This window comes from Micromonospora sp. NPDC051924 (assembly GCF_055586005.1).
Window position 1 is genome coordinate 140,342 of record NZ_JBVJJA010000001.1, and the last position, 55,217, is coordinate 195,558.

The following is a 55,217-nucleotide window of genomic DNA, read 5'->3' on the forward strand; positions in this document are numbered from 1 at the left end:
CGCCGCAGACCCGGGACGCGATCAAGCGGGCGGACGGCTCGGTGCAGGACCTGGACCTGCCGGCGGAGCTGAAGGCGTTGTACCGCACCGCCTGGGAGCTGCCGCAGAAGGCGCTGATCGACCTGGCCGCCGCGCGGGCGCCCTACGTCGACCAGTCGCAGTCGCTCAACCTGTTCCAGGCCGCCCCGACCATCGGCCGGCTCTCCTCGATGTACGCGTACGCCTGGCGGGCCGGCCTGAAGACCACCTACTACCTGCGCTCCCGCCCCGCCACCCGGATCGCCCAGACCACCGTGGCGGCCGAGAAGGTCCCCCTGGTCACCCTGCCCGTCAGCGACGGCGACGCGGTCGCCTGCTCCCTGGAGAACCCGGAAGTCTGCGAGGCCTGCCAGTGACGATGCTGCTCGACCCCGGCATGGACCTGACCCTGCGACCGATGCGCTACCCCGACTTCTACGAGCGGTTCCGGGCCGCCATCCGCAACACCTGGACCGTGGAGGAGGTGGACCTGGCCTCCGACGTACCCGATCTGGCGAAGCTCTCGGCCGGCGAGCGGCACCTGGTCCACCGGCTGGTGGCGTTCTTCGCCACCGGCGACTCGATCGTGGCGAACAACCTGGTGCTCAACCTCTATCAGCACGTCAACGCGCCGGAGGCGCGGCTGTACCTCTCCCGCCAACTCTACGAGGAGGCGGTGCACGTGCAGTTCTATCTGACCCTGCTGGACACCTACCTGCCGGACCACGCCGAGCGGGCGAAGGCGTTCGCGGCGATCGAGCACATCCCGTCGATCCGCGACAAGGCGGAGTTCTGCTTCCGGTGGATCAACTCGATCGGTGAGCTGCACCGACTGGAGACCCGGGCGGAGCGCCGCGCGTTCCTGCTCAACCTGATCTGCTTCGCCGCCTGCGTCGAGGGGCTCTTCTTCTACGGCGCCTTCGCGTACGTCTACTGGCTGCGCTCGCGCGGCCTGCTCTCCGGCCTGGCCACCGGCACCAACTGGGTGTTCCGCGACGAGTCGATGCACATGGAGTTCGCCTTCACGGTGGTGGACACCGTCCGGGCCGAGGAACCCGGGCTCTTCGACGCCGCCATGGCGGAGCAGGTGCGGCAGATGCTGGACGAGGCGGTCACGGCGGAGTTGGCCTTCGCCCGCGACCTCTGCGGTGACGGCCTGCCGGGCATGAACACGGCCGACATGCGGCGCTACCTGGAGTACGTGGCGGACGCCCGGCTCGCCCGGCTCGGGCTTCCGCCGGCGTACGGGTCGACCAACCCGTTCCCGTTCATGGAGTTGCAGGACGTGCAGGAACTGACCAACTTCTTCGAGCGGCGGGTGTCGGCGTACCAGGTGGCGGTCGGCGGCGAGGTCAGCCTGGACGACGAGTTCTGAGCGACGGGGGTGGTCCGGGTCCGCACTCCGCGGCCCCGGACCACCGGGTACGTGACGTCGAGCCGACGTCACCGGGCCCGCGCCCAGGTCAGGAACCGCTCGGTCAGGTCCTCGGCGAAGGCGGACCCGTTGAGCTGCAACAACTGCGCACCCGCCTCGGCCATCAGGGTGCTCAGGTAGATCAGCAGGGCGGTCCGGTCCGCGCGGTACTCCACCAGCAGCGCGAGTCGCGCCGGTTGGCAGGGCCACGGCGCGCCGCAGCCCCGGCAGAGCCAGAGCGGTCGCATCGGCAGGTGGGGACGGGCCGCCCGGCTCACCTCGGTCCGCCGTTTCCCCGCCACCCGCCGGCCCGCCACCGCTGGGCCGGGGTGAGGTTGCCCGCCCGGCCGGGCCCGTCGGTGGGAAAGACGGCCGTGGGTTGGCTCGCCCACGCGGGGCGCTCGTTCTGCGGAGTCCGCTGCCGGGGTACGCGCGGCGCCACCTCGGCCCGGTGCCGCAAGAGCCGGATACGCATGTCTGTCCCTTCCTCGTCAGGTTGGCAGGAGCCGCCCCGACGTCGTTGGCGGGGCGGCTCCCGATGCGGGCGCTGACCGCCGGGCTCCTCACCTCCACCGGCCGCGCCGTCCTGGACAACACGCTGCCGAAGGTGGCCAGACAAATACACCGCGTAGCGATATGGTCGGTAGATATTTGAGACGTCCGATGGAGGGGCCGTGAACGACGCGCTGCGGGTGGCGCTCAGCGACACCGGGCACACCACCGAATCGCTCGCGGAGCGAGTGGGCGTGGATCCGAAGACGGCGGGTCGTTGGCTCAGCGAGGGCCGGATCCCGCATGCCCGGCATCGGCTGGCGGCGGCCGAGGTGCTCGGCCGGGACGTCTCGGACATCTGGCCGGACACGTCAAGACGTCGTGACCCGGTCTGGTTCCGCCCCTGGCAGGAGATCGAACGCGAGGCGGTCGCTCTGCGGTGGTTTGAATCCCTCGTCCTGCCGGGTCTACTCCAGACCGAGGCCTACGCCCGGGCGGTGCTCACCGGAGCCGGCCTGATTCCACGAGTCGACATCGACCGGCACCTGACCACGCGGCTCAACCGCCAGGGCGTCCTGCGCCGAGACGACCCGCCGCAGTTCACGGCAGTGATCGACGAAGCCGTGCTGCGTAGACCCGTCGGCGGCCGGGCGACGATGCACGAGCAGTTGCAGGCCGTGCTCGCCGCCTGCGCGGAACCGCACATCCGGGTGCACGTCGTCCCGTCCTCGGTCGGCGCCTACGCCGGGCTGAACGGGCCGTTCGTGATCGCGCAGTGCCCGGACCACCGGCTCGCCGGCTACCTCGACAACCAGGTCCAGGGACAAGTGGTTAGCGATGTCGATGACCTCGCGGCGATAATGGCCGCCTGGGAGAACGTGCGTGGCGAGGCGCTCTCCCACTGGCAGTCGGTCGATCTCATCACGGAAGTGGCGGAGACATGGAGCTGACGGGCGCCCGGTGGCGCAAGAGCAGCCGCAGCAGCGGCAACGGCGGTGCCTGCGTCGAGGTCGCCGACAACCTGCCCGGCGTGGTCGCCGTCCGCGACTCCAAGGACCCGACCGGCCCGGCCCTCACCTTCACCCCCACCGCCTGGCGCGCCTTCCTCAGCCACCCGCCGGCCCGCGCCTGAGGCACTTGACCGCCCGTCGAATCATGGCGGGATGGGCGTGTTCGACGACGGCGCGGTGCTGGGCCTACTCCGCCTGGTGGCGGTGGCCCTGAGTTCCTTCGCGATCGTGGTCGGCGTCCGGACCGCCGTGACCCGGCGGTTCCCGCCGGTCTGGCTCCGCTTCGCGCGTCCGGGCCGGAGGGCGCGCAGCCAGCCCGTCCGGACCGGCGGCAGCGTCGCGCTGATCGGCGTGAGTCTCCTGCTTCAGCAGGTGCCGTTCCTGGTCCACCTGCCCTACGCGCTCGCCGTCACGCTGTTCATGCTGGCCCTGGCCCTCCTGATCACCGCCACCAGCTGGCTCCCCGTACGTCGGGGCTGACCCACCGGGTTGCCGTGCCTGATCCATCCAGGTCATCAAGTTCGTAGTCTCTCCGGAGGAGTCACCAGATCAGGACCGGGAGCGACGCCGTGCACGACGACTACGACGACGCAGCGCCCGCCGCTGGGCGGAAGCCGACGGGCTGACCCCGTCGGCGCGGGAAGCCTGGCGCGGCGGGCGCCGTCGAGGGCATGCTGACCCGATGGGGGTACGTGTCGAGCACGCCGGGCCGGTGACCACGGTGATCCTGGACCGGCCGGAGGCCCGCAACGCCGTCGACGGCCCGACCGCGCGGGCCTTGGCGGACGCCTTCCGCGCCTTCGAGGCGGATCCGGACGCGGCGGTCGCCGTGCTCTGGGGCGCCGGCGGCACGTTCTGCGCGGGCGCCGACCTCAAGGCGATCGGTACGCCGCGCGGCAACCGGGTCGAGCCGGAGGGCGACGGCCCGATGGGCCCCACCCGGATGCGGCTGTCCAAGCCGGTCATCGCCGCGATCTCCGGGTACGCCGTGGCCGGCGGCCTGGAGCTGGCGCTCTGGTGCGACCTGCGGGTCGCCGAGTCGGACGCGACGCTGGGCGTGTTCTGCCGGCGCTGGGGCGTACCGCTGATCGACGGCGGGACGGTGCGGCTACCCCGGCTGATCGGCGAGAGCCGGGCGATGGACCTGATCCTCACCGGCCGCCCGGTCCCCGCCGACGAGGCGTACGCCATGGGTCTGGTCAACCGGCTGGTCGCGCCGGGTGAGGCCCGGGCGGCGGCCGAGCGGCTGGCCGCCGAGATCGCCCGGTTCCCGCAGACCTGCCTGCGCAACGACCGGGCCGCGCTGTTGGCCAACGCCGGGCTGCCCGAGCCGGAGGCGATGGCCACCGAACTCGCCTTCGGCATGGAGTCCCTGGTGGTGGACGGCGGGTACGGCGCAGCCCGGTTCGCCGCCGGCGCCGGCCGGCACGGCGCACCCGCCGACTGACGCTACTTCAACGCCTTCAGCGCGTCCTCGATGGCGCGGTGGAAGGTCGGGTACGCGTAGATCATGTGGCGGAGCTGGCTGATCGGCACGGCCGCGTGCACCGCCACCACCAGCGCGGAGAGCACCTCGCCCCCGGCCGGGCCGACCGAGGTGGCGCCCACCAGCACCCCCTGGTCGGCGTCGGCGACCAGCTTGATGAAGCCCGCGTTGCCGGCCTTGTGGATCCAGCCCCGGGCCGACGTGGTCAGGTCGGTGTGGCCGATCTGCACGTTGATGCCGCGGTCGCGGGCCTGCTGCTCGGTGAGGCCGACCGCGCCCACCTCGGGGTCGGTGAAGGTGACCCGGGGCAGGGCCCGGTAGTCGGCGACCGGCACGCTGCCCGGCGCGGCGGTCGACCCACCGGCGCTCATCGCCCCGCCGACCGCGCTGACCACCCCGGCCGCACCGCCCATCACGCTGGCGGTGCCGCTGGCGTCCGGGCCGCCCTTGGTCCGTCGCATGTGGTCCAGCACGTCGGCGACGACGATCCCCGCCTGGTACATGGCGATGTGCGTGAACGCGCCCTCGCCGGTGAGGTCGCCGACCGCCCAGATCCCGTCGGTGACGTGCATCCGCCCGTCCACCGGCAGGTAGCGCTGGCCGGCGTTCACGTCGACGGTGTCCAGGCCCAGCTCGTCCAGGTGCGCCTTGCGCCCGGTCACCACGAGCAGTCGGTCGGCGGTGAACCCGCGGTCGCCCGCGTGCACGGTGAAGCCGGAGCCGTCGTGGCTGACCCGTTCGGCCCTCACCCCGGTCTCGATGGTCACCCCGTCGGCGCGCAGCGCCGTCGCGGCGACCTCGGAGGCCTCCGGCTCCTCGACGGCGAGCACCCGGTCGGCCGCCTCGACCACGGTCACCCGGACGCCGAACCGGGCGAAGACCTGCGCCAGCTCCAGTCCGATCGCCCCGCCGCCGAGCACCAGCAGCGACTCCGGCAGTTCCTCGGCCTCGATGGCCTGGTGGTTGGTCCAGTACGGGGTGTCGGCCAGACCGTCGATCGGCGGGACCGAGGGGCGGGTGCCGGTGCCGAGCACGATCCCGAACCGGGCCTGGAAGACCTGTTCGCCGACGCGTACCCGGTTCGGGCCGTCGAGCCGGCCGCTGCCCCGGACGAACCGGCCGCCCTTGCCGGTGAAACGGTCCACCGCCACCTTGTCGTCCCAGGTGTCGGTGGCCTCCTCGCGGATCCGCTTCGCCACCGGCGCCCAGTCGGGCCGCACCTCGGCCGAGCCGGCCAGCTCGTTGAGCCGGTGCGCCTCGGCCAGCGCGTTGGCCGCCCGGATCATCATCTTGCTGGGAACGCAGCCCCAGTACGGGCATTCGCCGCCGACCAGGTTCCGCTCGATCCCCACGACGGTGAGGCCGGCCTCGGCGAGCCGCCCGGCCACCTCCTCGCCGCCGACCCCGAGCCCGAGCACGACCACGTCCACCAGTTCCGGATCCGCCATCCCGCCAGCATTCCGCACCGGGGCGGCCATCGCGACCAGTCCGCGCCGGAATTCCCGGGCCGGTAACCGGGTGGACCACTACGGTGGCCGGATGCACGCGCGCTTCGCCCCGGTCCGGGACTGCTTCCACGACCTGTTCAGCGCCGGCCGGGAGACCGGCGCGGCGCTGGCCGTCTGGTACGACGGCCAGCCGGTGGTCGACCTGCTCGGCGGCAGCCGCGCCGCCGTCGCGCCCGGCGCGGTCGTGCCGGCGGTGGGCGCCGACGATCCGTGGCGGCCCGACACCCTGGTCAACGTCTACTCGGTGGGCAAGCCGGTGGTCGCGCTCTGCCTGCTCACCCTCGTCGACCGGGGCCGGGTGGACCTCGACACGCCGGCGTCGGCGTACTGGCCGGAGTTCCGGGCGCCGGCCACGGTGCGGCAGGTGCTCAACCACACCGCCGGGCTGCCGGCGTTCCCGGTGCCCCGGGCCGCCGAGGCGGTCGCCGACTGGGCGCTGCTCTGCGCCGACCTGGCCGCCGCCGAGCCCGAGTGGACGCCGGGCTCCGTCGCGGGCGAGCACGCCTGGACGTACGGGCACCTGGTGGGCGAGCTGGTTCGCCGGGTGGACGGGCGGCCGGTGGGGCGGTTCCTGGCCGAGGAGATCGCCGGGCCGTGGCGCCTCGACCTGGCCTTCGGGCTGGCCCCGGCGGACCAGCGGCGCTGCGCCGACCTGTCGTACGCCGATCCGGCCTGGCCTGATCGGATGCTCGGCGAGCCGGGGTCGTTGCGCGCCCGGGCGCTGGACAACCCGCCCGGCGGCCGGGACGTGGCGGTGGTGAACAGCCGGCGGTGGCGCGCCGCCGAGATCCCGGCGGTGAACCTGCACGCCACCGCGTCCGCGCTGGCCCGGCTCTACGCCGGCCTGCTCGCCGGCGGCACCCTGGACGGGGTACGCCTCTTCAGCCCGGAGCTGGTCGCCGAGGCGACCCGGGTCCAGTACGACGGCCCGGACCTGGTGCTGAACCAGCGGAAGTACTGGACGTTGGGGATGGGCTGGGAGCCCGACGGGAGCTGGGGCATGGGCGGCATCGGCGGCAGCAGCGCCTGGGCCGACCCGGAGCGCGGCTACACCTTCGCCTACGCGACGGCACGGCTGGCCGACCACGACCGGGTCGAGGACCTGGTGGAGGCCCTGCACTCCTGCCTGTGAGGAGGGGTCAGCGGAGCCAGACCGGGTCGGTGCCGGGGACCTCCAACGGCGGCGGGTAGTCGAGGGTGCGGCGCAGCTCGGCGGGTAGCCGCCACGGCTGGTGCACCGCCCGCCCCTCGACCGGGGTCAGCTCGGGCACCCAGCGGCGGACGTACGCGCCGTGGGGGTCATAGCGTTCCGCCTGGCGTACCGGGTTGAAGCCGCGGTGCGGGCGGGGATCGTTGCCGGTGCCGGCGACCCACTGCCAGTTGCCGGAGTTGTTCGGCACGTCCCCGTCGAGCAGCCAGCGGTGGAACACCTTCAGCCCGGGACGCCAGTCCAGTCCGAGGTGCTTGGTCAGGTAGCCGGCGGTGATCAGCCGGGCCCGGTTGTGCATCCACCCCTCGGCCCGGAGCTGCCGCATCCCGGCGTCGACGATCGGCATCCCGGTCCGCCCTTCGGTCCACGCGTCGAGGGACTGCGTGTCGTACCGCCAGTCCTCTCGCGCCCCGCGCCGGTAGGCCTTGCTGGCGATGTCCGGGAAGGCGGCGGTGACCTGGTAGTGGAAGTCCCGCCAGCAGAGCTGACGGACGAACGGCCCGGCCGGGTCGTCGGCCCGGTTCGCCACGGCGAGCGGGGAGAGGCAGCCGAAGCGCAGGTACGGGCTGAGCCGGGAGGTCTGGTCACCGGCCAGGTCGTCGTGGATGTCGTCGTACCGGCCGAGGGTGGGCAACCACCGGGTGAGCCGGCGCCGGGCGACGCTCTCCCCGCCGGACGCCGCGTCCGGGGAATCCCCCTTCGGCGGCGCGGGCAGCCGGCCGGGGTCGACCCCCTCGGGCAGCCGCACCCGGCGCGGGGCGGCCAACTCCTCCCGCCGCTGCGCCCCCAGCCAGGCCCGGTGGTACGGGCTGAACACCTTGTAGTGGTCGCCGCCACCGGGCGTCAGCCCGCCCGGCTCGACGACGGTGACGCCGGGGAAGAGCCGCAGGAACATCCGGTGCCGCGCGCACTCCTCACGCAGCCGCCGCTCCCGCTGCCGGGCGTACCGGCTGACGTCGGCGGAGAGGCCGATCCCCTCGGCGTCGACCGCGCGGGCCAGCGTGATGGTCTCGGCCACCGGGTCGCCGCGCCGGACGACCAGGTCCCCGCCCCGCTTCCGGAGCGCCTCGCGCAGCTCGGCCAGGCTCTGGTGGAGGAACCAGATGCGGTTCGCCGACAGCCGGGCCAGCGCCGGGTCGAGCACGTAGAGCGGCACCACCCGGTCGAACGCCGAGCACGCCGACGCCAGCGCCGGGTGGTCGTGCACCCGCAGGTCGCGGGTGAAGAGCACGACCGCCGTACGCTCGCTCATGCCCCCACCAGGGCCGGCCGCAGCGCCGGGCCGGGGACCACCACCGGCGTGCCGGCCGGGGTGAGCAGCGCCCGGGCGGCGACCGCCGTCCGCTTCCGCCCGGGTACGCGGGCGCGGCGCACGAAGACGTCGTAGCCCTGGGCAGCCACCTCGTCGAGGATCCCGCCGTAGAGCGCGTAAGCGGTGCGCATGCACGCCTGCGAGGCGGGCGTGAGCAGCGGGATGCCCGGCGCGGCGGCCCGGTAGTGGGCCTGGGCGCGGGCCACCTCGTACTCGATCAGCTCGCGGATCTTCGGGGTGGTGCGGCCGGCGGCCCGGGCGGCGAGCAGGTCCTCCCGGGTGACGTCGAAGCGGACCAGGTCCTCGTCGGGCAGGTAGGTCCGGCCCCGGTCCAGGTCCTCGGCCACGTCCCGGATGAAGTTGGTGAGCTGGAACGCGAAGCCGAGCTGGCGGGCCGGTTCGCGGGCGGCGGCCGGGTCGGAGCTGCCCAGGATCGGCAGCATCATGGTGCCGATGACGGCCGCCGAGCCCTCCATGTAGTCGAGCAGGTCGTGGTAGGTCGGGTAGGAGGGCACCGTCAGGTCCATCGCCATGCTGCGCAGAAACGACGCAAAGTCGCCGCGGTCCAGGTCGAAGACCGCGATGGTGTGCAGCACCGCGGGGAGCAGCGGATCGTCGACCGGCTCGCCACGCAGGCCGGCGACGAACCGGGCCGACCACTCCTCCAGTCGGGCGGCGCGCGCGGCGGGCGGCAGGTCCTCGGTGCGGTCGACGATCTCGTCGGCGTGGCGCGTGAAGCCGTACAGGGCGTGCACATGCCGCCGTTTCCAGGCCGGGAGCAGTCGGGTGGCGAGATAGTAGGTACGGCCGTGCCGCCGGTGCAGCTCGCGGCAACGGTCATAGGCAGCGGTGAGATCCGTGTCCACCGGCCCTCCTCGGATTCGACGCACCAATCGACGCAACTCGTAACCCTAGGGTACGCTCGCCCACATGGCCAACGACGCAGTTGCGGGTAATGCGCTCCGCGTCGCGCCGGCACAGCCGGGAGCGACGGACGATCCGGTCCGCGGCGTACTGGCCGCGTTCACGAAAGACCTGGTCCAGGCGGTCGACGAGACGCTGGCGGAGTTCCTGGCCGCCGAGGTCGACTCGCTCACCGAGATCGACGCGGCGATGGGCGGTTTCGCCGCGACGGCACGCGACTGCGTGCTGGCCGGCGGCAAGCGGGTCCGCCCGACGTTCGCGTACTGGGGATGGCGCGGGGTGGCCGGCGGCGACGAGCCGCTGTCCACGGTGCTGCCGGCGCTCGCCGCGCTGGAGCTGCTGCACACCTTCGCGCTGGTGCACGACGACGTGATGGACGGCTCCGACACCCGACGCGGGCTGCCCACCGCGCACCGTGCCGCCGCCGCCCGGCACCGGGCCGCCGGGCACACCGGCGACCCGGACCGGTACGGCGATGCCGTCGCGGTGCTCGTCGGCGACCTCTGCATGGTCTGGGCCGACCGGCTGATGGCGCACGCCAGCGTGCCGCCGGCCCGGCTGCTCGACGTTCGGCGCTGCTACGACCGGATGCGGGTGGAGACGGTGGCCGGACAGTTCCTCGACGTCCTCGGGGAGCACGACGCGGCGAACTGGTCGGTGGACCGGGCGTTGCGGGTGGCCCGCTACAAGACCGCCAGCTACACGGTCCAGCGTCCGCTGCTCTTCGGCGCCGGCCTGGCCGGAGCCGCCGCGGAGTCGCCACTGATCGCCGCGTACACCCGGTACGGGCTGGCCGTCGGCGAGGCGTTCCAGCTCCGCGACGACCTGCTCGGCGTGTACGGCGACCCGGCCACCACCGGCAAGCCGACCGGGGACGACCTGCGCACCGGCAAGCCGACCGCGCTGCTCATGCTGGCCCGGCAGCTCGCCACCCCGACCCAGCGCCGGGTGCTGGACCGGGTCGGCGCGGTCACCGCGTCCCCCGAGGTGGCCCGGCTGGCCGAACTGGTCCGGGACACCGGGGCGGTGTCCCGGGTGGAACGGATGATCTCCGACCGGGTCGCCGAGGCGCTCGCCGCGCTCGACACCGCGCCGATCGACGAAACCGCGCGCACCGCGCTGACGGGTCTCGCCACCGCCGCCACCACGCGGCGGGCATGATGGGCAACTTCATGAGGGAGGTGGTCACGTGCGCACCGTGACCGGACGCACGGACCGGGTGGTGGTCGTCGGCGCCGGCCTCGGCGGGCTGGCCTGCGCGCTGCACCTGGCCGGGAGTGGCCGGCAGGTGACCGTCCTGGAACGCGAGCCGGTGCCGGGCGGCCGCGCCGGCCGGCTCAGCGTCGACGGGTACGAGTTCGACACCGGCCCGACCGTGCTCACCATGCCCGACCTGATCGCCGAGGCGCTGGGCGCGGTGGGCGAGGAGCTGACCGACTGGCTCGACCTGACCCCGCTCGACCCGGCCTACCGGGCGTACTACCCGGACGGGTCGACCCTCGACGTCATCACCGACACCACCCGGATGGCCGCCGAGATCGCCCGGGTCTGCGGCCCCCGCGAGGCCGACGGCTACCTGCGCTTCGTCGACTACGCCCGGAAGCTGTGGCGGTGGGAACGCGCCGACTTCATCGAGCGCAACCTGGACGCGCCGACCGACCTGCTCACCGGCAACCTGCTGAGGCTGCTGGGCAACGGGGCGTTCCGGCGGCTCCAGACGAAGATCAACCAGTTCTTCCAGGACCCGCGTACCCAGCGGATCTTCTCCTTCCAGGCCATGTACGCCGGGCTCGCGCCGCACGACGCGCTGGCCATCTACGCGGTCATCGCGTACCTCGACTCGGTGGCCGGAGTGTGCTTCCCGCGCGGCGGCATCCACGCGGTCTCCCGGGCGATGGCCGGCGCGGCGGAGAAGCACGGCGTGCAGATCCGGTACGGCACCACGGTGAGCCGGGTGGAGACCGCGCACGGCCGGGCCACCGGCGTGCTCACCACCGACGGCGAATTCGTTCCCGCGGACGTCGTGGTGCTCAACCCCGACCTGCCGGTCGCCTACCGCGACCTGCTGCCCCCCGGCCGGGAGCGGAAGCTCACCTACTCGCCCTCCTGCGTGGTGCTGCACATCGGGTCCCGGCAGGGCTATGGCAAGATCGCCCACCACAACATCCACTTCGGACGTGCCTGGAAGGGCACGTTCGACGAGGTGATCCGGCGAGGCGAGCTGATGACGGACCCGTCGCTGCTGGTGACGAACCCGAGCCGGACCGATCCGTCGGTGGCCCCGACCGGGAGGCACACCTACTACGTGCTCGCCCCGGTGCCGAACCTCGACCGCGGCCCGTTCGACTGGCGTGGCGACCTGACCCACCGGTACGCCGACCAGCTCATCGACACCCTGCAGGAGCGGGGCTACGTCGGCTTCGGCGACGGGATCGAGGTCCTGCGCGCGGTCACCCCGGCGGAGTGGGCGGAGCAGGGCATGGCCGCCGGCACCCCGTTCGCCGCCGCGCACAACCTCTTCCAGACCGGGCCGTTCCGGCCGGCCAACCTGCACCGGACGCTCGGCAACGTGGTCTTCGTCGGCTCCGGCACCCAACCCGGCGTCGGCGTGCCGATGGTGCTGATCAGCGGCAAGCTGACTGCCTCGCGGATCACCGGGAGAGCCTCATGACGGCCCGGGAGGGGCACCTGGTCGAGCTGGTCGACGACACCGGACACGCGCTCGGCGAGACGACCGTGGCCGCCGCCCACCAGCCGCCGGGCCGGCTGCACCGCGCCTTCTCGGTGCTGCTGGTCGACCCCGAGGGACGGATCCTGCTCCAGCAGCGGGCCGCCGCGAAGACGCGCTTCCCGCTGCGCTGGGCCAACTCCTGCTGCGGGCACCCGATGCCGGGCCAGCCCCTGGCCGAGGCCGCCAACCGCCGCCTGGCCGAGGAGCTCGGCATCGGCCCGGTCGACCTCACCGAGGTCGGCGTGTACGTCTACTACGCCGAGGATCCGGCCACCGGCCGGGTCGAGTTCGAGTACGACCACGTGCTCCGCGCCGACGTGCCGGCCGACCTGCCCACCCGGCCCGACCCGGACGAGGTGGCGGACCTGCGCTGGGCCGACCCGCGCCACCTCGAGGGCGACCTCGACACCGATCCCCGCGCGTACGCGCCGTGGCTGGGCGGGGTGGTGAACCGGCTGCTGCGGCCGGCACCGCCCGCCGCCGACGCGTCCCGCGCCGTTCCGTCCGGCACGCCGGCCGACGAGGCACCGGAGCGGTCGGGTGGCCGATGAGGCGCTGAGCGCGGGAGCCGTCGCGCGCCGCCTGGGCGTCGCGGTCACCACGCTGCGTACCTGGCACCAGCGCTACGGCCTCGGCCCCAGCGAGCACGTACCGGGGCACCACCGGCGCTACACGCCGGCCGACCTCGCGCGCCTGGAGATCATGCGGCGGCTCACCGCAGAGGGGGTGACCCCGGCCGAGGCGGCCCGCTGGGCCCGCCAGGCGCCCGCCGTCGTCCCGTCCGATCTCAGCGCGCAGCTCCGGCTCGGCGGGTCCGCCGCCGCGCATCGACCCGGCGCGGTCGGGCCGGCCGGCACCCGGGACGGCGGCGGGACGACCATCCCCGTCGGCCGGGCCGGCCCGGTCGCCCGCGGGCTGGCCCGGGCCGCCATGCGGCTGGACTCGGTGGCCATCAGCGAGACGATCGCGCACACCCTCGCCACCGACGGCGTGGTCGCCACCTGGGACGGGCTGCTCAGGCCGGTGCTCGCCGGCATCGGGGAGCGGCACGCCGCCACCGCCGGGCTGATCGAGGTGGAACACCTGATGTCCCGGTGTGTCTCGGAGGCGCTCGCCGCGGCGGCCCGGGCCCACCCGACCACCGGACCTGCCCGCATCCTGCTCTCCTGCGCCGACGAGGAGCAGCACAGCCTACCGCTGGAGGCGCTGGCCGCCGCCCTCGCCGAGGCCGGGGTGACCTATCGGATGCTGGGCGCGCGGGTGCCGGTGACGGCCCTGGTCGAGGCGGTCACCCGGACCGGGCCGGCGGCCGTGGTGCTCTGGTCGCACACCCGGACCACCGCCGATCCGCACCAGCTCTCCGCGCTGCTCGCCGCCCCGCGGCGGCCGCTGCTGGTGCTCGCCGCCGGGCCGGGTTGGCGGGCCGACACGCTGCCGGCCGGGGTGGTCCGCCCGGTGGATCTGACCGAGGCGGTCTCGCTGGCGCTGGCCGTGCGCGACTCCCTGGACCAGTCCGCGACCGACTGACCGCCCCTCCCGGATCGACGCTTCGTCCACTACCGTCGGGAAAGTCCGCGTACCCCCGACCCCCTCCGGGAGCGACGATGCGTCCACGCGCCGTGCTGGCGCTCGCCGTCGGCCTGATCATGCTCCTGGCCGGCTGTGGCGAACCTGGCAAGACCCCGTCCCAGGCGGTTGCCCCGCCCGCCGCCTCGGCCACCCCGCCGCGACCGACCCCCAAGCCGCGGCCCAGCCGGACCACCCCGCCGAAGCCGCAGCTGCGCCCGCTGCCCAAGAACCTCCCCGCCGGGCTGCACCGGCACAGCGGCGACCGGGGGGTGGCGCTCACGTTCGACGACGGGCCGAACCCGCGCTGGACGCCGCAGATCCTCGACCAGCTCCGGGCGGCGCATGTCACCGCGACGTTCTGCCTGGTCGGCAAGGAGGCCCGGCGCTACCCGCAGCTGGTGGCCCGGATCGTCCGGGAGGGCCACCAGCTGTGCAACCACAGCTGGCGGCACGACATGAACCTCGGCCGCCGCCCGGTGGCGGACATCAAGGCCGACATGGTGCGGACGAATCAGGCCATCCGGGCCGCCGTGCCGAAGGCCAGGATCGCCTGGTTCCGCCAGCCCGGCGGCCGGTGGACGGCCGAGGAGGTGGCGGTGGCGGCCCAGCTCGGCATGCGACCGCTGCATTGGAGCGTCGACCCGCAGGACTGGGACCGCCCGCCGGCGAAGACGATCATCATGCGGGTGGAGTCGGCGAGCCGCCCCGGCTCGGTCGTGCTGATGCACGACGCGGGTGGTGATCGGAGCCAGACGATCGCGGCCTGCCGGACCCTGATTCCCGACCTCCGCCGCCGGTACGGGATCTCCAGGCTCCGGTGACACCCCCTCTGAGCTGCGGTTTCGTCCGCCGGTGTGCCGGTAGCCATACCGGTTTGGTCGTCCGAGGAGGCATGACATATGCTTCTCATGCCTCCGGCGGGGCCGGATGGGAGCAAGTCCGCTTGAAGTTGCGAGTGTGCAATGATGGCGGGGCCGCCCTCATCGTCTAGCGGCCCAGGACGCCGCCCTTTCAAGGCGGTAGCACGGGTTCGAATCCCGTTGGGGGCACGGTCCGGCTCAGGCCGGATGCAACACCAGCTAGGTCCTGTGGAGCAGTTGGAGTGCTCGCCGCCCTGTCAAGGCGGAGGTCGCGGGTTCAAGTCCCGTCAGGACCGCAAGCGCTGACGCCGCGCCCTCACGCGCGGCGTTCTGCGTATCGGCCCGTGCGGTAGCATGAGCCGAGCGGCACGGCCAGGTAGCTCAGTTGGTACGAGCGTCCGACTGAAAATCGGAAGGTCGGCGGTTCGACCCCGCCCCTGGCCACATAGCCTTTCGCCGGGCTACCTCAGCGCCGACCAGCGGAAACGCCGGTCGGCGCTGTTGCGTTGCGCCCGAAGCGCCGCCTGTCCGGTCTGACCCTCGTGCCCCCGTAATCCCGCTGATGGCCGTTCCTAATCGCACTCGCACCCCTGGCAACTTCATCGGTTCAACGCCGTATGGTCCAGTCCGCCCCGATGGCTCCCACGTGTGGCTCCCGAAGAGGGTCCGGGCTTACGTAGCGGTCGCGGACCTGCTCGCTGTGTCGCCCGCCATCGCCCTCGGACCACCTTCGTCGGCAGGCTTGGCTGTACGACTGGCTGTACAGCCCAGACCTCTTCGTGCGGGAAGCCGGCGGAAGCACCGATCTTGGCTGTGGCCACAGTCCGGTGGCGTCGCCCGCGCCGGCGGAACCCCTCCGCGAACTTCCCCCATGCAGCTAGGCGGGCGGGGCTGCGAATCACCGATGATCTCACTAAGGTGCCTCCAATGCGCATTCCACCTCTGCCTAAGGCATCGCTGGAGCTCACCGGCGACAAGGCTGCGAAGCGAGCAGTCGGCAACCGTCCGGCGAACGTCACCTCACCCATCACGATCGACGCCTACAACCCTGAGTGGCCCGCAATGTTCGCCAAGGAGGAGGCGGCCATCCGGGCTGCGCTCGGTGCGAAGGCGCTTGCGGTCGAACACGTAGGGTCGACCGCCGTGCCCGGTCTGGCGGCCAAGAATCGACTCGACATCGACCTCATCGTTGCGGACCCGGCAGATGAAGATGCCTACGTGCCGCCACTGGAAAACGCCGGCTACTTCCTACGCACCCGCGACCCCGACTGGTACCAGCACCGCTGCCTCTGGACCCACGACCACGGCGTGAATCTGCACGTCTTCGGCCCTGACTGCGATGAGTACCTCCGCCACCTGATCCTCAGAGACTGGCTTCGCACCCACCCTGAGGATCGCGATCGCTACGCGGCCGAGAAGCACCGAGTCGCCCAGGAACACCCGATGGACATGGCGTTGTACGTCCAGGGCAAGGCGGCGATCATCATCGACATCCTCAAGCGATGCGGACTGCGCTGAACAGCACCCGCTGACCCCCTAACCGTAGGCGGCCGGACGGCGTACAGCGCAGGATGGCCGCCTCTGGCCGACCATCTCGTCCTCACGAGCTCGCCACCGGCTGTTCGTAGTTCCCCTCCATGGCGTCCTCGACCGGCGTGGGCACCGTCGTGAGACCGGATCCCAACGTTGCGATGAGGGCGGAGATCCCGACCGCGCCGGCGCACACCGCGATGGCTACCGATCCCGACCAAGCCGAAACCATCAAGCCGACCAGTACGGGTGCCAGGGCCGCCGCCGAGTTGGACGCCAGGAACATGACGCTCAGCACCCGACCCTGGAGCCGATCGGGGGTGATGGCGGCTTGATGGCCAAACAATGCGGCGTTGCAGGCGGGTCCGAGGAAGACGACGAATGCCACCGGGATGGCTGCCACGACGCTCGAGGTCAGCAGCGCGCTGATACCCAGCATGAGCGTCGCGGCCCAGCAGATCAGCCGGCCCAGAGCGGCGAGACCGAGCCGACGTTGGAAGAACGGCGCCACGAAGGCGCCGAGGAGCCCGCCCGCTGCCACGAGCGTCTCGGCGACGCCGATAACCGTCGGCTCCGTACCGTTGCGCTGCAGCGTCACCACGATGGCGAAGGTCACGCCGGTCAACGCGAAGTTCAGCGGCGCCGAGATGATGACGACGGCACGCAGGAACGGATTGGTGAGCACGAATCGAAGACCTTCGCCGATCGCTGCGGCGTAGCCGCCTTTGCCTTCCTCCCGGCCCACCCGCGACTGCAACGGCTTGCGGATCAGCAGGACCCCGATCAACGACGCCAGGTAGGAGATCGCGTTGCCGAGGAAGGGCAGAAAGTGCGCGAGGCCGAAGAGAAGCCCGCCGAGTGGCGGGCCCGCCAGCGATGTTCCGTAGCCGCGGGCCTCGTTGCGGGCCATCGCCAGCGGGAGCTGCGCCACGGGCACGATGCTGCGCAGCGCGGCATGCTCGGCTGTGCCGAAGAGGGATCCACAGATCGCGTCGACGACCGCGAGGGCCACGATGATCGGCAGCGTCACCCGGTCCAGCAGGATCGTCGCACCGACTCCGGCGAACGCGCCGAGCCGGATCACGTCGGAGACGATCATCGCGCGACGCCGGTTGACCCGGTCCACCACGACGCCGATGGGCAGACGGGAGAGCAGCCGCGCGGCGCCCGCGGCTGTGCCCACCAGCCCCGCGGCCACCGGCGAACCGGTCAGCGTCAGGACGAGCAGCGGCATGGCGAGCAACGCCACCGCATCACCCAACTCGGACAGGGCCTGGCCCGTCCAGAGGAGATTGAACTCGCGATTGCGCCACAGCGAGGCGGTCACTGCGCTCCGCTCCGGTACGGGTAGGCCTGAAACACGACGAAGACCGTCTCGAACCCCTCGCCCGCGTCGGGGGTGTCGGCGTCCCGGATGAGGTGCCAGATGTCCGATCGCAACTGCTCAAGTCGTTCCGGGGTGGTGCGCAGAACACCGTCGCCGCCCCCCGCCACAGAGCGCCACTGCGGGCTCCACTCGTTGCGCGAGACCTGGCTCCAGTAGGCGCCGACGGCGTCGTCCCACATCCGCCGGGTGGCGCCGTCCATGGCGGTGGCGATCTCCGCCCCCTCCGGCCCGGTGGCGGTGTCCGACCAGCGGGTCGCCTCGTGCGCCGCCCGCCACCATCGTTCCCGGCCACGTGCTCCGCGGCCCTTGTCCGGATCGTTCTCGACGAAGCCGTACCGCGCCAGGTAGCGCAGGTGATGGCTGGTCTGGCCGGAGTCGGTGCCCAGCCGCCGGGCGAGGATCGCCGACGTGGCCGGCCCGTCGATGCGAAGCGACCCCAGAATCCGGAGCCGCAACGGGTGCGCCATCGCTCGCAACATCTCGGGATCGGAGAGCCGGGCTTCAGAAGGCACGTCCATCAATGCAAACTAACTTATGCATAAGTCCTCTGCAATTGTGTCCCCTGCGGCGCGGTCCTCGTCCGTGAACCTGCTTGCGTGGATCGGGCATGAACAGGCGTGAACGAACTACGGTCGCAGCCGATGCAAGTCGCCGACGACGTGCTGATCCGCGAGTCGATACGAGATCCGGAACGGTTCGCGCCGATCTTCGACCGGCACGCCGCCGCCGTGCATCGCTACCTGGCCCGCAGGATCGGAGCGCCGGCCGACGACCTGCTGGCCGAGACGTTCCTGGTCGCGTTTCGCCGGCGAGCTTCGTACCGACCGATGCGGCTCGACGTGCGGCCGTGGCTGTTCGGCATCGCCACCAACGTCCTGCACCGACACGTACGCCAGGAGGAACGCCGGTATCGGGCGCTGGCCCGGGCCGGGCTCCTCGAGACCCGCTCGCACGCGGACGACCCGTCCGATGACCGACTGGACGCCCAGGCACTGCGATCCGCGCTCGCCGCGGCGCTGGCGGGCTTGAAGGCGATGGACCGGGACGCACTGCTGCTGCTGGCCTGGGCGCAGCTCTCGTACGTCGAGATCGCCGCCACGCTCGACATCCCGCTGGGAACCGTGCGTTCCCGGATCAACCGGGCCCGCCGGCTCACGCGTGCCGCATTGAATTCGCTACAGGAGGACCGATGAACGAGGTCACGTTCTTGGAGACGCACGGTCCGGACGCGCCGGACCTGTCCGACGAAGCGCTGCACGCCGCCCGGGTCAGAGTGCTGGCCGAGATCTCGGCCGCTTCCACCGCCGTGCCGCGCACCACCCGGTCCGCTCTGCTCAGCCGGCTCGGCCCGGCCGGACCGGGCCGGCGGCGGCTCCTGACGCGGCTGGCCCTCACGGGGGTGGGGCTGATCGCGATGGCGGCGACGGCGGTCGCCGTCTTGCCGGACGCGCCGCAGCGCACCCCCCGCCCGCCCGTCACGGCAGACGGGCCCACCGGCACCCGGACGGCTGCGCCGGGCCACATCAAGCTGGTCGCCGCGACCGCACCGGAATTCCCGTATGCGTTGCCGGACCTCGGCAAGCCGTCGTTCACCGCTGATCCCGGTGGCCCCATCATCGCCATCTATCTGGCCCCGGACGACAGCGACGTGGTGCTGACGATCGGTGCAGCGCGCGGGAACCAGCCAATCCGGGGAGAGCGCGACATCAGCGTGGACGGCCGGCCGGGCCGGATCCTCTCCGTGCCGGACGGCTCGGGTGCCGGGGGCTCCGTCCAGCTGACCTGGGAGCGCCGACCCGGCGAGTGGGTGACGATCGTCGGCAACGGCCGTCATGCCAGCGTGGAGGCGGTTCTACGACTCGCCCGTCAGGTGGTGGACCAGCCTCAGCGCCTCGCCTTCAAGGTCGCTGTCGGCCTGGTCCCGGACGGTTGGGGACTCGGCGGGTTCAAGGACGGCGGCTCGATCATCTCCTACCGCGATCCGGCGAACTCGGACCTTGACCTGCACGTGCAGTGGACACCGGAGCCGGACACGAGCCCGGTTTCCGACATCGAGGGATTCCAGACGGCGCATGCCGTCGCGGTCAACAAGCGTCCGGCCCGGCTCGTCCAGGCCGAGCAGTTCTGGCGGCTGACCGCCACGCTCGCCGACGGATCCGGGTTCACGCTGATGGCGCCGCGCTCGTTCACCAGGGATCAGGTGATCGCCGTCGCGAACAGCGTCCAACTGAACCGCTCGTAGGGGGCCGGTCTCCGGGGTGACCCGGGGATCGTCCCGATGGTGCCCGCCCGCGCCGCGGCGAAGACTGGCGGCATGACCCCAGCCGGAGACGCACGTCACCTCGTCCACCGTGCCCTCACCCCGTGGCGGATGGCCTACCGGGCGGAGACCCTCCGCCGCCTCGCCTGGTCCGTCGTCGCGGTACCGCACGCCCTGGCGGCGCTGCCCGCCGCCCTGCGCCGCCCCGTCCGGGTCCGCGGCCTCGCCCGCGCGCTGCTCGCCCTGCCGGTGGCGGTCGCCGGGTCGGCGCTCACCGGCACGCTCGCCTTCCTGGTGCTGATCAACGTGCTGGCGTACCCGTTCCGCCCCTGGCTCGGCCTCGGTCAGTCGAACGGCGACATCTGGGCCGACCGGTACGCCGACTCCTGGGGCGGCCCGACCCTGGCCGGCGCCTGGGCCACCCATGCCGCCCTCGTCCTGCTGCTGGTCACCCCGGCGGTGGCCTGGGCCGTCCGGGGCCTCACCGCCCTCCAGGGGCGGCTGACCGGGGCGACGTCCCCGACCGTCCGTTCGGTGCCGGCAGGGGAGACCACCGGCCCGTCGGCTGCTCCCTCGGGGGTTCCGCAGGTCGGCCAGACCGTCCCGCACGTACCCGCCCGACCGAGGTCTGTCCCGCACGCACCGGCTCGGCCGTCGCCCGTCCACCCGGGCCCGGGGCCGTCTCGGCGGCCGCGGGGACGCCTGCGCCGGACCGGCGCCGTGCTGGGGGCGCTGGGGCTGCTGGTCGCGGCCTCGCTGACCACGCACGCCATCGGGATCGGCGACAACGTGCTCTGGACGCCCCGGGACGGGGCGAGCAGCCTCACCCTCGCGGTGACCCTCGCGCCGGTCGCGAGCTTGCTGCTGCTGCGGCGTACGGCCTGGTGGCGGTCCGCTCCCGCCCGGCCCTGATCCGACGTCGCCCGATCCTCGGCGGGCCGGCCCCGGAACGGCTCGCCGACGACCGCAGCCGGCGTAGGAGCCCTCACCGCTTTGGACGCTGCTCGCGGTTCTGCCCCATCCCGCTCTGGATCGCCTCCCACACGCTGCGGCCCGCCTGCCGCAGGGTCTCTCCGGCCTGACCGGCGAGCTGGGCCGCCCCGGAAGCCGGCCCACCCCCGCCCTGACCAGCACCTTCCTGACCACCGCCGCGAGCCGGTGCCGCACCGCCGGGGCCCCGCTCGGCCGGTGCCGCACCGCCGACACCCCCCGGGCCCCGCTTGGCGCCCTCCGTACCCGGGCCAGCTTCCGTCGGTTCCGGCGGTCCGCCGCCGGTCGCCGGCCCGCCCGCCGCCGGAGGAACCGGCCCGGGCGGCTGCCCCGCCGGCCCGGTGGGCGGCTCCGGGGACCGGGCGCCGGCCTGCGGCGGCCGGGCGGGCGGAGTCGGCGCGGCGGCCCGCTCCCGCAGCGCCTGGTCGGCCACCGCACCCACCGTGCCGATCTGCTGTCCGGCCTGGTCGACGACCGGCTCGCCCACAGCGTCGGTGATTTCCCGGGCCAGCCGGTTCACGTCCTCGGCGGTGACGCCCGCCGCACGGGCCACCGCGTCGACGATCTGCGGGTTCCGGTCGAGGGTGGTCAGCGCCCGGTCGAGGATCTGCACCAGTTTCTCCAGGCGCACCTTGAGCAGGGCCTCGGCGCTCACCCCGGTGACGTCCAGCTCGACGCCCTCCAGGTGCACCCGCACCCCGGCGTCGAGCTGGACCAGGTTCGCCAGCCGGGCGCGCAGGGACAGGTCCGCGTCGAGCCCGTCCACCGCCAGCCGGAGCTGGTCGACCGTCACCTCCGGGATGTCGAGCAGGACGTCCGGTTCCGACGCCCCACCCCGGCGGCTCAGCCGCTCGCCGGTCGGGTCCGGTTCCCGCTCGTTGGCTGCGCTCTCGGTCATGCTCCCCGCTCCCCGCTGGCCCGCCCGCGCGGGCCGGATCAGCGGCGGTTACCCGGTTTGCGCCACGGCATCCGTCCCGGACCGCGTCACCGCAGACCGCCCGGAGAACGTTCTCACGGGTGTCGACGAGCGGGCGCGCGCGAAGCTGCGCAGCGAGGCATCAGCCGGTATGGTCCGGGCCTATGGGACAGGAGATGGCCGATCCGGATGAGGTCCGCCAGGAATTCGACCGCTTCTCCCTCCGCTGCAGCCTCCTCGCCCCGGCCTCCGCCGAACGGGCCTTCGCCGTCTTCACCGGCTCGCTGATCGACTGGTGGGTGCGCGAGTACACCTGGTCGGGGCCGCACGCCCTGGCCGAACTGGGCGTCGAGCCCCGCGCCGGCGGCATGCTCTACGAGATCGGCCCGTACGGCTTCCGCAGCGACTTCGGCCGGGTGCTCACCTGGGACCCGCCCCGCCGGCTGGTGTTCACCTGGCAGATCGGGCCGGACCGGGTGCCGGTGCCCGACCCGGCGCGGGCCAGCGAGGTCGAGGTGCTCTTCCTGCCCGAGGGACCGGACCGGACCCGGGTGGAGGTCGAGCACCGCAACTTCGACCGGCACGGCGAGGCCGCCGAGGGCTACCGCGAGGCGCTCACCGCCGGCTGGCACGAGCTGCTCTGCCGCTACCTCGCCACGGTTGCCCGCCGGGCGGCCTGAGCCGGTCCGGCCCGGAGGGGTCAGCGCCCGATGCCGCGCGTCGCGTCGGCCCCGGTCACGCCCGTGCCGCCCAGGTCGGCCCGGCGTCCCGCCGCCGCCCCCGGACCGAAGCCGGAGCCGGCGAGCCGGCGCGCCGGGGCGGTGCGCAGCCGGGGATAGACCTCGGCGAGCCGGCGCTGGACCCGGTCGGAGCGGTCGGCGAGCACCAGCGCCGTCGAGGGTTCCCCGGACCCGGCGACCGCGTCGGCCTCGGCCGCCCGCAACCGCGCCGCCACCACGTGGGCGAAACCGGCCAGCCAGGTACGCCGGAACGCGGCCGGATGGTCCCCGGCCGGCACCGTGGTACCGGCCAGCCCGTGCGCGGCCTGCACCAGCAGCGAGGTGAAGAGCAGCTCGACCCGTTCCAGGTCGCTGGCGAAGCCGAAGAGATGCATCGCGAAACCGGTCCCCTGCCGGCGTCGTACGCAGCGGCAGCGCAGCGGGTCGGCGACGGCGGCGAGCAGGCCGGCCTTGTCCCGGGCGTACGGGGCGACCACCTCGACCACCCGGTCGCCGACCGGGTCGGTGGCCGGTTCCCGGGCCGCGAGCAGCGCCCGGTCCACGCCGTAGCGGGCGATCAACTCGGTCGCCTTGGCCATGAACGCGGCCGACTCGGCGGGCGTGCAGGCCGGGTCTTCGGCCTGGGCGAGCAGCTTGCGGACCTTGCTGAGCATCGCCTCGGACATGCACCAGAGCTACCACAGCGCCAGGAGCCGGACGCGGCGTGGCGTGGCGTGGTCAGCCGGCCCGGCTCCGCAACGTGGCCACCGTGGACCCGGCGAGGGTGAGCAGGCAGTCCGGCAGCAGCCCGTCGGCGACCGCGGCCCCGAAGAGCGCCTCGCCGGTGTCGGCGTCGTCGTTGGCGTACGCGCTGACGAAACGGGCCACCCAGCGGGTGTCGTAGGCGGCCTGGTCGATGCCGGGGAAGTCGAGGGCCGCGCCGCCGGTCGGGGCGTCGTCGCCAACCATGGCTGCGGCCAGGCACCAGGCCACCCCGTACGCGCCGGCCAGCCCGGAGCGGTCCACCACCGCGTCGAAGGTGCCGACCACCGCGTCGCCGTCGCCGGCCAGGGCCGAGCGGAGCACGGCGGTCGCGTCATCCAGCGTCTGCTGTGCTTCGTCGGTCACCCGCCGAACAGTACTTCCGGGGGTCAAGCGGTGACCCCGAAACAGCGCCGCCATCACGCTGAGTGATACCCGCAGTCGGGCTGCCGACGGAGCGACCTCCACGGTCCCACGGCCCGCGCCGGCACGCTAATGTGCGCAGCGGACCTTCGCCGGAGGAAGGACGACCATGCTCGTATCACGCGCGTCGCGCGCGGCCATGTCCACGGCCTGCGCGGCGCTCCTGCTCGCCACCAGCGCCTGCGGGAGCGACAAGCCCGACGGGGCGGCCACCACCACCCAGGTGCGCCTCTACGGCACCGACGGCAACATGCAGAACTCGTACGTCGATGAACTCAAGGACCGCGGGGATCTCGTCAACGGCATGAAGGGCACCATCCCGCTCACGCCGCTGCCCGAGACCTTCAAGGATCGGCTACGCACGGTAGACCCAGGGTTGAAGGACTACCTCTACTCGGCCGAGACGTACGACGCCGTCGTGATCAGCGCGCTGGCCGCCCAGCTCGCCGGCACCACCGACCCGGGTGAAATCGCCAAGCAGATCGTCGGGGTGACCACCAGCGGGCAGCGCTGCGAGGATCCGGCGAGCTGCCTCCAGCTCGCCCGCCAGGGCCAGGACATCGAGTACCGGGGGGTGTCGCTGAACCGGGCCGGGTTCACCGACGCCGGCGAGCCGGCCACCGCCAGCTACGCCACCCTGCACTTCGACGACAAGAAGATCGACGACGGCAAGACCGAGTTCGTCGGCGCCGGTGACGAGTCCGCGGCGAGCACCAAGGCCCCGCCGCGCGGCAAGAAGCAGCGCGGCAAGCCGGGCCGGGAAGCCGGCGCCCCGCTGGTCCTCGGCGGCCTGCTGCCGAAGACCGGTGACCTGGCGCTGGCCTACCCGCCGATGGCGGCCGGCGCGGCGCTGGCCCTCAAGGACGTCAACGCCGCGGGCGGCGTGCTCGGCGAGCCGATGGTCTGGGTCGACGGCGACGACGGCACCAACCCGCAGATCGCCAAGGCGACGGTCGCCTCGCACGTCAGCAAGGGCGTGCAGGTGATCATCGGTGCGGCCGCGTCGGGCATTTCCCGGGCCGTGCTGCCCGACGTGGTGGCCGCCGGCCGGGTGCTCTTCTCCCCGTCGAACACCGACGCCGGGCTGACCACCATCGACGACAAGGGCCTCTACTTCCGTACCGCCCCGTCGGACATCCTGCAGGGCCGGGCCCTGGCCGACGTGATCCTGCGGGACGGCCCGCACAAGGTCGCCATCGTCGCCCGTAAGGACTCCTACGGCGAGGGCCTCCAGGAGAACGTCCGCGCCGAGCTGGAGCGGGCCGGCCTGGGCGCGGATCGGGTCAAGCTGCTCACCTACGAGCCGCCGGCCGACGCCAAGGCCCCGCCGGTCGACTTCAGCGACGGCGCCAAGCAGATCAAGGATTTCGGCGCGGACGCCGTACTGGTGATCGGCTTCGGTGAGTCCGCGCACGTGATCACCGCGCTGGCCGACGCCGGGGTGCAGATCCGGCACTGACTCCTGACGGCGAGGGCCGCACCGGCGAACCGGTGCGGCCCTCGTCCTGTATGGACGGTCAGCGGGACCGGCGGCGTTCCAGGAACTCGGTCATCCGCCGGTGCTTCTCCTCGTCCTCGAAGAGCACCGCCTGGCTGAGCAGGTCGAGTTGCGGGTGGGCGGCCGGCGGGGCGTCCACGGCCAGCTTGCTCAGCCGCACCGCCAGCGCCGAGCCCTTCGCGATCTCGTCAAGCAGGCCGTGCGCGGTGGGCAGCAGCTCCGCCGGCTCGGCCACCACCCGGTTCACCAGCCCGATCCGCAGCGCCTCCTCGGCGTCCACCCGCCGGCCGGTGAAGAGCAGCTCCTTGGCCCGGGCCTCGCCGATCAGCGCCGGCAGGCGGTGGGTGGCGCCCGCGCCGGCCAGGATGCCCAGCCGCACCTCGGGCTGGCCGAACACCGCACGCGCCGTGCACACCCGCAGGTCGCAGGCGTACGCCAGCTCGGCGCCGCCGCCTAGGGCCGGGCCGTCCACGGCCGCCACGGTCGGCATGGGCAGCGCCCGGATCCGGGCGAAGGCGGCCTGGTTGATGGCCGCCAGCGCGTCCAGCCGGCCACGCTCGCGGAGCTGGCCGATGTCCGCCCCGCCGGCGAAGATGCCCTCGGCCCCGCCGGTGAGCAGCAACAGCCGGGGCCGCGCCTCCAGCTCCGCGCAGACCGCGTGCAGCTCGGCGATCAGGTCGGCGTCGATGGCGTTGCGCTTCTCCGGCCGGTCCAGGGTGACCACCAGCCGGTCGGGCAGCTCCTCGATCCGCAGCCCAGTCACTGCTTGATCCCGCCTTCCCAGGTGTAGAAGCCCTGGCCGGACTTCTTGCCGAGCTTTCCCGCGGCCACCATCTCCAGCAGCAGCGGCGGCGGCGCGAACCGGTCCCCGTACGCGGCCTGGAGGGTGCGGGCGATGTCGAGGCGGACGTCCAGCCCGACCAGGTCGGTCAGCTCCAGCGGGCCCACCGGGTGCCGGTAGCCGAGCACCATCGCCTTGTCGATGTCGGCGGGGCTGGCCACCCCGTCGGCGACCATCCGGATCGCCTCCAGCCCGAGGGTGACGCCGAGCCGGGAGGTGGCGAAGCCGGGCATGTCGCGTACGACGACGGGGTCCTTGCCCAGCCGCCCGGCGAGCGCGACGGCCGCCTCGGTGGTGCCGGCGGCGGTGGCCGGGCCGACCACGATCTCCAGCAGCGCCATCGCCCACACCGGGTTGAAGAAGTGCAGCCCGAGGAAGTCCGCCGGCCGGTCCAGCCCGTCGGCCAGCTCGGCGATCGGGATGCTGGAGGTGTTGCTGCCGAGCAGGGCGGGACGCCGCGCCTCGGCCTCCCGCAGCACCGCCCGCTTGAGGTCGAGCCGCTCGGGTACCGCCTCGACGATCACGTCGGGCCCCTCGGCGACCTCGGCGAGGCCGGCCCGCAGGGTGACCCGCTCCCGGTTCGCCGCCGCCTGCTCGGCGGTCAGCTTGCCGCGCTGGACCCCGCGCTCCCACAGCTCGCCGAGGCGCCGTACGGCGGCGGCGCCGCGCTCCGCGTCCACCTCGACCAGCTCGGCCGCGTAGCCGGCGCCGGCCGCGACGTACGCGATGCCGAGGCCCATCGTGCCGGCCCCGACGACCACAAAACGACCACTCATGACGTCCCCTCGCCGCGCGCGGTGACGCGCGGGGTCTCCGCCGCGCCGGGCCGCCCGCTCCGCTCGTTCATGGGTGCGACCCTATGCAGGGCCGACCCGGGCGGCATGCGTGGGGGCGCGCCGGATCGGGTACAGACGGCCTCCAACGCCGAGGGAAGGACCGAGATGAGTCAGGCACCGGAGAGCGCGGAGAGCACCGAGATTGTGGAGACCCGCGGCGACGAGCGGGTGGACCTGCTGCGCGCGGACACCAACAACGACGGGAAGACCGACGTGTGGGTGGTGGACACCGACGGCGACGGCAAGGCCGACCTCTTCCAGTTCGACACCGACGGTGACGGCAAGGTGGACATCACCATGGTCGACATCGACGAGGACGGCACCCCCGACGAGGTGGTCGACGGCGACGGCGGCCTCCCGCCGGAGCAGACCACCCCGACCGTGCAGGTCTGAGACGTACGGCGGTGGGCTCCTCCGGGGAGCCCACCGCTCAGGCCAGCTTCAGCGTCGCCAGGTAGTACGGGCGGTCCCGATCGTCCACGTCGACCAGTCGCCAGGGTGAGCCGTGGACCAGTTCCGCGAACTCGTCGACCGAGCACACCAGATGGTCGAACCACTCGGTGCCGAGCATCCGGTAGCGCAGCCGCAGCCGGAGCTGCCCGCCGAGCCGGCCACGCCGCCGGTTGAGCTCGTGGTATTCGGTGTGCACCGGATCGGTGGTGCCGTACGGGTCGGTGCCGTGCGCGATGATCTGCGCCCCGGGCCGGGCCAGCGCGGCGAGGGCCGCCAGGAACGCGGGGGCCCGTTCCCGCCCCTCGACAAGCCCCAGGTTGTTGCCGAGCAGCAGGAAGGTGTCGTACCGCCGGCCGTCGGCCACGTGCTCGTCGACGGTGCCGTGCACCAGGTCGCGTACGCCCCGGTGCCGGCAGACCCGCAGCGCGCCGAGGGAGGTGTCCAGCCCGGTGACCGGCACCCCCTGCTCCTGGAGGTGCAGCGCGATCCGGCCGGCGCCGACGCCGACGTCCAGCACCTCGCCGTGGACCCGGGCGACGGCCCGGTGGTCGTACGGCTGCCACGCCGCCGGCGGGTCCAGGTAGTGCTCGGTGGGAGCGCCGTTGACCAGCCCGTCGTCCCTCTCGATGATCTCGATGACGGGCCGGGGGAGTCGCCCGCCGACCAGCGGCCGGGGTCCGATCCCGGTGGCGACGGCGTACGCGTCACGGATCATCTCGCCGAACACGTCGCCGATGGTGGGTTCCCCGGTCACGGGCCTGTCTCTGTTCGCGACTGCGGGGCTCGCAGACCCGGCTCACTCCTCGCGCTCACGGCGATCACGCTATCCGGACTCGGCGGGGCTGTCGCGGCCGTATCCTGGGCGGCGTGACCGACCTGGACCGCCTGGCGGCGGAGAAGTACGTGCTGCTGACGACCTTCCGGAAGGACGGTCGGGCGGTGCCGACGCCGGTCTGGGCGGTGCGGGACGGCAACGCGCTGGCGGTCTGGACGGTGTCGGACTCCGGCAAGGTCAAGCGGATCCGGCGGGACGGCCGGGTGACGGTGGCCCCGTGCGACGTACGCGGGCGGCCGCACGGCGAGGCGGCGCCGGGGCACGCGTCGATCCTGGACCCGGCGGCGACCCGGCGGATCCGCGGCCTGTTGAAGCAGAAGTACCGGCTGATCGGCCGGTTGAGCCTGCTGGGCAGCCGGCTGCGGCGGGGCGAGAGCGGCACGGTCGGGCTGCGGATCGTGCTGGACGAGCCGTAACCCCGGACACGACGAAGGGCGGCGGATCGTCGCTCTCGCGTACGTCCGGCCGCCCCTGATCGGAACGCTGGAAAAACGTCCGGGTCCTCAGTCCCCCTGACGCTGCTGGGGGATCTGCCCCTGCAGCAGGGCCCGGACCTCCGACTCGCGGTAACGGCGGTGGCCGCCCAGGGTCCGGATGGCGCTGAGCTTGCCAGCCTTGGCCCACCGGGTAACCGTCTTCGGGTCGACACGGAACATCGACGCCACCTCGGCCGGCGTGAGTAGCGGCTCTGGTTCGTGCGTTCGCGATGCCATCGGGGTCACTCCTCCACATGTATAGACATCGGCCGGGGTCCCGCCGGCCGACGCGTCTCCCATGGTCCGGCTAGTCCCCGATGTCCGACATGGGCCGAACGGCTGGAGGTCCCTAGACGGACGGATGAACCATGCCCGATTTTTACGACTTTTATGCCGCAGAAACTACCTTATTCGGACTCATGATCACGGTTCGTGATGCGTCAACTACGAGACAGTCTCGCATCGAGAGGCATCAGCCGGGGCAATTCGGGCCGGGGTCCGGAGCCTAGTTGCAGCGCTCCAGCAGCTGCACCGCCCGCCACCGGGCGACCAGCTTGTCGTACGCCGCCGAGGCCTCCTCCGCCTCGCCCCGGGAGAGCCCGGCCAGCCCCGCGGCGACCAGCTCGGTCGAGTCGTCGGCCGCCAGGGTCTCGTCCGGCAGCAGCTGCACCAGGCCGCCATAGTCCAGCTCCACCACTGAGCGCGGGTGGAACTCCTCCAGCCAGCGAGCGGCCTCCTCGACCGCCTCGGTGATCGGCGCGTCGCCGACCGACTTGCGCAGCACCGACAGCGCGCGGGACGAGCGGCGGCGCGCCTTGGAGATCTCGGTGCGGTAGCGCAGCGCGCGCCGGGCCGGGTCGGTGACCAGGTGTCGCTCCTGCGTCTCGAAGAGCACGAACCAGCGCAGCGGCACGCCCCAGGTGGCGATCTGCTCGTGCACCCGCGGCACCCCGTGCTCCAGCACCCGCGCCCCGCTGCGCCAGTCCTCCACCACCGCCTTGGCCTGCCCGGCCAGGATCGGCGGCACGAACGCGTCGGCCAGCACCGAGGGCACGCCGTCCCGGGCGCTGAGCGCCGCCTCGGCGACCCGGACCCGCAGGTTCCACGGGCAGACCAGCAGGGTGTCGTCTGCCTCCAGGACGTACGCCTCGTCGGGCAGGTCGGGCAGCCGGGTCCAGCCCGCGCCGAGCGCCTCGATCACCGCGGTCCGCTGCCGTACCGGACCCTCGAGCGGGGCGATCGCCCGGCCCTCGTGCACGTACCGGCGCCAGAACGACTGACGTTCCCGATCGAAGGCGGTCAGCGGCTCGTACACGCGCAGGTAAGAAGCGAAGAGCGACGGCACGGCGCGATCCTCCCACGAGACGGGACCCGTACGCCGCCGCCGCGACGAGGTGGCGTGACGTGCGCGACAGTACGGCTTCGGCCGATATTAGGCTCAGCAGCACCGGCAGCATCCCGCCGGCGTCACCAGGTCGCACCCCACAAGGGCGCACACCGACACAGGAGTCAGCGATGGGCGTTTTCGCCAGCACCGAAGACCCGGGAGCCACGGGTCACGAACAGGTGGTCTTCTGCCAGGACAAGCAGTCCGGGCTGAAGGCGATCATCGGGATCTACTCGACCGCGCTGGGCCCCGCGCTCGGCGGTACCCGGTTCTACCCGTACGCGAGCGAGGAGGAGGCCCTCGCCGACGTGCTCGACCTCTCCCGGGGCATGGCGTACAAGAACGCCCTGGCCGGCCTCGACCTCGGCGGCGGCAAGGCGGTCATCTGGGGTGACCCGGAGCAGATCAAGAGCGAGGCCCTGCTGCGCGCGTACGGGCGCTTCGTGGAGTCCCTCGCCGGGCGCTACTACACCGCCTGCGACGTCGGCACCTACGTGGCCGACATGGACGTGATCGCCCGCGAGACGAGGTACGTCACCGGCCGCAGCGTCGAGCACGGTGGCGCCGGCGATTCCTCGATCCTCACCGCCTGGGGCGTCTTCCAGGGCATGCGGGCCGCCGCCGAGCACGTCTGGGGCGCCCCGACCCTGTCCGGCCGGCGGGTCGGCGTGGCCGGCCTGGGCAAGGTCGGCAAGTACCTGACCGCGCACCTGCTGGAGGACGGCGCCGAGGTGGTGGCGACCGACGTCAACCCGAAGGCCCTGGAGTGGGTGCGCGCCACCCATCCTCAGGTCGAGCTGGTGGACGACACCGCCGCCCTGGTCGCCTCCGACATCGACGTGTACGCCCCCTGCGCGCTGGGCGGCGCCCTGAACGACGACACCGTGCCGGTGCTGCGGGCCAAGGTGGTCGCCGGCGCGGCGAACAACCAGCTCGCCCACCCGGGCATCGAGAAGGTCCTCGCCGACCGGGGCATCCTCTACGCCCCGGACTACGTGGTGAACGCCGGCGGTGTGATCCAGGTCGCCGACGAGATCGAGGGCTTCAACTTCGAGCGGGCGAAGCTCCGGGCCACCCGCATCTACGACACCACCCGCGAGATCCTCCGCCTTGCCGACGACGAGGGCGTCCCGCCGGCGGTGGCCGCGGACCGGCTCGCCGAGCGGCGGATGGCCGAGGTCGGCCGGCTGCGCACGATTCATCTGCGGTGAACGTCACCCGGGGGCGGGGCGCCTGCTCCGCCCCCGGGTCGCGCGCCCGACCACCCCGGCGTTAAGCTGGAAAATGGGACGTTTCGCACCGGTTTGCCCGCTGTCACGGCCGGTCCCAGGTATCGCTCCTTACCGGGTACACTTTGTGACGGCCGGGTAACTGCGACGCGCAGGGCCGGCTGACGGTAACCCGAGGTGCCGAACGGTGGCATCCCCATGTACCGTAAGAGCCACGAGAGATGCCTGACGTCATCGGGGCCCGCCTTCGGGCTGCCCCGCATTCTGTGCGAGGGGGTCGAGCCATGGGGCGCGGCCGTGCTAAGGCCAAGCAGACGAAGGTGGCCCGGGAGTTGAAGTACCACTCCCCGAACACCGACCTCACCGCCTTGCAGCGCGAACTGGCGGGTGCTGGTAAGTCTGAGCACAACTTCGACGACGACTACAAAGAGTATGTCGACGACGATGATGAGGATCACGCGGACGACGACCCGGATTCCTGGGCGCGTCCGGCCCGCTGACCTCCGGTCGCATCTGAGCACGCGGTAAGCCCCGCGTGCTCACGCATGTGCTCTGCGGAAGCCGGCGTACCGACCGACGATCAGGGACCTGCCGTGTCAACCCACCGGCCAGGTCCCTGATCCCGGTGCCGCACCCTCAGCGCGGCCGGTTGTTCCAGTTGTAGAACGTCGGGATGTTCTCGAAGTGGTTCCAGGCGCAGACCGCGCTGGCGCCGTCGCCACCCGACACCTCCGCCCGCAGCAGCCGCGCGGCCTCCGCCTCGTGGAGCAGTGCGGTCAACCCCACGGCGGCTTCCCGCACCCGGTCGGCGACCGGGTCCTGGTCGGCTCTCCCGACGCGCTCAGGCTGCCGGTGACTCATGGTCTCGGGCATGCTCCAACACTCCCTCCAATAGGCGGATCTTGCTGTTGCGGCAGTGCTCGGTCTCCGTACCGTCAAAACGCCCCAGCTCGAAGTAGCGGTTGGCCGCGTGGCCGCCGCCGCAGAACCCAAAGTAGGGGCAGGACGAACGGCACGCCTCGACCCCGGTGAGGAACTCCCCCACCCAGGGCGTACGCCCGGCGCCGGCCAGGATCTCGGTCAGCGGGGTGGCCAGCACGTTGCCGCTGCTGAAGTCGCCGTACCGGGGGTCGGTGAAGCCGGCCAGCTCCGGGGAGAGCACGACCACCGAGCCGTCCTGGGCGACGGTGGGGATCGGATCCAGCCGGCGGGGCAGCAGGTCGTCCGCGGTGCCGTCCAGCACGGCCCCGGCGTAGCGCAGCGACCACTCCACCTCGCGCAGGTGGATCCGGGGATCGCGGCGCCAGGCGGCCACCAGCTCCGCCCAGAAGCCGGTCACCGCCGCGGCGTCCCGGGCGTTGGTCCGGGTGTTGACCCCCTCGGTCTCCTCGATGTTGACGCCGAGCACGTCGCATCCGAGGTCGAGGAAGTAGTCGTACAGCTCGGTGGCGAGGCCCGGCGCCGGCCGCGAGACCACCGCCAGGGCCGAGAAGGGCAACCCGTGCCGGCGCAGCGCCGCCACCCCGGCCAGGATCCGGTCGTACGCCGGCCGGCCGCCCCGGGTGACCCGCTCGGTGTTGCGCTCCGGCGGCCCGTCCACGCTCACGCTGACCCGGATGCCGTGCTCCGCGAAGAAGGCGCACCAGGCGTCGTCGATCAGCGTGGCGTTGGTCTGGACGTGGTGCTCCACCTCCGGCCCGAACGGGGCCAGCAGGGCCGCCAGATGCTCCCTGCCGGCCGCGAGGGGCTCCCCGCCGTGCCAGACCACCGAGAAGCGGCCGGCGGCCGCCCACGGGTTCACCGACGCCGCCACCGCCTCGGCGACCGCGACCGGCATCCGCCGGTCCGCCGCCCGCATCGGCAGGTAGCAGTAGACACAGTCGAGGTTGCAGAGCGTGGTCGGCTGCATCACCACGTACGAGGGAACCGCAGCGATCCCGCGCATTCCCGGATGCGTACGCGCAGCCATCAACCCTCCCCCGCCTAGCCTTCAGACCCTTCAGGCTAGGCGGCGGTGGCCACTCGGGTGAACCCCCGATCAGGTGGCCGGATGATCACCGGAGCGTGATCATCCTCGGGTGTGCTGACCGATCATCTGCACGTTGCCGGAGCCCTCGATGATCTCGCCGGCCTGCCAGGCGTCGACGCCACGGCCGGTCAGGGTGGCCAGCGCGCGGTCGGCGTCCTCGGCGGAGACGATGGCGAACATGCCGACGCCCATGTTGAACGTCGCCTCCATCTCCGGGTCCTCGATCCGGCCCTTGGACTGGATCAGGTCGAAGATCGGCTGCGGCTTCCAGGTCGACCGGTTGACCACCGCGTCGACGTGCTCGGGCAGGACCCGGACCAGGTTGCCCGGGATGCCGCCGCCGGTGACGTGGGCCAGCGCCCGCACCTCGGCCTCGGCGATCAGCTTGAGGCAGTCCTGCGCGTAGATCTTGGTGGGGGTGAGCAGCTCCTCGCCGAGGGTCCGCTGCCGGCCGAAGTCGTCGATCACCACGTCCAGCCGCATCCGGGCGACGCCCAGCAGCACGTGCCGGACCAGCGAGTAGCCGTTGGAGTGCAGGCCGGAGGAGCGCATCGCGATCACGACGTCGCCCACCTCGACCCGCTCCGGGCTGAGGATCTCGCTCTCCTCCACCACGCCGACGCCGGTGGCGGAGATGTCGTACTCGTCGGGGCGCAGCACGCCGGGGTGCTCGGCGGTCTCGCCGCCGAGCAGCGCGCAGCCCGCGTACCGGCAGCCGTCGGCGATGCCGGCGCCGATCTCGGCGACCTTGTCCGGGACGACCTCGCCGGTGGCGATGTAGTCGAGCAGGAAGAGCGGCTCGGCGCCGCAGGCGACCAGGTCGTCGACGACCATGGCGACCAGGTCGATGCCGACCGTGTCGTGGATGTCGAGCTGCTGGGCGATCACCAGCTTGGTGCCGACGCCGTCGGTCGACGAGGCCAGGATCGGGCTCTTGTACTTCTTGGTGTCCAGCCGGAACAGGCCGGCGAAGCCGCCCAGGTCACCCATGACCTCCGGGCGTCGGGTCTGCTTGACCTTGGACTTCAGCAGCTCGACCGCGCGGTCACCCGCGTCGATCGACACCCCGGCGTCGGCGTAGGAGACCGAGCGTTTGCGCGTCGTGCGGCTGGTGGCCGCCGTCCAGGGCTGGCGGTCGCCGCCGGCGCCCGTCGGGCTGGTTCCTGCGCCGCTGCGCTCGGACACGTGGGTCACGGTTCTCCCCTTAGTGGTTCTCGCGGGCCGCGGTTGCGGTCGGGCCCGCGTCGGGCGGTGCTATGGGCGGTAAGTGGCGAGTGTGGCGGTGGCGTCCGGCGTGGCGCTCGCCGCCTCGGCGGCGACCCGGCGGCCCACTCCTTCGAGTACGTGCTTGCCGATCAGGTTCCCGGCCGGCAGTTCGATCGGATACTCCCCATCGAAGCACGCCCGGCACAGTCGGGTCTTCGGCTGCTCGGTCGCGGCGATGAGGCCGGGAAGCGATACGTAACCCAGCGTGTCGGCGCCGATCGACCGCCGGATGCCTTCGTTGTCCAACCCGTTGGCCAGCAGCTCGGCCCGGGTGGCGAAGTCGATGCCGTAGAAGCAGGGCCAGCTCACCGGCGGGGAGGAGATCCGGACGTGCACCTCCAGCGCACCGGCCTCGCGCAGCATCCGCACGATGGCCCGCTGGGTGTTGCCCCGGACGATCGAGTCGTCCACCACCACCAGGCGCTTGCCGCGGACGTTCTCCCGCAGCGGGTTGAGCTTGAGCCGGATGCCGAGCTGGCGCAGGGTCTGCGACGGCTGGATGAACGTGCGCCCGACGTACGGGTTCTTCATCAGGCCGGCGCCGTAGGTGATGCCGGAGGCCTCGGCGTAGCCGATCGCGGCCGGGGTGCCGGACTCGGGCACCGGGATCACCAGGTCGGCCTCGACCGGGTGCTCCTTGGCCAGCTGGCGGCCGATCTGCACCCGGGCCGCGTGCACGTTCCGCCCGGCGATGGTGGCGTCCGGGCGGGCGATGTACACGTACTCGAAGAGGCAGCCCTTCGGCTCCGGGGCGGCGAACCGGGTGGAGCGCAGCCCGTCCTCGTCGATGGCGATCAGCTCACCCGGCTCGACCTCGCGGACCACGCTCGCGCCGACGATGTCCAGCGCGGCCGTCTCGCTGGCGACCACCCAACCGCGCTCAAGGCGGCCGAGCACCAGCGGGCGTACGCCGTGCGGGTCGCGCGCGGCGTAGAGGGTCGACTCGTCCATGAAGACGAAGCTGAAGGCACCGCGCAGCTGCGGCAGCACCTCCAGCGCGGCCGCCTCGACCGAGAGGTCCGGCCGGCTGGCGAGTAGCATGGTCACCAGCGACGTGTCGTTGGTCGATCCGTCCTGGTGGATCCCCCGCTCGGCCACCTCGCGCTGGAGCTCGGCGGTGTTGACCAGGTTGCCGTTGTGGGCCAGCGCGATGGTGGTGCCGGCCGTGGTCGCGCGGATCGTCGGCTGGGCGTTCTCCCAGGTCGAGCCGCCGGTGGTCGAGTAGCGCGCGTGGCCGATCGCGACGTGCCCGCGCAGGCTGGCCAGGGTCGGCTCGTCGAAGACCTGGGCGACCAGGCCGAGGTCCTTGTAGACCACCACGCCGGAGCCGTCGCTCACCGCGATGCCCGCGGCCTCCTGGCCACGGTGCTGGAGGGCGTAGAGCCCGAAGTAGGTGAGGTTGGCGACCTCCTCCCCGGGCGCCCAGACGCCGAAGACGCCACACGCGTCCTGGGGGCCGGGTCGTTGGGGGTCAAGGTCGTGGCTCAGCCGGCCATCGCCTCGGGGCACCTGCCGCTCCCTCTGCTGGACTGGCCTGGCGGAGTCGGGGGGCAAGCTCCGCGTGGTCGGCCGGGACCGTCGTCGCCTGACAGTGTACGCGACAGCGAGTCGATACCGACAGTCACGATTCGTCGACTGAAGGTGATGCCCGCTGGCAGCGGGACCGCCAGCTAGAGCGGCAGGAGGGCGGAGAGGTCGGCGCGGATCCCGCTGACCCGTACGCGACCCTCGGTGACCGCCTCCGCCCACCCGAGCCGGCCGGTGGCCAGCTCCAGCCAGGTCGTCGGGTCCATCTCCACCACGTTCGGGGGCGTTCCGCGGGTGTGTCGCGGCCCCGGCACGCACTGCACCGCACCGTAGGGTGGAACCCGCACCTCCACCGATCGGCCGGGGGCGCGCTCCGCGAGGTCGGCCAAGAGCGTACGGACCGCCTCCCGGAACACCGGCCGTTCGGGCGTACGCCCCTCATCCAGCGCCGTCAAGGCTGCCGCGACAGCGGCGGAATTAGTGTGCGGAGAGGACACGACGGGACGATACGACCCGACCCGACCACGGTCGAGGCCGGCCCTGGGTAGAGATGATCCGGTCAGACAAGGCATAGTTGCCGACGGCGTATTCGTACCGTGAGTGATCAACCTGGGCCCGGCACCCGGCCGGCCCGGAGATCAGACCCGGAAGGCGGTGGACGTGTCAACACACCGACGTGCCTGGAAGCAGCGGGCCGGTGTGGTCGTGGCGCTGGTGTTCGGCGCGCTGCTCGCCGTCCCCGCTACACCCGCCTCGGCAGCGGACGCCACGGTCAGCCCCGGCTCGGTCACGATCAACGCCGGCAGCGACGCCACCGTGAGTGTCACCATCCGGCCTGATCTCAACGACAAGAGCGGTGAGATCAGCCTGACCGGCCTGCCGTCCGGGGTCAGCTGCGCCAGTGGTTGCGGGAACTTCCAGTTCAACGGGCCCCCTGGGTCGACGAAGACCATCCTGCTGACACTGAAGGCGAACGACAACGCGGGCGACGCCAGCGCCAACGTGACCGTGCGCGTGGTGCCGGACAGCTCCGGTCCCGCGACGCCGTCGTTCTCGCTGACCGTGAAGGCCAAGGCGCCTCCCGCGCCGCAGACCGTGAAGTCGGTCTCCGGCAAGGTGGTCATCGCGGCCAACGGGGAGCCGGTGGCGAACGCCCTCGTCATGCTGCGGGACAGCCAGGGCCGGCAGCGCCAGGCCACCAGTGACAGCAGCGGCAACTTCCGCTTCACCGGGTCGACCTCGGACCCGATCGCGCCCGGCCCGATCGACATGGGTGCCAGCAAGGACGGCAAGACCGCGACCAAGTCGATCAACGCCTCGGCCGGCCAGGCCGTGACGGGCATCCGACTCGGCGTGCCGATCGAGGTCAAGGCCAGCCCGAGCGCGACCCCGTCGGCGACCGACGAGGCCCTGCCGACCGACGAGCCGACCGACGAGGTGACCGACGAGCCGGCCAGCGAGGCACCCGCCGCCCAGCAGCCCGCCGCCGAGGACTCCGGCGGCTTCGGCTCCTGGCTGCTGATCCTGCTCGGCGGCCTCTTCGTGGCCGTGGGCGTCGGCACCATCGTGCTGCTCTACATGCGCCGCAAGAACGAGGGCGATGACGCCGACGGGGACGGCCCCGGTGGCGCCGCCGCGGCGGGTGCCGTGCCGGGCGCCCGAGGCGGCTACCGGGGCGCGGAGGACCAGACCCGGGTGGTGAACGGGATGGGCGCCGGGCCGGCGCCGACGATGGTCGGTGGCGCCTCGCTGAGCGACGCGCCGACGATGATGCACCGCCCGGTCGTGGACGACGTCCCGCCGGACCCGTACGGCGCGCCGGCCGGGTCCGGGTACGGCGGCGGGCCGGGCGGCTGGGCCGGCAACGGCTACGGCGAGGAGCCGGGCCAGGGCGGCTACGGCAACAACGGCTACGGCAACGCCCCCTCCTCGGGCGGCGGCTACGGCAACGCCCCGCAGTCGGGTGGCGGGTACGGCAACGCGCCGTCCTCGGGCGGCGGCTACGGGAGCCGGGACTACGGTGCCGGGGCCGGCGGCTACGCGTCCGCCCAGAGCGGCGGCTACGGCGGCGACCGGTACGACGAGCCGACCGGCCGCTACGCCGGCGACAGCACCTCGTACGCGCCGCCGGCCGACCCGTACCCGACCAGCACCTACCAGCCCGACCAGGGGCCGGGCTACGGCCAGCAGGACCAGGGCCACTACGCCCGCGGCCCGGAGCCGGACAACGGCTACGGTGCGGGCGGTGGCTACGGCGCCCAGGGCGGTTACGACAACGGCCCGGGCCGCGGCGGCTACGACAGCGGCCCGTCCGGCGGCTACGACGGCGGCCAGCAGCAGGGCTACGACGGCTACGACCAGCGCGGCGGCTACGGCGGCAACGACGGTTACGGCCAGGGCTCGCAGGGTGGCTACGGCCAGCAGGGCGGCTACGGGCAGGAGCCCCCGCAGCAGCGGGGCGGCGGTTACGACAACCGCGGCTACGACAACCGCGGCTACGACCAGGGCGGCGGCCAGTACAACGACCCCGCCCAGGCGGGCCGGGGTCGGAGTGACGCCCCGCAGGAGCGTGGCGGTCGCCGGCTCGACTGGTTGGACGACTGACCGTCCGGGGCTCGACGCCCCGAGCGAACGTGACAGTGGCCGCCCGGTTCCTCCGGGCGGCCACTGCACTTTCCGGGCGTCCGCGCTCGACACCCCACCGATCGCTCCCGCGCCGCTGCGAACGAGGTGCCCGCCGGCGTCGCGGATGCCCGACCGGTGGACGGCGGAAATCAGGCGGCGGCGAAGTAGCCCTGGCGGAGCACCGGCACCACGTCCGAGACGCCGACCTGGACGGCGACCGCCACGTCCTCGGCGAAGCCACCCTCGGTCAGCTCGCGCCCCGAGACACAGCCCCGCACGGCGGCCGGCACGTCCGGCGTGCTGGCCAGCGCGGCCAGCGCCATCGCCGCCTCCACCGAGAGCCCACCCGGTGCGCCGGAGAGGGCGTCCAGCACGCTGGCCGCCCCCAGCTGGTCCTCCACGCAGGGCCGCAGCGATCCGTCCGGCCAGCGCTCCCCGGCGGCCACCACGCCCACCGGAGCATCGTTCGAGCCGTACCCCTGGGCGCGCAGCCAGCGCCCGACGGCGCGGGCGTTACGCAGGCACGCCGCGACCACCGGCACGCCGGTGGCGCTCGCGGCGGCGCTGATGGCCGAGCCGTTCGGCGAGGGCAGCACCAGGTCGTGGACGACCGGCGCGGTCCGCAACGCCGCCGGCGAGAGTGACCACGGATGCTCCGGGGTCATCTTCCGGCGGCCGACCGCGGCCACGGCACCCACCCGACGCGCGTACTCGGCCGCCTGCTCCCCCCAGGGGAACGGGTGCACCCGCATGCCGCGGCCGACCGCCACCTCGACGGCGGTGGTGAACGAGAGCACGTCCACCACCACCAGTGCCGCGCAGACCCGGCCGAGTTCCGCCGCCCCGGTCAGCCCCCAGTCGAACCGAGCGCCGGAACCGGGCTGGGCGTAGACGGCCAAGGCCAGGGCCTCAGCGCTGATCGGGCGCGGCGGGCTGGTCCGGGTCACCGGGAGCCGTCGCGGACCCGTCCGGGCCGGCCTCGGTCGGGGCGGAGGCCGCCTCGGGGGCGTCGACGTCGTCCGACGCCGGCTCTGCGACCGCAGCGGGCGCGTCCACGGCCTCGACCGGCGCGTCAACGGTCTCCGGACCAGCCTCGGCAGCGTCCGGCTGCCCGTCCACCCTGGCCTCGCCGTCGGCCGCCCCGACCTGGGCGATCGGCTCGGCGGCCACCGCCTCCGGGTCGACGTCCACCGGCTGCTCGGCGGTGGCCGGCAGGACGGTGGTGGTCCCGGTACGGGTCGCCTCCACCGCCACCTGAGCCGTCTCCGCGCCGCCGAAGAGGCGCGGCAGGGTCTCGCCGTGCGCGGCGCGCAGCTCGTCGAGGCCGATCCGGAACTGGCCGTGCACCTCCAGGGCGCCGCCCGCCGGGTCGGTGACCCCGATGAACTCCCACGGCACGCCGTGCTCGGCGCAGAGGGCGGTGAACGCCTTCTCGTGCCCGCGCGGCACCGACACCAGCACCCGGCCGGCGGACTCGCTGAACAGGAAGACGAACGGCATCGAGCCACCGGCGAACTGCTCCGGCACCGCGATCCGGGCACCCACGCCACGCCGCAGGCAGGACTCGACCAGGCTCTGGGCCAGGCCACCGTCGGAGAGGTCGTGCGCGGAGCTGAGGTGCCCCACCCGGGCGGCGGCGGCCACCAGCGCGGCGAGCTGCCGCTCGCGGGCCAGGTCGACCTGCGGCGGGATGCCGCCGAGGTGCTCGTGGGTCACCCAGGCCCACTCCGAGCCGGAGAGCTCGACGTGCGTCTCGCCCAGCAGGAAGAGCTGGTCGTGGTCGCCGGCCGGGCGCGGCACAAAGCCCATCGACACCCGCTCGGCGACGTTGTCCAGCACGCCGAGCACACCGACCACCGGGGTCGGGTGGATGGCCGCCGCGCCAGTCTGGTTGTAGAAGCTGACGTTGCCGCCGGTGACCGGGATGCCCAGCTCCAGACAGCCGTCCGCCAGGCCGCGGACGGCCTCGGCGAACTGCCACATCACGCCCGGGTCCTCCGGCGAGCCGAAGTTGAGGCAGTTGGTCACCGCGATCGGCGTCGCGCCGGTCACCGCCACGTTCCGGTACGCCTCGGCCAGCGCGAGCTTCGTCCCGTGGTACGGGTCGAGGCGCGCGTACCGGCCGTTGCCGTCGACGGAGAGGGCGACCCCGAGACCGGTCCGCTCGTCGATCCGGATCACGCCGGAGTCCTCCGGCTGGGCGAGCACGGTGTTGCCGAGCACGTACCGGTCGTACTGCTCGGTGACCCAGGTCTTGTCGGCGAGGTTGGGCGACGCGATCATCCGCAGCACGGTCTCGCGCAGCGCGTCGGGGGTGCTCGGCCGGGGCAGCGTCTCGGCCCGGTCGGCCTGGAGCAGGATCAGGTCCGCCGGCTCCCGCATCGGGCGGGCGTAGACCGGACCGTCGTCGACCAGCGAGCCCGGCGGCACGTCGACCACGACGCGGTCGCGCCAGGTGATCAGCAGGCGACCCGGCCGGCCGTCCGGCGCCGGCGGGGTGACGTCGCCGATGGCGGTGGCGAGCACGCCCCACTTCTCGGCCGTCTTGAGCACCGCCTCCAGCTTGTCCGGGGCGACGACCAGCAGCATCCGCTCCTGCGACTCGCTGGCCAGGATCTCGTGCGGCTCCATCGAGGGCTCGCGCAGCGGCACCCGCTCCAGCCACACCCGCATGCCGGTGCCGGCCGCCGCGGCGGTCTCGGTGAGCGCGCAGGTCAGGCCGGCGCCGCCGAGGTCCTGGATGCCGACGACCAGCTCGGCGTCGTACAGCTCGAGGCAGGCCTCGATCAGCAGCTTCTCGGTGAACGGGTCGCCCACCTGGACCGACGGGCGGCGCTGCTCGCTGCCCTCGTCGAAGGTGGCGCTGGCCAGCACCGACACGCCGCCGATGCCGTCGCGGCCGGTCTTGGCGCCCATCAGCACCACGACGTTGCCGGGGCCGGCGGCCTCCTTCTTCTGCAGCCGGTCGACCGGCAGCACGCCGAGGCAGAGCGCGTTGACCAGCGGGTTGCCCTGGTAGCACGGGTCGAAGACGACCTCACCGCCGATGTTCGGCAGGCCCAGGCAGTTGCCGTAGCCGCCGACGCCGGCCACCACGCCGGGGAGCACCCGGGCGGTGTCCGGGTGGTCGGCCGCGCCGAAGCGCAGCGGATCCATCACCGCGACCGGGCGGGCTCCCATGGCGAGGATGTCCCGGACGATGCCGCCCACGCCGGTCGCCGCGCCCTGGTACGGCTCGACGAAGCTCGGGTGGTTGTGCGACTCGACCTTGAAGGTCACCGCCAGCTCGTCGGAGACCCGGACCACGCCGGCGTTCTCCCCGATGCCGGCGAGCAGCCGGTCGCTCGGTGGGGCCTTCTCGCCGAACTGGCGCAGGTGCACCTTGCTGGACTTGTAGGAGCAGTGCTCGCTCCACATGATCGAGTACATGGCCAGCTCGGCCTGGGTGGGCCGGCGGCCGAGGATGTGCCGGATCCGGTCGTACTCGTCGTCACGGAGGCCCAGCTCCGCGTACGGCTGGAGCTCGTCCGGGGTCTCGACGGCCTGCGGCACGGTGTCCAGGCCGCGGGCCCAGTCGTCCGCCGGGCCGGCCTGCGGCACGACGGCCGGCGTCTCCTGCAGGGCCGGGTCCGGATGGGTGGTCATGACCTCTCCTCGCTGCGCTCGCCGCCGTGGCGGCGGGTGAGCCGACCGATGATCCCGCCGCGCACGCTCACGCCGGCGCCCCCACCAGGTGCTTGAGCACCGAGGTGAAGAAGCCGAGACCGTCCAGCGAGGGGCCGGTGAGCGCCTCCACCGCGTGCTCGGGATGCGGCATGATGCCGACCACGTTGCCGGCCTCGTTGGTGATCGCGGCGATGTCGCGCTGCGAACCGTTGGGGTTGCCGCCGAGGTAGCGGGCGACCACCCGGCCCTCGGCCTCCAGCCGGTCCAGGGTCGCCGGGTCGGCGACGTAGCAGCCCTCGCCGTTCTTGACCGGGATCAGCACCTCCTGGCCGGGCTGGAACGCGTTCGTCCAGGCGGTGTCGACGGCCTCGATGCGGAGGATCTGGTCCCGGTTGCGGAAGTGCAGATGCTGGTTGCGGGTGAGCGCGCCGGGCAGCAGGTGGGCCTCGCAGAGGATCTGGAAACCGTTGCAGATGCCGAGCGCCGGGAGACCGCCCCGGGCGGCGTCCACGATCGTCTCCATCACCGGGGCGAACCGGGCGATGGCCCCGCAGCGCAGGTAGTCACCGTAGGAGAAACCGCCGGGCAGGACGACCGCGTCCACCCCGTACAGCCCCGGGTCGCCGTGCCAGAGCCGGACCGGCTCGGCCCCGGCGATCCGTACGGCCCGCGCCGCGTCCCCGTCGTCGAGCGAGCCGGGGAAGGTCACCACACCGACCCGGGCGGTCACGAGTGTGCGTCCGCGGTCTCGTCGGCCTCGACCAGGCGGACGGCGAAGTCCTCGATGACCGGGTTGGCGAGCAGCTTGTCGGCGATCTCCCGGGCCCGGTCCAGGTCCGGTTCACCGGTGAACTCGATCTCGATCCGCCTGCCGATCCGGACCGAGGCGACGTCGCTGACGCCGAGCCGGGGCAGCGCGTTTGCGACGGCCTGGCCCTGAGGATCGAGGATCTCGGGCTTGAGCATGACGTCGACGACGACGCGAGGCACGGGGCACTCCTGACTGTGTACGCAGTTGGGTGCCGGCCCACTACGGGCGAGCGCAGCCAGCCTACCTGGCAGATACCGCCTGGCCTGAACCGGCCGGGGCCAGTTCAGGCAGTGATCGACGTGACCGGCCGCGCGGACGGAACGCCGATGCGGGTTCGTTGCGACCTCGATATGAATTCGTTGCCGGACGACTCGGCCCGGCTGCGGTGACAGCCCTCCTCACCAGGCATTTTCCATGTTCGCGGCCGATCGCGGGACCGATTCCCGACAGACCGCGACCGGGCGCCCGGAGGGCACACGGTGGATCAACTGGCATCGACCTGAGCCTTGTGACGCACCTCCCTTCGCCCCACCGTTCATCGCCCGGCGTCGATGAATTCCGCGTCGGGCGGGCAGGCGAGCCGGAGCACCAGGATCAGCGGCAACGCCCGGCGGGGCGACTCGGGCGGGCCGCGGCAGTGTCGCGTACAACCGGCCCTGGATCGCCTCGGTGGCCGGTGTCTGACGGTTAGGACCGGGTGCGGCGCGGATGGGCCGGTGGCACCCCAACCGTCCGCGCCGCGCCGTTTTGCAGCATCCGAGCAGGTGAACACGGCTCGCGAACCGGCCGCCGAACGGCTGACAGCATCGGAACCGTGCTGGTCGTGACGACGGATCAATTGCCTGGCTACGAGATCCGCCAGATCCTCGGCGAAGTGGTCTCCTCGATGGCGAGGACCCGGAACCCCTACCGCGAGGGGGTCAAGAACCTGCGCGGTGGCGCCTACGACCCGATGGCGCCGGACAACCTCACCCGCTGGCGTACCGACTCGGTGGCCCGGCTCGGCGAGGAGGCCCGCCGGCTGGGCGCGAACGCCGTGATCGGCATGCGCTTCGACAGCCGGGACTGCGGCGAGATGTGGATGGAGATCTGCGCGTACGGCACAGCGGTGATCGTGGTGCCCAAGACGCCGGACGTCATGCCGCCGGACCAGCCCATGATCGCGGCCGAGACGGCGCACGAACCGGAGATCGCCGAGGCCCCCGGCGGCATCGCCGAACCCGCCAGCGCCCCCAACCTGTCCTCGGCCGCCGAAACCCCCACCCGTGACTCCTGACCCCACCCCATCCCGTGTTGATCAAGAGGTTTGCGTCAACAGGGAGATCAACTCAGCCGCAAACATCTTGATCAACAGCGGCAGGGGGGGCGAGCGGCAGGGGGGGCGGAGCAGCAGGGTGGCGGGGCGGCGGGTCAGAGGATCGGCGGGGGGGAGTAGGCGGCGGCGTGCGGGTGGGTTTCGACGATCTTGGAGATGCGGGCGGTTACGCGGTCGACCTGGGCTCCTGCGGCGCCGACGAAGGCGTTGCGGTCGGCGACCAGGGCGTCGATCTCGGCGCGGGTCAGGCCGAGGCGGCCGTCCGCGGCGAGGCGGTCGAAGAGGTCGTTCTCGGCCGCGCCCTTCTCCCGCATGGCCAGCGCCACCGAGACCGCGTGCTCCTTGATCACCTCGTGCGCCACCTCCCGGCCGACCCCGCGCCGGACCGCCGCCACCAGGATCTTGGTGGTGGCCAGGAACGGTAGGAAGCGCTCCAGCTCCCGGTTGATCACCGCCGGGTACGGCCCGAACTCGTCGAGCACGGTGAGGAAGGTCTGGAACAGCCCGTCGGCGGCGAAGAACGCGTCGGGCAGGGCGACCCGGCGGACCACCGAGCAGGAGACGTCCCCCTCGTTCCACTGGTCACCGGCCAGCTCGCCGACCATCGACAGGTAGCCCCGGATGATCACCGCGAAGCCGTTCACCCGCTCGGATGAGCGGGTGTTCATCTTGTGCGGCATCGCGCTGGAACCGACCTGGCCGGGCTTGAAGCCCTCGGTGACCAGCTCCTGGCCGACCATCAGCCGGATCGTGGTGGCCAGCGACGACGGCGCGGCGGCCACCTGGGCCAGCGCGGAGAGCACGTCGAAGTCCAGCGAGCGCGGGTAGACCTGGCCGACGCTGTCCAGCACCCGGCCGAACCCGAGGTGCCCGGCGACCCGGCGCTCCAGCTCGGCCACCTTGTCGGCGTCGCCGTCGAACAGGTCGAGCTGGTCGGCGGCGGTGCCCACCGGCCCCTTGATCCCGCGCAGCGGGTAGCGGGCGATCAGGTCCGCCAGCCGCTCGTACGCGATCAGCAGCTCCTCGGCCGCCGAGGCGAACCGCTTGCCCAGCGTGGTGGCCTGCGCGGCGACGTTGTGCGACCGGCCGGTCATCACCAGGCCGGAGTACTCGTGGGCGTGCCAGGCGAGCCGGGCCAGGGTGGCCACCACCCGGTCCCGGATCAGCTCCAGCGAGGCCCGGATCTGGAGCTGCTCGACGTTCTCGGTGAGGTCCCGAGAGGTCATCCCCTTGTGCACGTGCTCGTGGCCGGCGAGGGCGCTGAACTCCTCGATCCGGGCCTTCACGTCGTGCCGGGTGACCCGCTCGCGCGCCGCGATGGAGGCCAGGTCGACGTCGTCGACCACCCGCTCGTACGCCTCGACCACGCCGTCCGGCACCGGCACGCCGAGGTCCCGCTGCGCCTTCAGCACGGCGAGCCAGAGCCGCCGCTCCATCCGTACCTTCTCCTCGGGCGACCAGAGGGCGACCAGTTCGGGCGAGGCGTACCGGTTGGCGAGCACGTTCGGGATCGTCGTCACGGCCCTCATTCTTTCGTACGACGAAGGGCTGGCGGCGTGCGGTGTGCCAGCGGTCACGCGGATCGAGGATCAGGGGTGTGGACGCGTGGCGGGCAGGCGGTGAGGAGGGGCAGGACGCGGCACTCCTGGGGCGATCAACGCCCTCAGCGCTCCAGGATCGCGGTCACGCCCTGCCCACCGGCGGCGCAGATGGAGATGAGGCCCCGGCCGCTGCCCTTCCGGTCGAGGAGCTTGGCCAGGGTGGCCACGATCCGCCCGCCGGTGGCGGCGAACGGGTGCCCGGCGGCGAGCGAGGAGCCGTTGACGTTGAGCTTGTCCCGGTCGATCGCGCCGAGCGGGGCGTCCAGGCCGAGGCGCTCCTTGCAGAACTCCGGCGACTCCCAGGCGGCCAGGGTGGCCAGCACCTGCGAGGCGAACGCCTCGTGGATCTCGTAGAAGTCGAAGTCCTGGAGGGCCAGGCCGGCCCGGGCCAGCATCCGGGGCACCGCGTACGCGGGGGCCATCAGCAGCCCCTCGTCGCCGTGCACGAAGTCGACCGCGGCGGTCTCCGACCAGGAGAACCAGGCCAGCACCGGCAGGTTGTGCTCGCGGGCCCACTCCTCGCTGGCCAGCAGCACCGTGGACGCGCCGTCGGTGAGCGGGGAGGAGTTGCCGGCCGTCATGGTGGCCCGCTCGGCGTCCGGGCCCTTCGCGCCGAAGACCGGCTTGAGCGAGCCGAGCTTCTCCAGGCTGGTGTCCGGCCGCAGGTTCTGGTCGCGGGTCAGCCCCAGGTAGGGGGTCATCAGGTCGTCGAAGAACCCCTTGTCGTACGCGGCGGCGAGCCGCTGGTGCGAGCGCAGCGCCAGCTCGTCCTGGGCCGGCCGGTCGACGTTCCAGCGCAGCGCCGTCCGCGCGGCGTGCTCCCCCATGGACAGCCCGGTACGCGGCTCCGCGTTGCGCGGGATCTCCGGCCGGAACGGCTGGTGCGGGCGGAGCTTCGCGGCGACCTTCAGCCGCTCACCGAGGGTCCGCGCGGAGCTGAGCTGGAGCAGGGTGCGGCGCAGGTCCTCGTTGATCGCCAGCGGCGCGTCCGAGGTGGTGTCCACCCCACCGGCGATGCCGACCTCGATCTGCCCGAGGGCGATCTTGTTGGCGACCAGGATCGCGGCCTCCAGGCCGGTGCCGCAGGCCTGCTGGATGTCGTACGCCGGGGTGTGCGGGTCGAGGCGGGAGCCGAGCACCACCTCGCGGGTGAGGTTGAAGTCCCGGGAGTGCTTGAGCACCGCGCCGGCGACCACCTCACCGACCCGCTGCCCGGCGAGGCCGAACCGGGCGACCAGACCGTCCAGGGCCGCGCCGAGCATGTCGGCGTTGGACGCGTGCGCGTACCGCGAGTTGGACCGGGCGAAGGGGATGCGGTTGCCCCCGATGACCGCGACCCGCCGGACACTCTGCACGATCGGCCTCCTCCGAAGCTGCTGACCCGAACCTACTCGCCAGTAGGCTACGCCGCCGGGGGGTTGCGGCGCGAGTCCTGCGGGCACCGGCTCGGCACGGATACGCGTGCCGGGCCGGATGCGCCGCGGGGCTCCGGCTCAGCGACCGAGGTCGCGGCGTACGAACCGGAGGATGCCCACCCCGAACAGAACGGCCGTGGCGACGGCCAGGACGACCGGGTCGGTGGCGGCGAAGCCGTGCCGCAGTGGCTCCCCGCCGATGTAGTAGTGGAACGGGGTGAAGTGGCGGGCCCACTCCGCGCCGATCTGTGGCGCGAGCCCGTTCAGCGCATAGCTGAGCACCCCCAGGCCGGCGGTGAGGCCGAAGACCACCGCCCGGCTCTTCCCGGTGGCCGCGCCGAGCGCCGTACCGAGCGCGCCGAAGAAGACGCCGAGCAGCATCAGGTTGACCGCCTGGGCAACGAAGTTGGTGACGCTGATCGAGTCCAGGCCGGCGCTCGTCCGGACGGCGAGCACGGCGACCAGGACGACGGCGGAGATCACCACGGCGCCGGCGGCGAGGGCCGCGAAGCGGTGCAGCAGCAGCCGCGCCCGGCCGATCGGGTGGGCCAGCAGCAGGTCCAGGTACCCCGATTCCTCGTCGGCAGCCGTCATCCGCGCTCCGGTCGCCGCCCCGTAGAACATGAGCAGCAGCGGCACGAGCAGCCCGAACACCGCCCCCTGCAGGTAGCCGGCCGCGGTCGAGGTGTCGTCCAGTCCGAAGCCGCGCATCGCCTCCGGCGCGTTCGCGGCCGACTGGGCGCTCAGCTGCGGGTAGAAGCTGGCGTACAGCACGGCCAGCAGACCGGTGACCAGCGCCCAGACGGTGAAGATCCGACGGTTGTCGTGGAGCGTCTTGCCGGCCATCGACCGGCCGAAGACGCGGGCGGCCCGGGAGCTCCCGGGGACGGGGTGGAGGTCAGGCGACATCGCCGACCTCCTGCCGCTCGGCGGGACCGGCGTAGTAGCCGTGGAACAGCTCCTCCAGGTCCTGGGTGTCGGCACGCAGCCCGACGACGGAGTGCCGGGCAGCGACCTTGATCAGAGCGTCCGGGGTGCCGTCGAGCCGGCAGTCGAGGACGGAGCCCTGCACGACCAGGTCCCGTACGCCGGGCAGGCCGCTGAACTCGGCGGCCCGGACCGGCTCGCCGAAGGTGAGCCGAACCCGCAGCTGGGACCGGCTGCGCAGGTCGGCAACCGGGTCCAGCGCGACCAGGCGACCCTCCCGGATGATCGCGACGCGGTCGGCCACCGCCTCGACCTCGCTCATGATGTGACTGGACATGAAGACGGTCCGCCCGTCCCGCCGGGCCTCGGCGACCAGCGCCAGGAACGTCTGTTGCACGAGGGGGTCCAACCCGGATGTCGGCTCGTCCAGGATCAGCAGCTCGGGCCGGTGCATGAAGGCCTGCACCAGTCCCACCTTCTGCCGGTTGCCCTTGGACAGGCTCCTGATCCGGGCGGTGAGGTCCAGGTCGAGACGGTCGGCCAGCTCGACGATCCGGGCCGCGGGTACGCCGCCCCGCAGATTGCCCAGGAAGGTCAGGCACTCGCCGGCCCGCTGGCGACCGTCGACCACGAAGTCACCGGGGAGGTAGCCGATCCGGCGGCGTAGGCCGACCGGGTCCGCCCCGGGATCGAGGCCGAACACCCGGGCCGAGCCCGAGGTGGGGCGGATGAGGTTCAGCAGCAGCCGGATGGTGGTCGACTTGCCGGCCCCGTTGGGCCCGAGGTAGCCGAACACCTCGCCGGGCTGCACGTCCAGCGTGAGGCCGGCGAGGCCACGGCGGGATCCGTACGTCTTGGTGAGCTCGGTGAGCTCGATGACGGGAGGCATGTCGTCAACCTATCAGAGCCTTCAGAGATTTTTGAAGACTGAGAGATGTTAGAGTTACGCCTGACACCGGAGGAGGACCACGTGGCGGACACCGGCGCAGCGGCCGAACGGATGGCGCTCGTCCTTTCCGAGGGCGGCCTGCAGAAGGCGACCGCGCGCGTCATGGCGGCCTTCCTCTTCGCCGACGCGGAGAGCGTGACCGCCACCGAGCTGACCGAGCAGCTCGGCATCAGCTCGGGCTCGGTGTCAGGCGCGATCAAGATGTTGTCCACCGTCGGCCTGATCGAACGGGTGCCGGCACCGGGCAGCCGCCGGGAGCACTACCGGCTGCGCGAGGGCGCCTGGGCGACCCTGATGTCCACGCAGAACGGCATGGTCAAGTCCATGTTCGAGGCGGCCGACGAGGGGATAGCCGCAGCCGGGAAGGACAGCCCCGCCGCCCGGCGACTGGCGGAGATGCGGGACTTCTACGGATTCATGTTCCGCGAGCTCCCCGCCCTGGTGGACCGGTGGCGGGCCGAACGAACCGCCCGGCCGGGCAGGGACGACTGACCGGGACGTCGCCCGCAGGGGGTTGCGTCCAACCTACTCACCAGTAGGCTACGGTCATGAGCGACCGCTACGCGAGCTTCGTCCAGACGGGGGCAGGCCGGGCGCTGGTCAAGCGCCTCGGGCTGCCCGACCCGCCCCGACTGCGCCGGCACACGCCGGGCGACCCGCTCGTCCCCGGGCCGGTCCTGCTCGGTGCCGCGGACGGCAGCCGGCTCACCGAGCAGGTCACCAAGCTGCTGACCTTCGCCGGAGTCGAGCTGCGCGACCCGGTCGCGGCCACCGACGCCACGGCGCGCTACGCCGGCCTGGTGTACGACGCCACCGGCATCGCCGACTCCACCGGGCTGCGCCAGCTCTACGACTTCTTCCACCCGCACGCCCGGTCCCTGACCCCGAGCGGCCGGGTGATCGTGCTGGGCACCCCGCCGGCCGAGTGCGGCTCGCCCCGCGAGGCGACCGCCCAGCGGGCGTTGGAGGGGCTGACCCGCAGCATCGGCAAGGAGTTCGGCCGGGGCGTCACCGCGCAACTGGTGTACGTGACGAAGGACGGCGACACCGGCACCCCGGTCAGCCTGGAGGCCACCCTGCGCTTCCTGCTGTCTGGCCGGTCCGCGTACGTCTCCGGTCAGGTGATCCGGGTCGGCGCCGGCACCGCCGTCGCGCCGGCCGACTGGGACCGGCCGCTGGACGGGCAGGTCGTGCTGGTCACCGGGGCCGCCCGGGGCATCGGCGCGGCGCTGGCCAGGGTGCTCGCCCGGGACGGCGCCAAGGTGGTGGCGCTGGACGTGCCGGCGGCCGGGGACGCGCTGGCCGAGGTGGCCAACGAGATCGGCGGCACCGCCGTGCAGCTCGACCTGACCGCGCCGGACGCGCCGACCCGGCTGGCCGAGCACCTGGCGAGCCGGCACGGCCGGGTCGACGTGGTGGTGCACAACGCCGGCATCACCCGGGACAAGACCCTCGGCCGGATGGACGCGGACCGCTGGGACCAGGTCATCGACGTGAACCTGTCCAGCCAGGAGCGGATCAACGACGTGCTGCTGGAGCGCGACCTGATCCCCGCCGGCGGCCGGATCGTCTCGGTCTCCTCGATCGCCGGCATCGCCGGCAACCGGGGCCAGACCAACTACGCGACCAGCAAGGCCGGCGTGATCGGCCTGGTCGACTCGCTCGCCCCGGTGCTGAGCGGTCGGGGCATCAGCCTCAACGCGGTCGCGCCCGGCTTCATCGAGACCCGGCTGACCGCACGGATCCCGCTGCTGATCCGGGAGGCGGGCCGGCGGATGAACAGCATGGCCCAGGGCGGCCTGCCGGTGGACGTGGCGGAGACGATCGGCTGGCTGGCCTGGCCGGCGTCCGGCGCGGTCACCGGCAACATCGTCCGGGTCTGCGGCCAGAGCCTGCTGGGGGCGTGATGGCGCGGCGGAAGCGGCGGTCGGCGGAGCCGGCCGAGGAACTGTCGGTGCACGAGCTGATCGACGGTCCGACCATGGACCTGACGGCGGCCCGGAACGCCCTGGCCGCGCGCGGTGGCTCCGAGCCGTCGCGCGACGCGAGGGAGGACCGGCCCACCCTGGCCACCGAGGCGACCCAGGACCTGTCCGCGCTGGCGAACGATCTCACCCACGACCTCTCCAGCGCCGTCGCGGCGGGCCGGTCGACGGCCGGCGGGGTGGGGACGCTGGCCGGCCCGGAGGGGCGGGTCCGGATCGACCTGCCCCGGCTGCCGGCGGCCGGTGCGCTCTACCGGCGCGCCCTGCTCGGCGCGCTGCCCGGCACGGGCCGTCGGCGTCAGCACGGTGTGCCCGAGGTGGAGTTGGGCGTTACCGGGGTGACGGTGGATCGGGCCCACCTGGCCGACTACGACCGGGTCTGCGGGTTCCGGCTGGCCGACCGGCTGCCGGGGACGTACCTGCACGTGCTGGGCTTTCCGCTGTCACTGCGGCTGATGACGGCGGCGGAGTTCCCCGTTCCGCTGGGCGGGGTGGTGCACGTGACGAACCGGATCACCGTGCACCGGCCGGTCGAGGCCGGCGAGACCGTGGACTTCCGCACGTACGCGGAGAACCTGCGCCCGCACGAGCGGGGCCGGCAGCTCGACGTGGTGCTGGTCGGCTCGGTCGACGGCGAGGAGGTCTGGCGGGGCATCTCGACGTACCTCGGTCGGGAGCGGAAGACGGGCGGCGGCCCGCGGCGCGACCGGGGTGACCGCCCGGCCCCGCCGGCCGCGTCGGCGCACTGGCGGGTCACCCCGCGGGTGGGCACCGACTACGCCCGGGTCTCGGGCGACCACAACCCGATCCACACGTCCCGACTGGGTGCGCGGCTGTTCGGCTTCCCCCGGCCGATCGCGCACGGCATGTGGAGCAAGGCGCGGTGCCTGGCCGCGCTGGAGAGCCGGCTGCCGGAGGCGTACACGGTGGACGTCTCGTTCAAGCTGCCGGTGCCGCTGCCGTCCACGGTGGCCTTCAGCGCCACGCCCACCGGCGCGGACTGGGACTTCGCCCTGCACAGCGCGCGGGACGGGCGACCGCACCTGGTCGGCACCGTCCGCTGAGGAAAGAGGGGCTTGGCACACCCCTCTTTCCTGCGCTAAGTTGTTCTCAGGTTGAGTTGTTCTCAAGATGAGAGAGACGCCGTGAACGAGCAGGACTTCCTCGCCGCGTACGACCCCCGGGACTACCCGGCGGTCGCGGTCACCGTCGACGTGGTGGCGCTGACCATCCGCGAGGGCGCGCTGCACCTGCTGCTGATCCGCCGGGGCGCGCCGCCGTACGAGGGCCACTGGGCGCTGCCCGGCGGGTTCGTCCGGCCGGACGAGGACCTGGCCGCCGGCGCCCGCCGCGAGTTGGCCGAGGAGACCGGGCTCGGCGGTGAGCGGCTGCGCCGGGTGCACCTGGAACAGCTCGGCAGCTACGGCGCGCCGGACCGGGACCCGCGGATGCGGGTCGTCTCGGTCGCCCACCTGGCCTTCGCCCCCGACCTGCCGGACCCCGCCGCCGGCACCGACGCCGACGAGGCGGCCTGGCTGCCGGTGACCGCGCTCAGCAGCCGGCAGCTCGCCTTCGACCACGGCCGGATCATCGACGACGGCCTGGAGCGGGCCCGGTCCAAGCTGGAATACACGCCCCTCGCGACCCGCTTCCTCGACCCCGAGTTCACCGTCACCGAGCTGCGGGCGGTCTACGAGACGGTCTGGGGGCACCCGCTGCACGCGGGCAACTTCCACCGCAAGGTGCTCTCCGTGCCCGGCTTCGTGGAGAGCACCGGGGCCAGCACCGAGCGCGGCGGGGCCCGGGGCGGCCCCCGGGCCAGGCTCTACCGGGCCGGCGACGCCCGGCTGCTCCACCCGGCGCTGCTGCGCCCCGCCCGGGAGGAGACGGTGCGGTGAGGACCGAGGAGGCCATCCGGCTGGTCACGGCGGCCCGCAGCGACGCCGACCTGTTCGGCACCGAGGCGCCCGCCCGCCGCTACCGCGAGCTGGTCGCGGCCCTGCACCCCGACCGGCTGGGCGCGGCCGACGAGGCGGTACGCGTCGCCGCCACCGACGCGCTGACGGTGGTCACCGGCCGGTGGCGGGGCGGCCGGAGCACCATCCTCGGCGGCTACCGCCTCCACCGGGTCGCGTACGCCGGGGACCTGGCCGACCTGCACGACGTCGGGGCGGACCGGCTGCTCAAACTGCCGCGCAGCCCGGCCGACAACGACCTGATGGCCGGCGAGGCGCGCGCCCTGCGGGCGATCGAGGAGCGGGGCGACCCGCGCCACCTGCCGTACGTGCCCCGGCTGGTCGACTCCTTTCCCGTCCGCGATCCGGGGAGCGGGGCGGAACGCCGGGTCAACGTGGTGGCCGCGGTGCCCGGGCTGCACAGCCTGGACGAGGTGCGCCGGGCGTACCCGGACGGGCTGGACCCCCGCGACGCGGCCTGGATGTGGCGGCGGCTGCTGGTCGCCCTCGGCCTGGCTCACCGGGCCGGCGTGGTGCACGGCGCGGTGCTCCCCCGGCACGTGCTGATCGAGCCGGACGCGCACGGCCTGGTGCTGGTCGACTGGTGCTTCTCCGTGGTCGGCGAGGGTGCCGTCCCGGCGCTGGTCCCCGGCCACGAGGACTGGTACCCGGCGGAGGTGACCGGCCGGCGGCCCGCCGGCCCCGGCACCGACCTGGCCATGGCCGCCCGCTGCATGACCTGGCTGATGGCCGACCGCGCCCCGCGCGAGCTGCGCGCCTTCGCGGCCGGCTGCCGACGCTCGACGCTGGCCGCCCGGCCCGACGACGCCTGGCGGCTGCTCGCCGAACTCGACGAGATGCTGGAACGCCTCTTCGGCCCCCGCACGTTCCGACCGTTCACCCTCAACCCCTAGGGAGGCTGCCATGGGCAGCGGAATCTGGTCCACCGACGTGTACGACGCCGCCGACCGCTACCGGCGGACCACCGGAAAGAGCGCCTTCTCCTACAGCGACAGCGGGGCGCGGACCGTGCACCCCGCGCTCGACCCGCGCGGCGCGGTCCGGGAGAGCCGGGACTCCGCCGAGCACCCGCAGTCGACCGCCATCGCGGTCCTGTTCGACGTGACCGGCTCGATGGGCCACGTCCCCCGTACCCTCCAGACCAAGCTGCCGCAGCTGCTCGGCCTGCTGCTGCGCCAGGGGTACGCCCACGACCCGCAGATCATGTTCGGCGCGATCGGCGACGCCACCTGCGACCGGGTGCCGCTGCAGATCGGCCAGTTCGAGTCCGACAACCGGATGGACGACGACCTCGGCCGGATCGTGCTCGAGGGCGGCGGTGGCGGCCAGATGACCGAGTCGTACGAGCTGGCCATGTACTTCATGGCCCGGCACACGGTCACCGACTGCTGGGAGCAGCGGGGCCGGCGCGGCTACCTGTTCATCATCGGCGACGAGCTGGCGTACCCCCGGGTGAAGGCCCGGGAGGTGGCCCGGCTGATCGGCGACGACCTGCGGGAGGACCTGCCGCTCCGGCGGATCGTCGACGAGGTGACCCGGCGCTGGGACACCTACTACCTGCTCCCGGCCGGCAGCGCGTACGCCGGCAACCGGAAGGTGCTGGACTTCTGGCGCGGCCTGCTCGGCCAGCAGGCCGTCGAGCTGGACGACCTGGACGCGGTCTGCGAGACCATCGCGCTCACCGTCGGCCTCGGCGAGCAGGCCATCGACCTGGACGAAGGGCTGCGCGACCTGGACCGGTCTGGCTCGACGGCCGGCCGGACCGTCTCCAGGGCCCTCGCCCGGCTGGGCCGGGCCGGGCGCGCCGAGGTGGCCGCCCTGCCGGTGGCGGGGAGCCGCTCGGGAGTGACCCGGCTGTGAACCACGTGCTGGTGGTCGACCTCGGCTACGGCGACGCCGGCAAGGGCACCGTCGTGGACTGGCTCTGCGCGAGCCGGCCGGTGCACACGGTGGTCCGGTTCAACGGGGGCGCACAGGCGGCGCACAACGTCGTGCTGCGCGACGGACGGCACCACACGTTCGCACAGTTCGGCGCCGGGACGTTCCGCC

The 55,217-nt window shown here is 73.0% G+C and carries 58 protein-coding genes and 3 tRNA genes (2 of these 61 running past the window's edge); 34 read left to right on the forward strand and 27 right to left on the reverse strand.

Going from position 1 to position 55,217, the window contains the following annotated elements; translation table 11 throughout:
- On the forward strand, positions 1-395 hold the end of the coding sequence (locus tag ACZ6S5_RS00690) for a ribonucleoside-diphosphate reductase subunit alpha (RefSeq protein ID WP_465996296.1). The gene continues 1,945 nt to the left of window position 1, outside the view; only the last 395 of its 2,340 coding nucleotides appear in the window; the start codon falls outside the window, past its left edge; it ends in the stop codon at positions 393-395.
- A gap of 2 nt (positions 396-397) precedes the next feature.
- On the forward strand, positions 398-1,393 hold the full coding sequence (locus tag ACZ6S5_RS00695) for a ribonucleotide-diphosphate reductase subunit beta (RefSeq protein ID WP_465996521.1): 996 nt from the start codon (positions 398-400) through the stop codon (positions 1,391-1,393).
- 68 nt (positions 1,394-1,461) lie between these two features.
- On the opposite strand, the gene ACZ6S5_RS00700 is transcribed toward ACZ6S5_RS00695, so the two are convergent.
- Entirely contained in the window at positions 1,462-1,680 is a 219-nt protein-coding gene (locus tag ACZ6S5_RS00700) for a flavin reductase (RefSeq protein ID WP_465996298.1), read from the reverse strand.
- A 426-nt stretch (positions 1,681-2,106) separates the two neighbouring features.
- Here ACZ6S5_RS00700 and ACZ6S5_RS00705 point away from each other — a divergent pair, with 426 nt between their 5' ends.
- The 4 genes from ACZ6S5_RS00705 to ACZ6S5_RS00720 all read left to right on the forward strand — a co-directional run bounded on the left by ACZ6S5_RS00705 (position 2,107) and on the right by ACZ6S5_RS00720 (position 4,381).
- Complete coding sequence (locus tag ACZ6S5_RS00705) at positions 2,107-2,874, forward strand: helix-turn-helix domain-containing protein (protein WP_465996300.1); 768 nt, start codon at positions 2,107-2,109, stop codon at positions 2,872-2,874.
- Positions 2,865-3,056 carry a DUF397 domain-containing protein gene (locus tag ACZ6S5_RS00710; protein ID WP_465996302.1) on the forward strand — a complete coding sequence of 64 codons (192 nt, stop codon included), beginning with the start codon at positions 2,865-2,867 and terminating at the stop codon, positions 3,054-3,056. The genes ACZ6S5_RS00705 and ACZ6S5_RS00710 overlap by 10 nt, the downstream gene beginning before the upstream one ends.
- A 31-nt stretch (positions 3,057-3,087) precedes the next feature.
- Entirely contained in the window at positions 3,088-3,414 is a 327-nt protein-coding gene (locus ACZ6S5_RS00715) for a hypothetical protein (RefSeq protein ID WP_465996304.1), read from the forward strand.
- A gap of 202 nt (positions 3,415-3,616) precedes the next feature.
- Positions 3,617-4,381 (forward strand): crotonase/enoyl-CoA hydratase family protein, encoded by a 765-nt coding sequence (locus tag ACZ6S5_RS00720; RefSeq protein WP_465996306.1) that lies wholly within the window; start codon positions 3,617-3,619, stop codon positions 4,379-4,381.
- Between the two features lie 2 nt (positions 4,382-4,383).
- On the opposite strand, the gene ACZ6S5_RS00725 is transcribed toward ACZ6S5_RS00720, so the two are convergent.
- Positions 4,384-5,868: a dihydrolipoyl dehydrogenase family protein gene (locus ACZ6S5_RS00725; RefSeq protein WP_465996308.1), complete on the reverse strand. Its 1,485-nt coding sequence runs from the start codon at positions 5,866-5,868 to the stop codon at positions 4,384-4,386.
- A 91-nt stretch (positions 5,869-5,959) separates the two neighbouring features.
- Here ACZ6S5_RS00725 and ACZ6S5_RS00730 point away from each other — a divergent pair, with 91 nt between their 5' ends.
- Complete coding sequence (locus ACZ6S5_RS00730) at positions 5,960-7,060, forward strand: serine hydrolase domain-containing protein (protein ID WP_465996309.1); 1,101 nt, start codon at positions 5,960-5,962, stop codon at positions 7,058-7,060.
- Positions 7,061-7,067: 7 nt separating this feature from the next.
- Here the strand turns inward: ACZ6S5_RS00730 and ACZ6S5_RS00735 are convergent, their stop codons facing one another.
- A complete protein-coding gene (locus ACZ6S5_RS00735) occupies positions 7,068-8,390 on the reverse strand; it encodes a cryptochrome/photolyase family protein (RefSeq protein ID WP_465996310.1) in 1,323 nt (440 codons plus the stop codon).
- The gene (locus ACZ6S5_RS00740; RefSeq protein WP_465996311.1) at positions 8,387-9,316 is read right to left on the reverse strand and encodes a phytoene/squalene synthase family protein; all 930 of its coding nucleotides are present in this window, start codon (positions 9,314-9,316) and stop codon (positions 8,387-8,389) included. Before ACZ6S5_RS00740 ends, ACZ6S5_RS00735 begins: the two co-directional genes overlap by 4 nt.
- 64 nt (positions 9,317-9,380) lie before the next feature.
- On the opposite strand from ACZ6S5_RS00740, the gene ACZ6S5_RS00745 reads away from it, so the two are divergent.
- From ACZ6S5_RS00745 to ACZ6S5_RS00785, 9 genes are all read left to right on the forward strand, one after another.
- Positions 9,381-10,535 carry a polyprenyl synthetase family protein gene (locus ACZ6S5_RS00745; protein ID WP_465996313.1) on the forward strand — a complete coding sequence of 385 codons (1,155 nt, stop codon included), beginning with the start codon at positions 9,381-9,383 and terminating at the stop codon, positions 10,533-10,535.
- Positions 10,536-10,563: 28 nt separating this feature from the next.
- Positions 10,564-12,045, forward strand: a complete 1,482-nt coding sequence (gene crtI / locus ACZ6S5_RS00750; RefSeq protein WP_465996314.1) for a phytoene desaturase family protein — start codon at positions 10,564-10,566, stop codon at positions 12,043-12,045.
- Entirely contained in the window at positions 12,042-12,656 is a 615-nt protein-coding gene (gene idi / locus ACZ6S5_RS00755) for an isopentenyl-diphosphate Delta-isomerase (protein ID WP_465996316.1), read from the forward strand. Before crtI ends, idi begins: the two co-directional genes overlap by 4 nt.
- Positions 12,646-13,632 carry a MerR family transcriptional regulator gene (locus ACZ6S5_RS00760; protein ID WP_465996318.1) on the forward strand — a complete coding sequence of 329 codons (987 nt, stop codon included), beginning with the start codon at positions 12,646-12,648 and terminating at the stop codon, positions 13,630-13,632. The genes idi and ACZ6S5_RS00760 overlap by 11 nt, the downstream gene beginning before the upstream one ends.
- Positions 13,633-13,709: 77 nt before the next feature.
- Positions 13,710-14,495, forward strand: coding sequence for a polysaccharide deacetylase family protein (locus ACZ6S5_RS00765; RefSeq protein WP_465996319.1), 786 nt, complete (start codon positions 13,710-13,712; stop codon positions 14,493-14,495).
- A 155-nt stretch (positions 14,496-14,650) separates the two neighbouring features.
- Positions 14,651-14,723 (forward strand) — tRNA-Glu (locus tag ACZ6S5_RS00770).
- Positions 14,724-14,756: 33 nt separating this feature from the next.
- Positions 14,757-14,830, forward strand: a tRNA-Asp gene (locus ACZ6S5_RS00775).
- A 74-nt stretch (positions 14,831-14,904) separates the two neighbouring features.
- Positions 14,905-14,978 (forward strand) — tRNA-Phe (locus ACZ6S5_RS00780).
- A 483-nt stretch (positions 14,979-15,461) separates the two neighbouring features.
- Complete coding sequence (locus ACZ6S5_RS00785) at positions 15,462-16,052, forward strand: GrpB family protein (protein WP_465996321.1); 591 nt, start codon at positions 15,462-15,464, stop codon at positions 16,050-16,052.
- Positions 16,053-16,134: 82 nt separating this feature from the next.
- On the opposite strand, the gene ACZ6S5_RS00790 is transcribed toward ACZ6S5_RS00785, so the two are convergent.
- Positions 16,135-17,391: an MFS transporter gene (locus ACZ6S5_RS00790; RefSeq protein WP_465996323.1), complete on the reverse strand. Its 1,257-nt coding sequence runs from the start codon at positions 17,389-17,391 to the stop codon at positions 16,135-16,137.
- Positions 17,388-17,969, reverse strand: a complete 582-nt coding sequence (locus ACZ6S5_RS00795) for a helix-turn-helix domain-containing protein (protein ID WP_465996325.1) — start codon at positions 17,967-17,969, stop codon at positions 17,388-17,390. The genes ACZ6S5_RS00790 and ACZ6S5_RS00795 overlap by 4 nt, the downstream gene beginning before the upstream one ends.
- A 123-nt stretch (positions 17,970-18,092) precedes the next feature.
- On the opposite strand from ACZ6S5_RS00795, the gene ACZ6S5_RS00800 reads away from it, so the two are divergent.
- The 3 genes from ACZ6S5_RS00800 to ACZ6S5_RS00810 all read left to right on the forward strand — a co-directional run bounded on the left by ACZ6S5_RS00800 (position 18,093) and on the right by ACZ6S5_RS00810 (position 20,623).
- Entirely contained in the window at positions 18,093-18,644 is a 552-nt protein-coding gene (locus tag ACZ6S5_RS00800) for an RNA polymerase sigma factor (RefSeq protein ID WP_465996327.1), read from the forward strand.
- Positions 18,641-19,693: a hypothetical protein gene (locus ACZ6S5_RS00805; RefSeq protein ID WP_465996329.1), complete on the forward strand. Its 1,053-nt coding sequence runs from the start codon at positions 18,641-18,643 to the stop codon at positions 19,691-19,693. Before ACZ6S5_RS00800 ends, ACZ6S5_RS00805 begins: the two co-directional genes overlap by 4 nt.
- Positions 19,694-19,765: 72 nt before the next feature.
- The gene (locus tag ACZ6S5_RS00810; RefSeq protein WP_465996331.1) at positions 19,766-20,623 is read left to right on the forward strand and encodes a hypothetical protein; all 858 of its coding nucleotides are present in this window, start codon (positions 19,766-19,768) and stop codon (positions 20,621-20,623) included.
- Positions 20,624-20,696: 73 nt separating this feature from the next.
- Here ACZ6S5_RS00810 and ACZ6S5_RS00815 read toward each other — a convergent pair whose 3' ends face one another.
- Positions 20,697-21,599, reverse strand: coding sequence for a hypothetical protein (locus ACZ6S5_RS00815; RefSeq protein WP_465996333.1), 903 nt, complete (start codon positions 21,597-21,599; stop codon positions 20,697-20,699).
- A 182-nt stretch (positions 21,600-21,781) separates the two neighbouring features.
- Here ACZ6S5_RS00815 and ACZ6S5_RS00820 point away from each other — a divergent pair, with 182 nt between their 5' ends.
- Positions 21,782-22,297, forward strand: coding sequence for an SRPBCC family protein (locus ACZ6S5_RS00820; protein ID WP_465996334.1), 516 nt, complete (start codon positions 21,782-21,784; stop codon positions 22,295-22,297).
- 20 nt (positions 22,298-22,317) lie between these two features.
- Here the strand turns inward: ACZ6S5_RS00820 and ACZ6S5_RS00825 are convergent, their stop codons facing one another.
- Positions 22,318-23,022, reverse strand: coding sequence for a DUF2786 domain-containing protein (locus ACZ6S5_RS00825; RefSeq protein ID WP_465996336.1), 705 nt, complete (start codon positions 23,020-23,022; stop codon positions 22,318-22,320).
- Between the two features lie 52 nt (positions 23,023-23,074).
- Positions 23,075-23,464, reverse strand: a complete 390-nt coding sequence (locus ACZ6S5_RS00830) for a hypothetical protein (RefSeq protein ID WP_465996338.1) — start codon at positions 23,462-23,464, stop codon at positions 23,075-23,077.
- Between the two features lie 166 nt (positions 23,465-23,630).
- Between ACZ6S5_RS00830 and ACZ6S5_RS00835 the strand changes: the two genes are divergently transcribed.
- Entirely contained in the window at positions 23,631-24,980 is a 1,350-nt protein-coding gene (locus ACZ6S5_RS00835; RefSeq protein WP_465996340.1) for an ABC transporter substrate-binding protein, read from the forward strand.
- 58 nt (positions 24,981-25,038) lie between these two features.
- On the opposite strand, the gene ACZ6S5_RS00840 is transcribed toward ACZ6S5_RS00835, so the two are convergent.
- Positions 25,039-25,782, reverse strand: a complete 744-nt coding sequence (locus tag ACZ6S5_RS00840) for an enoyl-CoA hydratase/isomerase family protein (protein WP_465996342.1) — start codon at positions 25,780-25,782, stop codon at positions 25,039-25,041.
- The gene (locus ACZ6S5_RS00845) at positions 25,779-26,636 is read right to left on the reverse strand and encodes a 3-hydroxyacyl-CoA dehydrogenase family protein (protein ID WP_465996344.1); all 858 of its coding nucleotides are present in this window, start codon (positions 26,634-26,636) and stop codon (positions 25,779-25,781) included. Before ACZ6S5_RS00845 ends, ACZ6S5_RS00840 begins: the two co-directional genes overlap by 4 nt.
- Positions 26,637-26,801: 165 nt before the next feature.
- Here ACZ6S5_RS00845 and ACZ6S5_RS00850 point away from each other — a divergent pair, with 165 nt between their 5' ends.
- Positions 26,802-27,089: a hypothetical protein gene (locus ACZ6S5_RS00850; protein ID WP_465996346.1), complete on the forward strand. Its 288-nt coding sequence runs from the start codon at positions 26,802-26,804 to the stop codon at positions 27,087-27,089.
- A gap of 37 nt (positions 27,090-27,126) precedes the next feature.
- Here the strand turns inward: ACZ6S5_RS00850 and ACZ6S5_RS00855 are convergent, their stop codons facing one another.
- Positions 27,127-27,903, reverse strand: a complete 777-nt coding sequence (locus ACZ6S5_RS00855; protein WP_465996347.1) for a class I SAM-dependent methyltransferase — start codon at positions 27,901-27,903, stop codon at positions 27,127-27,129.
- Positions 27,904-28,016: 113 nt separating this feature from the next.
- Between ACZ6S5_RS00855 and ACZ6S5_RS00860 the strand changes: the two genes are divergently transcribed.
- The gene (locus ACZ6S5_RS00860) at positions 28,017-28,400 is read left to right on the forward strand and encodes a PPOX class F420-dependent oxidoreductase (RefSeq protein ID WP_465996349.1); all 384 of its coding nucleotides are present in this window, start codon (positions 28,017-28,019) and stop codon (positions 28,398-28,400) included.
- 87 nt (positions 28,401-28,487) lie between these two features.
- On the opposite strand, the gene ACZ6S5_RS00865 is transcribed toward ACZ6S5_RS00860, so the two are convergent.
- A complete protein-coding gene (locus tag ACZ6S5_RS00865) occupies positions 28,488-28,697 on the reverse strand; it encodes a BldC family transcriptional regulator (protein WP_007073996.1) in 210 nt (69 codons plus the stop codon).
- Positions 28,698-28,965: 268 nt separating this feature from the next.
- Positions 28,966-29,805: a DUF8083 family protein gene (locus tag ACZ6S5_RS00870; RefSeq protein WP_465996351.1), complete on the reverse strand. Its 840-nt coding sequence runs from the start codon at positions 29,803-29,805 to the stop codon at positions 28,966-28,968.
- Between the two features lie 170 nt (positions 29,806-29,975).
- Here ACZ6S5_RS00870 and ACZ6S5_RS00875 point away from each other — a divergent pair, with 170 nt between their 5' ends.
- Together ACZ6S5_RS00875 and ACZ6S5_RS00880 are read left to right on the forward strand one after the other, a co-directional pair.
- Positions 29,976-31,058 carry a Glu/Leu/Phe/Val family dehydrogenase gene (locus ACZ6S5_RS00875; protein WP_465996353.1) on the forward strand — a complete coding sequence of 361 codons (1,083 nt, stop codon included), beginning with the start codon at positions 29,976-29,978 and terminating at the stop codon, positions 31,056-31,058.
- 302 nt (positions 31,059-31,360) lie between these two features.
- Positions 31,361-31,576: a DUF3073 domain-containing protein gene (locus ACZ6S5_RS00880; protein ID WP_465996354.1), complete on the forward strand. Its 216-nt coding sequence runs from the start codon at positions 31,361-31,363 to the stop codon at positions 31,574-31,576.
- Positions 31,577-31,712: 136 nt separating this feature from the next.
- Here the strand turns inward: ACZ6S5_RS00880 and amcA are convergent, their stop codons facing one another.
- The 5 genes from amcA to ACZ6S5_RS00905 all read right to left on the reverse strand — a co-directional run bounded on the left by amcA (position 31,713) and on the right by ACZ6S5_RS00905 (position 36,395).
- A complete protein-coding gene (gene amcA / locus ACZ6S5_RS00885; protein ID WP_465996356.1) occupies positions 31,713-31,949 on the reverse strand; it encodes a multiple cyclophane-containing RiPP AmcA in 237 nt (78 codons plus the stop codon).
- The gene (gene amcB, locus ACZ6S5_RS00890; RefSeq protein WP_465996523.1) at positions 31,918-33,021 is read right to left on the reverse strand and encodes a cyclophane-forming radical SAM peptide maturase AmcB; all 1,104 of its coding nucleotides are present in this window, start codon (positions 33,019-33,021) and stop codon (positions 31,918-31,920) included. The genes amcA and amcB overlap by 32 nt, the downstream gene beginning before the upstream one ends.
- A gap of 123 nt (positions 33,022-33,144) precedes the next feature.
- Entirely contained in the window at positions 33,145-34,299 is a 1,155-nt protein-coding gene (gene purM, locus ACZ6S5_RS00895; RefSeq protein ID WP_465996358.1) for a phosphoribosylformylglycinamidine cyclo-ligase, read from the reverse strand.
- Positions 34,300-34,359: 60 nt separating this feature from the next.
- Entirely contained in the window at positions 34,360-35,880 is a 1,521-nt protein-coding gene (gene purF, locus ACZ6S5_RS00900; protein ID WP_465996360.1) for an amidophosphoribosyltransferase, read from the reverse strand.
- Positions 35,881-36,041: 161 nt separating this feature from the next.
- Positions 36,042-36,395, reverse strand: coding sequence for a sterol carrier family protein (locus ACZ6S5_RS00905; RefSeq protein WP_465996361.1), 354 nt, complete (start codon positions 36,393-36,395; stop codon positions 36,042-36,044).
- Between the two features lie 163 nt (positions 36,396-36,558).
- Here ACZ6S5_RS00905 and ACZ6S5_RS00910 point away from each other — a divergent pair, with 163 nt between their 5' ends.
- Positions 36,559-38,502, forward strand: a complete 1,944-nt coding sequence (locus ACZ6S5_RS00910) for a carboxypeptidase regulatory-like domain-containing protein (RefSeq protein WP_465996363.1) — start codon at positions 36,559-36,561, stop codon at positions 38,500-38,502.
- A gap of 170 nt (positions 38,503-38,672) precedes the next feature.
- Here the strand turns inward: ACZ6S5_RS00910 and ACZ6S5_RS00915 are convergent, their stop codons facing one another.
- From ACZ6S5_RS00915 to purS, 4 genes are all read right to left on the reverse strand, one after another.
- Positions 38,673-39,422 (reverse strand): 2-phosphosulfolactate phosphatase, encoded by a 750-nt coding sequence (locus tag ACZ6S5_RS00915; protein WP_465996525.1) that lies wholly within the window; start codon positions 39,420-39,422, stop codon positions 38,673-38,675.
- Positions 39,423-39,432: 10 nt separating this feature from the next.
- The gene (gene purL / locus ACZ6S5_RS00920) at positions 39,433-42,168 is read right to left on the reverse strand and encodes a phosphoribosylformylglycinamidine synthase subunit PurL (protein WP_465996365.1); all 2,736 of its coding nucleotides are present in this window, start codon (positions 42,166-42,168) and stop codon (positions 39,433-39,435) included.
- Positions 42,169-42,235: 67 nt separating this feature from the next.
- A complete protein-coding gene (gene purQ, locus ACZ6S5_RS00925; RefSeq protein ID WP_465996367.1) occupies positions 42,236-42,919 on the reverse strand; it encodes a phosphoribosylformylglycinamidine synthase subunit PurQ in 684 nt (227 codons plus the stop codon).
- Positions 42,916-43,179, reverse strand: coding sequence for a phosphoribosylformylglycinamidine synthase subunit PurS (purS, locus tag ACZ6S5_RS00930; protein WP_465996369.1), 264 nt, complete (start codon positions 43,177-43,179; stop codon positions 42,916-42,918). Before purS ends, purQ begins: the two co-directional genes overlap by 4 nt.
- Before the next feature lie 518 nt (positions 43,180-43,697).
- Here purS and ACZ6S5_RS00935 point away from each other — a divergent pair.
- Positions 43,698-44,276 (forward strand): YbjQ family protein, encoded by a 579-nt coding sequence (locus ACZ6S5_RS00935; RefSeq protein WP_465996371.1) that lies wholly within the window; start codon positions 43,698-43,700, stop codon positions 44,274-44,276.
- Between the two features lie 134 nt (positions 44,277-44,410).
- On the opposite strand, the gene purB is transcribed toward ACZ6S5_RS00935, so the two are convergent.
- The 4 genes from purB to ACZ6S5_RS00955 all read right to left on the reverse strand — a co-directional run bounded on the left by purB (position 44,411) and on the right by ACZ6S5_RS00955 (position 49,147).
- A complete protein-coding gene (gene purB / locus ACZ6S5_RS00940) occupies positions 44,411-45,835 on the reverse strand; it encodes an adenylosuccinate lyase (protein WP_465996373.1) in 1,425 nt (474 codons plus the stop codon).
- 143 nt (positions 45,836-45,978) lie between these two features.
- Positions 45,979-47,271: an acetyl-CoA C-acetyltransferase gene (locus tag ACZ6S5_RS00945; protein ID WP_465996374.1), complete on the reverse strand. Its 1,293-nt coding sequence runs from the start codon at positions 47,269-47,271 to the stop codon at positions 45,979-45,981.
- Positions 47,272-47,409: 138 nt separating this feature from the next.
- Positions 47,410-48,240 carry an ABC transporter permease subunit gene (locus tag ACZ6S5_RS00950; protein ID WP_465996376.1) on the reverse strand — a complete coding sequence of 277 codons (831 nt, stop codon included), beginning with the start codon at positions 48,238-48,240 and terminating at the stop codon, positions 47,410-47,412.
- Positions 48,230-49,147 carry an ABC transporter ATP-binding protein gene (locus tag ACZ6S5_RS00955; RefSeq protein ID WP_465996378.1) on the reverse strand — a complete coding sequence of 306 codons (918 nt, stop codon included), beginning with the start codon at positions 49,145-49,147 and terminating at the stop codon, positions 48,230-48,232. The genes ACZ6S5_RS00950 and ACZ6S5_RS00955 overlap by 11 nt, the downstream gene beginning before the upstream one ends.
- Before the next feature lie 81 nt (positions 49,148-49,228).
- On the opposite strand from ACZ6S5_RS00955, the gene ACZ6S5_RS00960 reads away from it, so the two are divergent.
- From ACZ6S5_RS00960 to ACZ6S5_RS00990, 7 genes are all read left to right on the forward strand, one after another.
- Positions 49,229-49,699, forward strand: coding sequence for a GbsR/MarR family transcriptional regulator (locus ACZ6S5_RS00960; RefSeq protein WP_465996380.1), 471 nt, complete (start codon positions 49,229-49,231; stop codon positions 49,697-49,699).
- Between the two features lie 56 nt (positions 49,700-49,755).
- Positions 49,756-51,114: a 3-oxoacyl-ACP reductase gene (locus ACZ6S5_RS00965; protein WP_465996382.1), complete on the forward strand. Its 1,359-nt coding sequence runs from the start codon at positions 49,756-49,758 to the stop codon at positions 51,112-51,114.
- 257 nt (positions 51,115-51,371) lie between these two features.
- On the forward strand, positions 51,372-52,256 hold the full coding sequence (locus ACZ6S5_RS00970) for a MaoC/PaaZ C-terminal domain-containing protein (protein WP_465996527.1): 885 nt from the start codon (positions 51,372-51,374) through the stop codon (positions 52,254-52,256).
- An 81-nt stretch (positions 52,257-52,337) separates the two neighbouring features.
- Positions 52,338-53,090, forward strand: a complete 753-nt coding sequence (locus tag ACZ6S5_RS00975; RefSeq protein WP_465996384.1) for an NUDIX hydrolase — start codon at positions 52,338-52,340, stop codon at positions 53,088-53,090.
- Positions 53,087-54,061 (forward strand): serine/threonine protein kinase, encoded by a 975-nt coding sequence (locus ACZ6S5_RS00980; protein ID WP_465996386.1) that lies wholly within the window; start codon positions 53,087-53,089, stop codon positions 54,059-54,061. Before ACZ6S5_RS00975 ends, ACZ6S5_RS00980 begins: the two co-directional genes overlap by 4 nt.
- A 10-nt stretch (positions 54,062-54,071) precedes the next feature.
- Positions 54,072-55,028: a hypothetical protein gene (locus ACZ6S5_RS00985; RefSeq protein WP_465996388.1), complete on the forward strand. Its 957-nt coding sequence runs from the start codon at positions 54,072-54,074 to the stop codon at positions 55,026-55,028.
- On the forward strand, positions 55,025-55,217 hold the 5' portion of the coding sequence (locus ACZ6S5_RS00990; protein ID WP_465996390.1) for an adenylosuccinate synthetase. The gene runs 1,046 nt beyond the window's last position; 193 of the gene's 1,239 nt are visible here — the first part of the coding sequence; its start codon is at positions 55,025-55,027; its stop codon lies off the right edge, out of view. Before ACZ6S5_RS00985 ends, ACZ6S5_RS00990 begins: the two co-directional genes overlap by 4 nt.

Bases quoted from the DNA above. Each gene is read 5' to 3' on its own strand.
- ACZ6S5_RS00965 (WP_465996382.1), top strand. From the start codon at position 49,756: ATGAGCGACCGCTACGCGAGCTTCGTCCAGACGGGGGCAGGCCGGGCG.
- ACZ6S5_RS00805 (WP_465996329.1), top strand. From the start codon at position 18,641: ATGAACGAGGTCACGTTCTTGGAGACGCACGGTCCGGACGCGCCGGAC.
- ACZ6S5_RS00745 (WP_465996313.1), top strand. From the start codon at position 9,381: ATGGCCAACGACGCAGTTGCGGGTAATGCGCTCCGCGTCGCGCCGGCA.
- ACZ6S5_RS00985 (WP_465996388.1), top strand. From the start codon at position 54,072: ATGGGCAGCGGAATCTGGTCCACCGACGTGTACGACGCCGCCGACCGC.
- ACZ6S5_RS00865 (WP_007073996.1), bottom strand. From the start codon at position 28,697: ATGGCATCGCGAACGCACGAACCAGAGCCGCTACTCACGCCGGCCGAG.
- ACZ6S5_RS00820 (WP_465996334.1), top strand. From the start codon at position 21,782: ATGGGACAGGAGATGGCCGATCCGGATGAGGTCCGCCAGGAATTCGAC.
- ACZ6S5_RS00835 (WP_465996340.1), top strand. From the start codon at position 23,631: ATGCTCGTATCACGCGCGTCGCGCGCGGCCATGTCCACGGCCTGCGCG.
- ACZ6S5_RS00950 (WP_465996376.1), bottom strand. From the start codon at position 48,240: ATGTCGCCTGACCTCCACCCCGTCCCCGGGAGCTCCCGGGCCGCCCGC.
- ACZ6S5_RS00850 (WP_465996346.1), top strand. From the start codon at position 26,802: ATGAGTCAGGCACCGGAGAGCGCGGAGAGCACCGAGATTGTGGAGACC.
- ACZ6S5_RS00825 (WP_465996336.1), bottom strand. From the start codon at position 23,022: ATGTCCGAGGCGATGCTCAGCAAGGTCCGCAAGCTGCTCGCCCAGGCC.
- idi (WP_465996316.1), top strand. From the start codon at position 12,042: ATGACGGCCCGGGAGGGGCACCTGGTCGAGCTGGTCGACGACACCGGA.
- ACZ6S5_RS00735 (WP_465996310.1), bottom strand. From the start codon at position 8,390: ATGAGCGAGCGTACGGCGGTCGTGCTCTTCACCCGCGACCTGCGGGTG.
- ACZ6S5_RS00720 (WP_465996306.1), top strand. From the start codon at position 3,617: ATGGGGGTACGTGTCGAGCACGCCGGGCCGGTGACCACGGTGATCCTG.
- ACZ6S5_RS00700 (WP_465996298.1), bottom strand. From the start codon at position 1,680: ATGCGACCGCTCTGGCTCTGCCGGGGCTGCGGCGCGCCGTGGCCCTGC.
- ACZ6S5_RS00845 (WP_465996344.1), bottom strand. From the start codon at position 26,636: ATGAGTGGTCGTTTTGTGGTCGTCGGGGCCGGCACGATGGGCCTCGGC.
- ACZ6S5_RS00715 (WP_465996304.1), top strand. From the start codon at position 3,088: ATGGGCGTGTTCGACGACGGCGCGGTGCTGGGCCTACTCCGCCTGGTG.
- amcA (WP_465996356.1), bottom strand. From the start codon at position 31,949: ATGCCCGAGACCATGAGTCACCGGCAGCCTGAGCGCGTCGGGAGAGCC.
- ACZ6S5_RS00695 (WP_465996521.1), top strand. From the start codon at position 398: ATGCTGCTCGACCCCGGCATGGACCTGACCCTGCGACCGATGCGCTAC.
- ACZ6S5_RS00955 (WP_465996378.1), bottom strand. From the start codon at position 49,147: ATGCCTCCCGTCATCGAGCTCACCGAGCTCACCAAGACGTACGGATCC.
- ACZ6S5_RS00800 (WP_465996327.1), top strand. From the start codon at position 18,093: ATGCAAGTCGCCGACGACGTGCTGATCCGCGAGTCGATACGAGATCCG.
- ACZ6S5_RS00710 (WP_465996302.1), top strand. From the start codon at position 2,865: ATGGAGCTGACGGGCGCCCGGTGGCGCAAGAGCAGCCGCAGCAGCGGC.
- ACZ6S5_RS00815 (WP_465996333.1), bottom strand. From the start codon at position 21,599: ATGACCGAGAGCGCAGCCAACGAGCGGGAACCGGACCCGACCGGCGAG.
- ACZ6S5_RS00730 (WP_465996309.1), top strand. From the start codon at position 5,960: ATGCACGCGCGCTTCGCCCCGGTCCGGGACTGCTTCCACGACCTGTTC.
- ACZ6S5_RS00725 (WP_465996308.1), bottom strand. From the start codon at position 5,868: ATGGCGGATCCGGAACTGGTGGACGTGGTCGTGCTCGGGCTCGGGGTC.
- ACZ6S5_RS00765 (WP_465996319.1), top strand. From the start codon at position 13,710: ATGCGTCCACGCGCCGTGCTGGCGCTCGCCGTCGGCCTGATCATGCTC.
- ACZ6S5_RS00795 (WP_465996325.1), bottom strand. From the start codon at position 17,969: ATGGACGTGCCTTCTGAAGCCCGGCTCTCCGATCCCGAGATGTTGCGA.
- ACZ6S5_RS00875 (WP_465996353.1), top strand. From the start codon at position 29,976: ATGGGCGTTTTCGCCAGCACCGAAGACCCGGGAGCCACGGGTCACGAA.
- ACZ6S5_RS00785 (WP_465996321.1), top strand. From the start codon at position 15,462: ATGCGCATTCCACCTCTGCCTAAGGCATCGCTGGAGCTCACCGGCGAC.
- amcB (WP_465996523.1), bottom strand. From the start codon at position 33,021: ATGCGCGGGATCGCTGCGGTTCCCTCGTACGTGGTGATGCAGCCGACC.
- ACZ6S5_RS00880 (WP_465996354.1), top strand. From the start codon at position 31,361: ATGGGGCGCGGCCGTGCTAAGGCCAAGCAGACGAAGGTGGCCCGGGAG.
- purL (WP_465996365.1), bottom strand. From the start codon at position 42,168: ATGACCACCCATCCGGACCCGGCCCTGCAGGAGACGCCGGCCGTCGTG.
- ACZ6S5_RS00810 (WP_465996331.1), top strand. From the start codon at position 19,766: ATGACCCCAGCCGGAGACGCACGTCACCTCGTCCACCGTGCCCTCACC.